Raw genomic sequence first — 55,902 nt, 5'->3', positions numbered from 1 at the left:
CGCCGGACTGCTCGGCGCGCTGGCCATGACCACCCTGGGCGCCGCACCGGCGGCCGCCAACCCCTTCGAGACCACGCTGGACAACGGCCTCAAGGTCATCGTCAAGGAAGACCGGCGCGCCCCTTCGGTGGTGCACATGGTGTGGTACGACGTCGGCTCCATGGACGAACCGCAGGGCGTCTCCGGGGTAGCCCACGTGCTCGAGCACATGATGTTCAAGGGCACCCGCGAGGTCGGCCCCGGCGAGTTCAACAAGCGCGTGGCCGCGCTCGGCGGACGCGACAATGCCTTCACCAGCCGCGACTACACCGCCTACTTCCAGCAGGTGCCGCCCGCACACCTGGGCACGGTGATGGCGCTGGAGGCCGACCGCATGGTCAACCTGGTGATCACCGACGACGAGTTTGCCCGCGAGCTCGAAGTCGTCAAGGAAGAGCGCCGGCTGCGCACCGACGACCGCCCGCGCGCGCTGGTCTACGAACAACTGATGGCCACCGCGCTGCAGGCCCATCCCTACCGTCGCCCGGTGATCGGCTGGATGACCGACCTCGAGACCATGAGCGCGGACGACGCCCGCGCCTGGTACCGCAACTGGTATGCGCCCAACAACGCCTGGCTGGTGGTGGTGGGCGACGTCGACCACCGCGAGGTCTTCGAACTGGCGCGCCGCCACTACGGCCCGATCGCCGCACGCGAACTGCCGCCGCGCCGCATCGCCGGAGAGCCCGCGCCGCGCGGCCCGCGCGAGACCACGGTGCAGGCGCCGGCCGAACTGCCCTATGTGGCGCTCGCCTGGCACGCGCCGGCGCTGCGCGACCCCGCGGCGGACCGCAACGCTTACGCGCTGGACGTGCTCGCCGCCATCCTCTCCGGCTATGACGGCGCCCGCCTGCCACGCCGCCTGGTGCGCGACGAGCGCCTGGCGGTCTCCGCCAGCGCCGGCTACGACGGTGCCGGACGCGGACCGGCGCTGTTCTATCTGGACGGAGCGCCCGCGCCCGGCCACAGCAAGGCCGACCTGGAAGCGGCGTTGCGCGACGAGATCGCCCGCATCGCCCGCGAAGGGGTCAGCGAGGACGAGTTGCGCCGCGTCAAGGCGCAGGCCGTGGCCGCCGAGGTATACAAGCGCGACTCGCTGATGGGCCAGGCCATGGAGATCGGCTTCCTGGAAAGCGCCGGCCTGTCCTGGCGCGACGAAGCCGCGCTGCTCCAAGGCCTGCGCAGCGTGACCGCCGAGGAGGTGCAGGCTGTCGCCCGGGAGGTGTTCGTCGACATGACGCTCACCACCGCCAGGCTGGACCCCCTGCCGCTCGCCGAACGCCGCCGCCCCGCCCTGACCGGAACGAGACACTGATGACCGCCATGCAGCCTCGCAGCCTCCGCATCCTCCAAGGCCTCGCCGCCTCCCTGTCCCTGATCGCCATGGCTCCGGCCAAGGCCGGACCCGACATCCAGCACTGGGTCGCCGACACCGGCGCCCGCGTGTACTTCGTCGAAAGCCGCGCGCTGCCGATGGTCGACGTGCAGGTCAGCTTCGCGGCCGGCAGCGCCTACGACCCGGCCGACAAGGCCGGGCTCGCAGCCCTGACCCGCAGCCTGCTCGACGCCGGCACCGCCGGCCTGGACGAACAGGCGATTGCCGACCGTACGGCCGACATCGGCGCACAGATCGGCGGTGGCACCGACGATGACCGCGCCAGCCTGTCGGTACGCACCCTGTCGTCCCCCGCCGAGCGCGACGCCGCCGTGGCGCTGGCGGCCGAACTGCTGGCCAGCCCGGCCTTCCCCCAGGAAGTGCTCGAACGCGAACGCGCACGCGGCATCGCCGCGCTGCGCGAGGCGCTGACCCAGCCCTCCAGCCTGGCCGCACGCAGCTTCTCGTCGGCGGTGTTCGGCGACCACCCTTACGGGCGCATCACCACGGAAGCTTCGCTCACCGCCATCGCCCGCGAGGATCTGCTGCGTTTCCATCGCCAGCACTACGTCGCGCAGCGCGCCTCGGTGGCCATCGTCGGCGACGTTTCGCGTGCGGAAGCGGCCGCCATGGCCGAGCGGCTGACCGCCGGCCTGCCCGCCGGCGAACCGGCCGCGCCGCTCCCGGCGCCCGCCCAGCCCGAGCGCCGCAGCATCCGCGTCGACCACCCCTCCGCCCAGGCCCACCTGCTGATCGGCCTGCCCGGCATGGCGCGCCAGGACCCCGACTACTATCCGCTGCTGGTGGGCAACTACGTGCTCGGCGGCGGCGGCTTCGTGTCGCGCCTGACCCGCGAAGTGCGCGAGAAGCGCGGCTACGCCTACAGCGTGTACAGCTACTTCGCGCCGCAGCGCGTGGCCGGCCCCTTCCAGATCGGCCTGCAGACCCGCGGCGCCCAGGTGGCCGATGCGCTCGCGGTGGTCGAGCAGACGCTGGCCGGGTTCATCGCCGCCGGCCCCACCGCGGAAGAACTGCAGGCCGCGCGCGACAACATCATCAACGGCTTCGGCCTGCGCCTGGACTCCAACCGCAAGATCCTCGACTACGTGGCCATGATCGGCTTCTACGAGCTGCCGCTCGACTGGCTCGACACCTATCCGCAGCATGTCGCGGCAGTCACCGCCGAAGCGGTACGCGACGCCTTCGCCCGCCGGGTGCGCCCGGAGCATCTGGTCACGGTGATCGCCGGCGGCAGCGGCGACCGGGATGGCACGTCGACCGGCGGAACCGCGGAGTGAGCCGGGTACGCATCGTCGGCGGGCAGTGGCGCTCGCGGCTCATCGAGGTCGCCCACGTCACCGGACTGCGCCCCACGCCGGACCGGGTGCGCGAGACCCTGTTCAACTGGCTGGGGCAGGAACTGGATGGCCTCGACTGCCTCGACCTGTTCGCCGGCAGCGGCATCCTCGGCTTCGAGGCCGCCTCGCGCGGGGCGCGCAGCGTGACCCTGGTCGAGCAGGATCCGCGCGCTTTCGCTGCCCTGCGGCAGGCGCAAAAGACCCTGCAGGCAGCGCAAGTAGAGTTGCTTCGCGGCGATGCGGTAAAATTCCTGCAGTCAACGTCACGCAGGTTCGATGTCGTGTTTCTCGATCCGCCCTACAAGCAGGGCTGGCTCGAACGGATCGAACCCTTGCTCGACCGAGTGCTGCAGCCGGACGGCTGGCTCTATGCGGAAGCCGAGACACCGCTCGCGGGCCTGGCTGGCTGGAGCACCGTCAAGCAGGGGCGCGCCGGACAGGTGCATTTTCATCTGATGCGAGGAAATCCAGTTTGAGACACGGCAAGGTGGTGTATCCGGGCACCTTCGATCCCATGACCCGCGGTCATGAGGACATCGTGCGCCGGGCCGCGATGCTGTTCGACCAGGTGATCGTCGGCGTGGCCAAGAGCGCGGGCAAGTCGCCGATCTTCAGCATGGAGGAGAGGGTGGAACTGGCCCGCGAGGTGCTGGCGCCCTTCCCCAACGTCACCGTGATCGGTTTCGACGGGCTGCTGATGAATTTCCTCCACTCGCAGGACGCCCGGCTCATCCTGCGGGGCCTGCGGGCGGTGTCGGACTTCGAATACGAATTCCAGATGGCGGGCATGAACCGCAAGCTCTACCCGGACGTCGAGACGGTTTTTCTCACTCCGGCCGACGAGTACATGTTCATCTCCGCCACCATGGTGCGCGAAATCGCCAGGTTGGGGGGCGATGTTGGCAAGTTTGTGCAGCCGGTCGTCAACGAACGGCTGCGCCGGAAATTGAACCCTGAGCAATAGAGAGGTAGTGACAAATGGCCCTGATGATCACCGACGAGTGCATCAACTGTGACGTGTGCGAACCCGAGTGCCCCAACGGCGCGATCTACCAGGGGGACGAGATCTATGAAATCGACCCCGACAAGTGCACCGAGTGCGTCGGTCACTTCGACGAACCGCAGTGCCAGCAGGTCTGCCCGGTCGACTGTATCCCGCTCGACCCGAACCACCAGGAAACGCGCGAGCAACTCATGGAGAAGTTCGTGCGCCTGACCGGCAACAAGTAAGCAGCCGGGCCGGAAAGAAAAGGGGCGGACCCGCGGGTCCGCCCCTTTTTGCCGTTTACGGCCCGATCAGGCCGCCCGCTCGACGCGCTCGCCGGCCACCGGGCGGCTTTCGCCCCCGGGCAGGTCGAGCGCACGGCGGATGCCGTCGGCCAGCGCCGCCAGTTCGTCGATCTGGCGCAGCAGTTGCGCCTCGGCCTGCTTGAGTTCCTCGACCCGGTCTTCCAGCGTGTCGGTGGCCTGGTGGATGCGCTTGACGCTCTCCAGCCGGCGCTTGAGCTGGAGCTGATACTCGCGCACCTGGGTCTCCAGCGGCGACATCACCGCCCGCAGCCACTGCTCCACGTCGCGATTGGCCAGCTCGAAGGTACGCCGTGCCTGCATCGCCACGGTCTCGAAGAACTTCTGGGTGAGCGCGTGCTTCTCGGTGGTCACCAGCACCAGGGTGTTGTTGATCTGGCGGTTGAAGGCCTTTTCCAGCCGGTCGAGCTCGCGCTCGTAGCGCAGCGTGGAGAAGGCTTCCGGCGGGGCGAGCTTGAGCCCGTGCTCCACCGAGAAGCGCTTGTACATCGCCTCCAGCATGGTGGTGATTTCGGCGATCTCGTCGTTCGACAGCTTGAAGTTGTCGCGCAGGCGGGCGAAGAAACCTTCCATCGCCTCCTTCAGCCCCTTGGAGAAGGTCGACTCGAGCATGGCCTCGCGGGTACGGCGGGTTTCGTTGCGCAAGGCATCCAGGCCGAGGTGCGCCAGCAGGTTGTTGGTCAGGCTGGTGAACACCGAGCGCACCGCGTAGTACTTCTGCAGGCCCTGCTCGAACTCGTCCTTCTCCGCGCGGATCTTGCGCATCATGTACTCGATGACGCTCTGGTTCTTGCCGCGCAGGTCGGTGAGCTCCTGCAGCTGCTCGCGCAGGCCGGCAAGCCGCGCCTCCAGCAGCGCGGTGGCCTGCGCCACGAGGTCTTCGGTTTCGCCCAGGGTGCTGTCGCGCACGATCTCCTGCTTGGTCGGCAGCAGGTCCTCGGTCAGCGCGCGCTCCAGGACGGGCAGCCGGCTGCGTTCGAGCAGCGCGGCATCGTGATTGATCCGCCCGACCAGGCCCTTCTGTGCGGAGACGGGGAAGACGCAGGCGCGATTCACCTCCAGGGTGTCGGCCACCGAGGCCACCTGGCGGTCGATCTCCGCGTCGATCTGTTCGTCCTCGCGCAGGCCGTCCCACAGCCCGTCGATCTTGTTGAGCACCACCAGCCGGCCCTTCTGCCGCCCCTGCCCGGCGTGCACGTACTCGCGCCACACCGCGAGGTCGCTCTGCGTGACCCCGGTATCCGCCGCGAGGATGAACAGCACCGCATGCGCATTGGGCAGCAGGGACAGGGTGAGCTCGGGCTCGGCGCCGATCGCGTTCAGGCCCGGGGTGTCCAGCACCACCAGGCCCTGTTCGAGCAGCGGATGAGGAAACTGGATCACCGCGTGGCGCCAGCTGGGAATCTCCACCAGCCCATCGGCGCCCGGTTTCAGTCCCTCCTCGCCGGCGGGATCGACCCGGAAGCCGTAGCTGCGCGCGGTGTCCTGGTCCACACGCGCCGTCTCGCCCACGCGAGCCAGCGCCTGCTGCAGCCCGGCGGCGGACTCCGCCGGCAGCGCTGCGACCTCCCACTCGTCGGGGAAGCGCTTGAGTTCGCTCACGCTCGCCTGCGAGGCCCGGGTGGCGATCGGCAGCAGGCGGATCTCCGGGCGGTCGCCCGCACTCCACTTGAGCTCGGTCGGGCACATCGTCGTGCGCCCGGCGCTGGAGGGCAGGATGCGGCTGCCGTAGTCGGCGAAGAACACCGCGTTGATCAGCTCGGACTTGCCGCGCGAGAACTCGGCCACGAAGGCCACGGTCAGCTTGTCGTCGCGCAGGCGATCGAGCACGTACTGCAGGCGCATGTCGCCCTGCGCATCGCCGACGTCGTTGTCGGACAGCCAACTACGCAGGCGGCCGACGACCTCGGCCACGTCGGCGCGCCAGCGCCCGTATGCGGAAAACTGATCGACCAGGGTCATGAGTACGCTCCAGGCATTCCGTCAGTGCGGAACGTGAAGAATTTAACACTCCGACAGCATAGCGCCGAACGTCCGCACACGCCATGCGGAAGGCGTTTCAGGCCGGCTTGCGCAGTACCTGGCAGCGCGCGCAGAACCAGGTCGAGCGCTGGGCGCTGACGAAGCGCCGGATGGCGCTACCACACACCCGGCAGGGCTCGCCCTCGCGCCCATACACGAAATACTGCTGCTGGAAGTAGCCCGGCTGCCCATCCCCACCGACGAAATCGCGCAGCGTGCTGCCCCCCGCGGCAATCGCATCCCGCAAGGTTTCCCTGACCGTCTGCACCAGGCGCTGGCAGCGCTGGCGGCCGAGGGCGCCCGCCGGCTCCAGCGGGTGGATGCGCGCGCGGAACAGGCTCTCGGAGGCGTAGATATTGCCCACGCCGACCACCTTTCGTGCATCCATCAGCACGTGCTTGATCGGCTGACGCAGGCCGCGCGTCGCGCGAAACAGCCAGGCGCCGTCGAAGCCCTCGCCCAGCGGCTCCGGCCCCAGGTGCGCGAGGAGCGGATGCTCCGCGGCCGGCCCCGGCTGCCACACGAGCAGCCCGAAGCGCCGCGGGTCGCGCAGGCGCAGCGCGGTGTCGCCGAAGACCAGGTCCACGTGGTCGTGCTTGCCCGCCGGCAGGCTGGCCTCGACCACCCGCAGGCTGCCCGACATGCCCAGGTGGACGATCACGCTGCCGGCATCGAAACCGAGCAGCAGGTACTTCGCCCGCCGCTCCACGCGCCGAAGCACCTGCCCGGCCAGCAGCTGCGCCAGTTCCTCGGGCACGGGCAGGCGCAGCCGTGGATTGCGGACGATCAGCGCGCTCAGCGTGCGCGCCTCGACATGCGGGCGGATTCCCCGGCAGGTGGTTTCGACTTCGGGCAGTTCTGGCATTCCGATCTCGCGCGGGGAGCGCCGGACGGCGAGGCAACTGCCGCCGGCCCGCTCTCGACGCGCCCTCTCCTACTGGTTAACATCGGGCGAACGGAATTCTAGTTCATGCATCAAACGGGGCGATGCGGGGCCTTTGGACGACCCACAGCGCAACGACCCGCCTGCACGGCGCCAGCCCCAATCTTCGGAGTCCTGCCGGACCGCACCCATGACCGCCCCATCATCCCGCAAGCTTGCCCGCATCGCTTCCTGCCTCGGCCTGACCCTGTCGCTGGCGCTCCCCCTGTCCGCCCGGGCCCAGCTGACGGACGAGGCCGGCGACAGCCCGGCAGCGCGCTTGCCGGCACAAGCCCTCACCGCCGAAACGCTGTACCAGTTCCTGCTGGCCGAGATCGCCGGCGCCCGCGGCGAGTTGGGGCTGTCGGTCCAGGCCTACCTCGAGCTGGCCCGGCGCACCGCGGACCCGCGCATTGCACGCCGTGCGGCGGAGATCGCGCTCTATGCGCGCAACTTCGAGGCAGCGGCCGAGGCCGCCCGCATCTGGTCGCTGGCCGACCCCGAGTCCGAGGAAGCGCGCCGCCTGCTCGCCGGCATGCTCGCCAGCAGCGGCGACGGGCTGGACAACATGCAGATGCACTTCGCCCGCATCCTCGCCGAAACACCGGACCAGCTGCCCCAGAACCTGATGGGCCTGAACCGCGCGCTGGCTCGCCTGAACGACAAGTCGATGGCCTTGCGCATCGTCGAGCGGCTCACCGAGCCCTATCTCGACTACCGCGAGGCGCACTACGCGCGAGCCCAGGCCGCCGCAATCGCCCAGGACCCGGACGAAGCGCTCGCCGCCATCGACGGCGCGCTGGAACTGGACGCGGACTGGGAGCCGGCCATCCTGCTCAAGACCCAGCTCTTGCAGCAGGCCGGGGGCGGGGACGAGGCCTTGGACCTGATCCGCGACTACCTGCAGCAACACCCGGACAACCGCAACGCCCGCCTGACCTATGCCCGGCTGTTGGTCACCCTGCAGCAGTTCGAGCCGGCACGCGCGGAGTTCCGCACGCTGCTCGCCAGCGCCCCCGACGACCGTGACCTGACCTACGCGGTGGCCCTGCTCTCGGCCCAGCTGGACGACCTGGACGAAGCCGAACGCCTGTTCGGCAAGGCGCTTGCCGCAGGCCATCCGGAAGCCGACGCCATTCGCCTGAACCTCGCGCAGATCGCCGAGCGGCGCGACGACGTGGACGGCGCGCTGGCCCACTACCGCGAGGTAAGCGGCGAGGAGCACGCACTGCAGGCACGCGTGCGGGCCGCCCAGCTGCTTGCCCGCCACGACCGCCTGGATGAAGCCCGCAAGCAGCTCGATGCGCCCGAAGCCGACGAACCGACGCGCAAGCGCCTGCTGCTGGCCGAGGCGCAACTGCTGCGCGACGCCAAGCTGAGCGCCACCGCCTTCGACTTGCTCGACCAGGCCTTGCGCGCCGCGCCGGACGACCCCGACCTGCTGTACGAATCGGCGATGATCGCCGAACAGCTCGACCGCCTGGAGGTCATGGAGGGGCGGCTGCGCAAGCTGATCGCGCTCGACCCGGAGCACGCCCACGCCTACAACGCCCTCGGCTACTCGCTCGCCGACCGCGGCCTGCGCCTGGACGAGGCCGAGATCCTGATCGAGCGCGCGCTCGAACTCATGCCCGACGATCCCTTCATCCTCGACAGCATGGGCTGGGTGCGCTTCCGTCGCGGCGCCCCGACCGACGCGCTGACCCATCTGGAACGCGCCTACGCCATCCGCGCCGACCCCGAGATCGCCGCCCATCTGGGCGAGGTCTTGTGGAGCCTGGACCGCCAGGCCGAGGCGCAACGCATCTGGGACGAAGCGCTGGCCGCCAACCCCGACCATCGCGCACTGCAGGACACCATCAAGCGCCTGCAACGCTGAGACCGGTCGCCACCGATGCCCGCCCCGATGTCACGCCGGCAACTGCTGGCCACCCTGCTTGGCGCCGCAGTGCTCGCCGCAGGCTGCGCCACGCCCGCGCTCAGCCCGGCGCCGCCTGCCGCCCGGCGCACAGCGCTCGACGCCTTCGCCCTGGAAGGACGCCTGTCCGCGAGCGACGGCGAGCGGGCCGCCAGCGGCCGCCTGGAATGGCGGCACCACGACCAGCGCGACGACTGGACCGTGCTCAGCCCGCTCGGGCAGATCGTCGCCCGGCTGGAGCGCACCGCGGCCGGCGCCCTGCTGCGCACCGCGGACGGCGGGCGCTATGAGGCCGCGAGCGCCGACGAGCTGCTGCCCCGCATACTCGGCGTCGACGCCCCGGTCGCGCGCCTGCCCGGCTGGGTCCAGGCCGCCCCCGGACCGGACGCGGAGATCCGCGAGCGCGACGCCGCCGGCCGGCCGGCGCTGGTGATCGACGCAGGCTGGCGCATCGAGTACCCCGACTACGCCTCCGACGAACCGGCCGCGCCGCCGCGGCGCATCGACCTCTCCCGCGGCGACGCCCGCCTGCGCCTGATCATCGACAGCTGGACCCCGGTGCCTTGACCGCCCTGCCCGACACGCTCGACCACTGCCTGGCACCCGCCAAGCTCAATCTCTTCCTGCACGTGGTCGGCCGCCGCCCGGACGGCTACCACCTGCTGCAGACCGCCTTCCGTCTGCTCGACTGGGGCGACCGGCTGAGCTTCGTCCGCCGTGCGGACGGACGCATCCGCCGCCTCACCGACGTGGCGGGCGTACGCGAGGACGACGACCTGGTGGTGCGCGCCGCGCGCCTGCTGCAGGCCGCCACCGGCTGCACGCTGGGCGCGGACATCGCCATCGACAAGCGGCTGCCCATGGGCGGCGGACTCGGCGGCGGCAGCTCGGACGCGGCCACCACCCTGATGGCCTTGAACCGCCTGTGGGCCACCGGCCTGGACCGCGCCCGACTGCAGGCGCTGGGGCTGCAGCTGGGCGCGGACGTACCCTTCTTCATCTACGGCCGCGACGCCTTCGCCGAGGGCGTGGGCGAACGTTTCCAGCCGCTCGAACTGCCCGAAGCCTGGTACGTGATCCTCTCTCCGGGGGTCGCCGTCCCCACCGGCGAAATTTTCTCTGCGGGGGAGTTGACGCGGAATACCGAACCAATCAAAATTGCGGACTTCGCAGCGAGCACCACCCGGAACGATTTGCAGCCTGTGGCCTGCAAGCGGTACCCGGAAGTGGCTGCAGCAATCGACTGGCTGGCGCAGCATGCGCCGGCGAGAATGACCGGATCCGGCGCCTGCGTGTTCGCGCAGGTCGATGGCGAGGCCGATGCAAAACGCATCGTCCAGACCTGCCCGGCGCGATGGCAGGCGTGGTCGGCACGCAGCCTCTCGCGGCATCCGTTCTTCGACACGGTCGGTTGAGCTGGCGAAAAGGTTTCTTGGGGAGTCGCCAAGTCGGTTAAGGCACCGGATTTTGATTCCGGCATTCGAGGGTTCGAATCCTTCCTCCCCAGCCAAACAGATCGGGCAGGCCAGCGCGCCTGCCCGAGTCGTTTTCGAACCAGTCATTCTATCGGCATCGGAGATTCGGTTATGGCCTACGGCAGCCTGATGGTCTTCACCGGCAACGCCAATCCCAAACTTGCCTCCGACGTGGTCCGTCGCCTGGGCATCGCGCTCGGGTCCGCGACGGTCGGGCGCTTCTCCGACGGCGAGGTCAACGTCGAACTGCTTGAGAACGTGCGCGGCAAGGACGTGTTCATCCTGCAACCGACCTGTGCGCCGACCAACGAGAACCTGATGGAAATGCTGGTCCTGGTCGATGCGCTCAAGCGCGCGTCCGCCGGCCGCATCACCGCCGCCATCCCCTACTTCGGCTACGCCCGCCAGGACCGCCGCCCGCGTTCGGCGCGCGTGCCGATCACCGCCAAGGTGGTGGCCAACATGCTGCAGGCCGTGGGCGTCCAGCGCCTGCTGACCATGGACCTGCACGCCGACCAGATCCAGGGCTTCTTCGACATCCCGGTGGACAACGTGTATGCCGCCCCGGTGCTGCTGGCCGACCTCGACAAGCAGAAGCACGACGATCTGCTGGTGGTCTCGCCGGACGTCGGTGGCGTGGTGCGCGCACGCGCCTTCGCCAAGCGCATGGAGTGCGACCTGGCGATCATCGACAAGCGCCGTCCCAAGGCCAACGTCTCCGAGGTGATGAACATCATCGGTGAAGTCGAAGGCCGCACCTGCGTGATCATGGACGACATCGTCGACACCGCCGGCACGCTGTGCAAGGCCGCCAGCGCACTGAAGGAAAACGGCGCCAAGCGCGTGCTGGCCTACTGCACCCACGCGGTGTTGTCCGGCGCCGCGGTGTCGCGCATCAACGACTCCGAACTGGACGAGCTGGTCGTCACCGACACCATTCCGCTGCGCGACGACGCCAAGGCCAGTTCGCGCATCCGCCAGATCTCGGTCGCCTCGCTGCTGGCCGACACCGTGCTGCGCATCAGCAACGAGGAGTCGGTGTCCTCGCTGTTCATGGAATAAGACCTACCGGATTCGTCCGCCGGCTGCGGCCGACGGACGCCACCTGCTCCGCCTGGTCGCGGGCGGAGCGCTTCAAACCAGGAGCTTCACAATGCAAATCGAGTTCAAGGCTACCCAGCGCGAGGAACAGGGATCGAGTGCGAGCCGCCGCCTGCGTCGCGCCGGCCAGGTGCCCGGCATCATCTACGGTGGCGACGTTGCCGCCACGCCGATCACCATGGATCACAACGAGATGTACCACCTGCTCAACAAGGAAGCCTTCCACGCTTCCGTGCTGACCATCGACCTGGAAGGCAAGAAGCAGACCGTCGTCCTGCGCGACAGCCAGTGGCACGCCTACAAGCCGCAAGTGCTGCACATCGACTTCCAGCGCGTCGACGCCGACCACAAGATCCACCTGAAGGTGCCGCTGCACTTCGTGAACGGTGACAACAGCCCGGCCGTCAAGCTCGGCGGCGGCATGATCTCCCACGTGATCAACGAACTGGACGTGCAGTGCCTGCCGGCCAACCTGCCCGAGTTCATCGAAGTCGACCTCGGCGGCCTGGAAGCCGACCAGTCCATCCACGTGTCGCAGATCAAGCTGCCGAAGGGCGTCGAGCTGGTGGTCCATGGCGAAGGCGACCCGGTCGTGGTCACCGTGCTGAAGACCAAGGGCGAAGCTGCGGCCGAAGAAGAAAGCGCCGAAGGCTGAGCGCCCCTGCCCGCCCGGATCGTGGAGACCGTCATCCGATGACCGCTGCAGCCCCGCGCCTCATCGTCGGCCTCGGCAATCCGGGCAGCCAGTACACCGAAACCCGGCACAATGCCGGGTTTTGGTTTTGTGAGCGCCTCGCCGACCAGCTCGGCGCCCGCTTCAGCCACGAGTCGCGCTTCCACGGCCTGGTGGCCAACGCGCGCGAAGCCGGCGTGTGGCTGCTGATGCCGCAGACCTACATGAACCGCTCCGGCCAGGCGGTCGGCGCGCTGGCGCGCTTCTACCGCATCCAGCCTGCCGAGATCCTCGTCGTCCATGACGAGCTCGACATCCCGCCCGGCCAGCTGCGCCTGAAGTTCGGCGGCGGGCTCGGCGGCCACAACGGCCTCAAGGACACCTCGGCCCACCTCGGCACCAACGACTACTGGCGACTGCGCATCGGCATCGGCCATCCGGGCGACCGCAACGAGGTGGTGAACTACGTGCTCAAGCCCGCAAGGCGCGAGGAGCAGGTCTCCATCGACGAAGCCATCGACCGCGCGCTCGCCGCCTGGTCGCGGATCGCCGCCGGCGACTGGAGTTCGGCGACCCAGCGCCTGAACGCCCGCCCCGCCGCCCCCAAACCCCCGAAAGCCCCCAAGGCGCCCGCCGCCCCGGACACACCCAAGGACGAAACCACGCCATGAGCCTGAAATGCGGAATCGTCGGCCTGCCCAACGTCGGCAAGTCGACCCTGTTCAACGCCCTGACCAAGGCGGGCATCGAAGCGGCCAACTACCCCTTCTGCACCATCGAGCCCAACGTCGGCATCGTCGAAGTGCCTGACCCGCGCCTCGCCGCGCTGTCCGAGATCGTCAAGCCGCAGAAGATCCAGCCGGCCATCGTCGAATTCGTCGACATCGCCGGCCTGGTGGCCGGTGCCTCCAAGGGCGAAGGCCTGGGCAACCAGTTCCTGGCCAACATCCGCGAGACCGACGCCATCGTGCACGTGGTGCGCTGCTTCGCCGACGACAACGTGGTGCACGTGTCGGGCAATGTGGACCCGATCCGCGACATCGAGGTCATCGACACCGAACTCGCACTGGCCGACCTGGCCACCGTGGAGAAGGCGATCAACCGCTACAAGCGGCCCGCCGCCTCCGGTGACAAGGAAGCCAAGGTCCTGCTCGCGGTGCTGGAGAAGTGCTACGCCCAGCTCGACCAGGGCAAGCCGGTGCGCGCGCTCGACTTCGCCAAGGAAGAGCTCGCCAGCCTGCGCCAGTTCTGCCTGATCACCCAGAAGCCGGTGCTGTACGCCGCCAACGTGGCCGAGGACGGGTTCGACAACAACCCGCATCTGGATGCGGTGCGCGCCCACGCCGCCGCCGAAGGCGCCGAGGTGGTCGCCCTGTGCGCCGCCATCGAGGCCGAGATCGCCGACCTGGAAGACGCCGACAAGAAGGATTTCCTGGAGTCCATGGGCCTGGAAGAGCCCGGCCTGGACCGCCTGATCCGCGCCGGCTACAAGCTGCTCGGCCTGCAGACCTACTTCACCGCCGGGGTCAAGGAAGTGCGCGCGTGGACCATCCACGTGGGCGACACCGCCCCGCAGGCCGCCGGCGTGATCCACACCGACTTCGAGCGCGGCTTCATCCGCGCGCAGACCATCGCCTTCGAGGACTTCATCCAGTACAAGGGTGAGGCCGGCGCCAAGGAAGCCGGCAAGATGCGCGCCGAAGGCAAGGAGTACGTGGTCAAGGACGGCGACGTGTTGAACTTCCTGTTCAACGTCTGACGGCGCCTGCCCCGATCCGCACAAGGCCCCGCCACGCGGGGCCTTTTTTGTTCACCCCGCGTTCAGAAGGCCAGCGCCTGGGTCAGCGAACCGACCTCGTCCTGCGCCACGCGGAGGATCTCCGCCAGCGTGTCCTCGCCGACCGCCAGGTCCACGCTGCCCAGGGCCCGCTCACCGTCCATCCCGGCCTCTCCGCGACGCAGGGGAGAACGCACCGCGGTCAGCTCGTCGGCGAGCAGCAAGGTGTCGCCCAAGCCCGCCGGCGGCAAGGCCAGATAGCCTTCGCCACAGGCGGACACGGCCGAGACGATCTCCTCGGGCACCGCCAGGCGGCGCAGGATGATCAGCGACAGCTCACGCTCGATCTCGCCCTCCGGATCGTCGACGCCGTCCTGCCCCCCGGCCGGGTCTGCGGCCGGCGCCGGCACCGCCGGATCGAGCGCCTCGAGCAGCACCGGGTAGGCCTCGGCGCGCGACAGGAGATAGAAGCCGCCGATCTCATGCACCAGCCCGGCAAACAGCGCGGTGTCCGGATTCTGCTTCGTCACCTTCTGCGCGATCACCCGCGCCAGGGCCGCCACCTGGGTGGTATGCGCCCACAGCTGGGCGGCGGCGCGTTGCCGGACCGGGCTGCCCGGGCGCCCTGCCATCTGCCGGGTGACCAGCGCCATCGCCAGGCTGCGCAGGGTGGCGAACCCCAGGCGGGTGACCGCGCTGCGCACGTCGGCGATCTGCCGCCCCGAGCGGTTGTAGGCCACCGAGTTGGCCATCGCCACCACGCGCGCGGCCAGCAGCGGCTCGGCCTGCACCAGGCGCGCTGCGGCGTCGACATGGCAGTCCGGGTCGTCCAGCGCGGTACGCACGCGCAGGCTCACCGCCACATCGGTGGGGAAATCCAGTTCGCCGCGTGCGGCCTGCTCCGCGATGTGCCTGAGGGCTTCGAGTCGGGTCATGAGCTGCCCGTGAGGGTAATCTGGCCCGAGTATAGCCCCGCGACCCCGGTGGTATGATCGTCGCGACTCATGATGACCCCGCCCGTCCAGCCCTACGTCGGCCGCTTCGCCCCCTCGCCTACCGGACCCTTGCACTTCGGTTCGCTGGTCGCGGCCACCGGCAGCTACCTCGATGCACGCCACCATGGCGGACGCTGGCTGCTGCGCATCGAGGACGTGGACGCACCGCGCTGCATCCCCGGCGCGGCCGAGGGCATCCTGCGCACGCTCGAGCGCTTCGGCTTCGAGTGGGACGGCGAGCCGGTGTGGCAGAGCCGGCGCACCACGGCCTACGCCGACGCGCTCGAGCGCCTGAAAGCCGGCGGCCACGCCTACGCCTGCGCCTGCACCCGTCGCGAGCTGGCCGAAGCCCCGCTGGCGCGCGACGGTTCGCGCATCTACCCCGGCACCTGCCGCAACGGCCCGCCCCCCGGGCGGCTGGCGCGGGCCTGGCGGGTTCGCGTCGCCGGCAGCATTGCCTTCGACGACGCGGTACAGGGCGCCCAGGAAGAGGACCTGGAGCGCGAGCTTGGCGATTTCGTGGTGCTGCGCGCCGACGGCCTGTTCGCCTACCAGCTAGCGGTGGTCGTGGACGATGCCGACGCCGGCGTCACCCACGTGGTGCGCGGCGCCGACCTGCTCGATTCCACCGGCCGCCAGCGCTACCTGCAGCGCCTGCTCGGCATGGCCGAGCTGCACTACGCCCATCTGCCGCTGGCCACCAATGCCGCGGGCGAGAAGCTCTCCAAACAGACCCTGGCGAGCGCCATCGATGAGCAGCCCGCCGCGGCCGCGCTGCTGGCGGCGCTGGCCTTTCTGGGCCAGAATCCCCCGTCGCAGCTTGCCGGCGCGACGCTTGCCGAGATCTGGCAGTGGGCACGGGCGCACTGGTCGCTCGCACGCGTACCCCGCCGGCACGCCATCCCGGCCCCCGGCCTGCAAGGCTTTCCGCCACCGACTACGGAGAAATCGAACGGATGATCGACGACATTGACGGACTGCGCCGGGTGCTGCTGGACTGCCGCAGCATCGCAGTGGTGGGCCTGTCGGCCAACTGGCACCGCCCCAGCTTCTTTGCCGCCAAGTACATGCAGGAGCGCGGCTACACGATCATCCCGGTCAATCCCGCCTACGACGAGATCCTCGGCCAGAAGTGCTACCCCAGCCTGCGCGACATCCCGGTGCCGGTCGACATGGTGGACGTGTTCCGCAAGCCCGCGGACGTGCCGCCGCTGGCCGATGACGCGCTGGCCATCGGCGCCAGGGTGTTCTGGATGCAGCTCGGGGTGATCAACGAGGACGCCGCCCGGCAGGCCGAAGCGGGCGGCATGCAGGTGGTCATGGACCGCTGCGTGAAGATCGAATACGCGCGCCTGTTCGGCGGCCTGAACTGGGCCGGGGTAAACACCGGGGTGATCTCCGCCAAGCGCCCCATCCTGCCGGCCAGCCGCTAGGAGGCACCCTCCTGCAGGAGCGGCCTTGGCCACGATGCGGCGTCCGGGCGATGTATCGACGCAGCGATCGCGGCCAAGGCCGCTCCTACCGGCGGTCCCGCCAAGCGCGCGCCCTTACCCTTGCGGGGCGCTCAGTGCTTGCCGCCATAGCCCGCCACGCCGATCGCCAGGCGCACGAACTGGTAGGCCAGCCAGCTGCCCAGGCGGCGCAGCCGCCCCTGGCGGTGCCAGGCGCCGTGATGCAGTTCGCGGCCGCCTTCCTGTATTGCCCGCTCCAGGCTGATCCGCAGATCCCGCGCAAAGCTGCCGTCCTCGACCAGCAGGTTGGCCTCGCGCGCCAGCAGCAGGCTGAAGGGGTCGATGTTGCTCGACCCCACCGTCGCCCAGCGCCCGTCGACCACCGCCACCTTGGCGTGCAGATAGCTGCTGTGATACTCGAACAGGCGGATGCCCAGAGCCAGAAAATGCGGGTAGAGCGCGCGGCTGGCGCTCGCCAGCACCGGATGGTCGGCCAGCCCCTGCAGCAGCAGGGTCACCTTCACGCCACGGCGCGCCGCCTCGACCAGGGCGCGGCGAAAGCGCCGGCCGGGGAAGAAATAGGCGCAGGCGATCACCACCTCGTGCCGCGCCCGGCCGATGGCCGCCAGGTAGGCGTCCTCGATGTCGCGCCGGTGGCGGATGTTGTCGCGGATGACGAAGGCGGCGCGCAGCCGGCCGGCCGGTTCGGTGCGCGCCGGCGCCAGCAGCGGTTCGTTGAGCCGGCGGCGGAAGTTGGCCCATGAAACGAGCCGCCACAGACGGTGCACCGCGGCCAGGATCTGCTCGAGCACCGGCCCCCGCACCTGCAGCGCGTAGTCGAAGCGCGGCCGCTCCGGTGCGCCGCGGTCGAAGTCGTCGATGATGTTGATGCCGCCGACGAAGGCCACCTCGCCATCGACCACCACCAGCTTGCGATGCATGCGCCGCAGGCGGTGGCGGCGCAGCGAGAGCGCGCGCACCTCGCGCCGGTAGATCAGCACCTGCACCCCGTCGGCCTCCAGCACCGGCATCAGCTCGCGCACGAAGCTGCGCCCGCCGAAGCCGTCGACCAGCACCCGCACCCGCACCCCGCGCTGCGCTGCACGGCCGAGCGCGCTGGCCACCCGGCGACCGACGCCGTCGTTCTCGAAGATGTAGGTCTCCAGGAAGACCTCCCGGGTGGCGGCATCGAGTGCCCCGATCAGCGCCGGGAAGTAATCCTGGCCGGTCTCCAGCAGGGTGAGCGCGTTGCCGGCGACGAAACGGGTCACGCAGAGAGCTCCAGCTCGGCGGTCAGCGCGGCGTGGTCGGACAGCTGCGACCAGGGCGGGCCGAAGTGCACCTGCGCGTCGCGCACGTCGAAGCCGCGCACGTAGATGCGGTCGAGCCGGAACACCGGCAGGCGGCTGGGAAAGCTGCGCGCGGGGCGCCCGCGCCCGGTGCCGAAGGCCTCCACCAGCCCGAGCCGGCGCCCGAGGATCTCGTCGGCGTGGTTGCGCCAGTCGTTGAAGTCCCCGGCAATGATCATTGGTGCGCCGTCGGTCGCCAGCCGCTCCATGCGCTCGGCCAGCGCTTCCATCTGCCGGCGCCGGCTGCCTGCCATCAGGCCGAGATGCACGCACACGCAATGCACCTGCTGCGCGAGGCCGGGAAGCTCCACCTCGCAATGCAGCAGGCCGCGGCGCTCGAAGCGGTGGTCGGACACGTCCTGGTTGTCGGTGCTCAGGATCAGGTGGCGGCTGAGGATGGCATTGCCATGGTGGCCGTGGTCGTAGACCGCGTTGCCGCCGTAGGCCGTCTGATGCCAGATGTCCTCGGCCAGGAACTCGTGCTGCGGATGGGCCGGCCAGTTCATGTGGCGCGCCGCATGCCCCAGGTGCAGCCCCTGCACCTCCTGCAGGAACACCAGGTCCACGTCCAGGCTGCGCAGACGCTCGCGCAGCTCGTGCACCACCATGCGGCGGTTGAACTGCGAGAATCCCTTGTGGATGTTGTAGGTGCAGATGCGCAGCTTCATGACACGGCCAGGGCGCCGGACACCGTCCGGCCACGAGGCATAATATGCGTCCTGTCCGCGAAAAATTAAACCCGTTTCATGCACAGACTGCAGGCAAGCTACCGCATCCGCTGCACGGCCGCCGAGATCGAGCGCCGCGCCGCCGCCCTGGCGGTGGAACAGAGCGTGGAGATGCCCACTGCGGCCATCGCCGACCAGCGCATCCTCGAGCACATCGTCGGCCGCGTCGAATCCATCGAGGCCGACGGCGAGGCGCATTTCCGCGTCGTCCTCGGCCTGGCCCTCGACACCACCGGCCTCGAGGCCGGACAGCTGATGAACATGCTGTTCGGCAACTGCTCGCTGCAGCCCGAAGTCGAACTGCTCGATGTCGAGCTCCCCCCTGCGGCGCTGGAAGGTTTTGGCGGGCCGCGCTTCGGCATCGCCGGCCTGCGCGAGCGCTGCGGCGTCGCCACCCGCCGCCCGCTGAGCTGCAGCGCGCTGAAGCCGCAGGGCAGCAGCCCCGAGGCGCTGGCCGCGCTGGCCGGCGAGCTGGCGGCCGCCGGCATCGACATCGTCAAGGACGATCATGGCCTGGCCGACCAGGTCGACGCGCCCTTCGCCCGCCGGGTCGTGGCGGTGCAGCGCGCCATCGACGCGGCCAACCGCGCCACCGGCCACCGCTGCGTGTACGCGCCCAGCCTGGGCGGCGGACCGCGGCGGCTGCGCGAGCAGCTGCGTATCGCCCGCGAGGCGGGGGTCGGCATGCTGATGCTCGCGCCCATGGTCTCCGGCCTCGGCGCGCTGCAGGAACTGGCCGAAGAGGGCCTGCCGCTGCTCGCTCACCCGGCGCTGGGCGGCGCCACGCGCATCGCCCCGCCGGCGCTGATCGGCAAGCTGTTCCGCCTGGCGGGCGCCGACGCGGTGATCTTTCCCAACCACGGCGGGCGCTTCAGCTACACGCCGCAGACCTGCCGGGCGATTGCCGAGGCGGCGCGCGCGCCCTGGGGCACACTGCCGGCTGCCCTGCCGGTGCCGGCCGGCGGCATGACCCCGGCGCGGGTCGAGGAAATGGTGGCGTTCTACGGCACGGACGTGATGTTGCTGATCGGCGGTGCGCTGCTCGAGGCCGGTGACCTGCGCGGCGCTGCGCAGGCCTTCGTGCAGCGCGTGCACGCTGCGGGAGAAGCACGATGAGCCACCAGGTTTTCCGCAAGGCCCGCCCGGCCCGACGCTGGGAGCAGGTCGAGGTGCTCGACTACAAGCCGGAAGGCAGCGCGCCCTTCCGCGACATCAGCCGCCAGCTGCTGTTCCGTACCGAAGCGCTGGGCTGCGAGCTGCGCTACTTCGAGATCGGCCCCGGCGGCCATTCGACGCTGGAGCGCCATCAGCACGAGCACGCGGTGATGATCCTGTCCGGCGGCGGCGCCTGCCTGGTGGACGGCGAAGTGCGCGCGGTCGGCGTGCACGATCTGATCCATATCCCGGCGATGAGCTGGCACCAGTTCCGCGCCAGCGAGGGCGGTCATCTGGGCTTTCTGTGCATGGTCAATGTCGAGCGCGACCGCCCGCAACTGCCCGGCGCGGCGGACCTCGCCGAACTGCGGCGCGACCCGAAGGTCGCCGCCTTCATCCGCCCCTGAGGCCGCCACCCGGCGTGCGCTCCCAGGGCGGCACCGGCTGGAATTCGCGCAGCAGCGCGTCGAGGAAGACCTTGACCTTGGGTAGCCGCACACGGCTGGGCGTGTAGCAGGCGTAGAGGTCGCGGCCGAAGACGATGTTCGGCTCGAAACCGTCCAGCACCGTGCGCAAGCGCCCGTCGGCCAGTTCGCGGTGACACAGGTAGGTGGGCAGGATGGCGATGCCGTGGCCGGCAAGCACCGCATCGAGCATGCAGTCGGCGTTGTTGAAGTTGATCGCGCTGCGCACCGGCACCAGCGCCTCCGCCCCGCGTTCGTCGAGCAGCGACCAGGTCTTGTTGTCGCCCAGCACATAGCTCATGCACCGGTGCTGCAGCAGTTCCTGCGGGCTGCGGGGCGTGCCGTGGCGCGCGAGATAGGCGGGCGCGGCGCAGACCACCCGGCGCAGGCTGACCACCCGGCGCGCCACCGCGTCCTCGGGCGGCATGCGGGTCATGCGCAGCGCCAGGTCGACCGGGCCGATGGGGTCGCCGACCAGATCCACCAGCTGATCGGTGAGGATCAGTTCGATCTCCAGCTCCGGGTGCGCGGCAGTGATCGCCGGCAGCAGCGGCGCCACACAATGCCGGCCGAAGCTCACCGTGGCGCTCACCCGCAGGATGCCGCGCGGCGTATCGCCGAGGTTGCGCACCGCGAGCTCGGTGTTGGCCACTGCCTCGAGCGCACGCAGGGCGTGCTGGTGAAAGACCTCGCCGGCCGGCGTCAGCGCGAGCCGGCGGGTGGAGCGTTCGAACAGGCGTGCGCCGAAGCCGCGCTCGAGCTCGGCGATCTGCTTGCTGATCTGCGCGCGGGTGCAGCCCAGCGCACGTGCGGCGGCGGCCATGCTGCCGCCTTCGACGACGCGCACGAAGCTCTGCCAGGCGGGAAGCCAGGTCATGCCGGTCTCCTTGGGGAGGGCGATTAGCGTCAACGTTTCGTTGACGTACTGGCGCGAATTATCCGCTTTATCGTTTCCATCGCAGAAACTATTCTCACGTCGTCACCCGCCCGCCCAGGGCGCGTCCTCAGCTTCAGCGTCCACTCGCAGACCCGCCGATGTTCCATACCCTCCGCCGCCCCGAGGTGCTCTTCGTCACCCTCGCCGCCGCCGGCATCCTCGCCATCACCATGGGCGCGCGCCAGTCTCTGGGCCTGTTCGTCAGCCCGCTCAACACCACCACCGGGCTGGGGATCGCCTCGATCAGCCTGGCGCTCGCGGTCGCGCAGTTCACCTGGGGCGCGATCCAGCCGATCGCCGGCGCCGCGGCCGACCGCTGGGGCCCGCGCGCGGTGCTGATCGGCGGCATCCTGTTCCTCGCCGCGGGCAGCGCGATTACGCCCTTCATGGATTCGACCTGGGGACTGATCTTCTCGCTCGGCCTGCTGTCGGCCATCGGCTCGGGCGCGGGCAGCTTCTCGGTGCTGATCGGCGCGGCCGCCCAGCGCCTGCCGCCGGAGGCGCGCGGCGCGGCCTCCGGGGTGATCAATGCCGGTGGCTCCTTCGGGCAGTTCGTGTTCGCCCCGGTGCTGCAGAAGCTGATCCAGGCTTTCGGCTGGATGGGAGCGATGTGGTCGATGGCGGTGATGACCCTGCTGGCGCTGCCGCTGATCGGCAAGGTCGCCAAGCCTGGCCAGGCGCCGGCGCACCACCTGGAGGAGGACACCGGCATCCTGCGTGCGATCCGTAACGCGCTGGGCGACCGCAGCTACCTGCTGCTGCACGCAGGCTTCTTCACCTGCGGCTTCCACATCGCCTTCCTGGTCACCCACTTGCCCGGCGAGGTCGACCTGTGCGGCCTGCCGCCCACGGTGGCGAGCTGGTCGCTGGCGATCATCGGCCTGGCCAACATCTTCGGCAGCCTGTACGCCGGCTCGGCGATCTCGCGCTACCGTAGCCGCAACGTGCTGGCGGCGATGTACGGCTCGCGCGCCGTGCTGGTGGCGCTCTACCTGATGGCGCCGAAGACCGAATGGACCTTCTACCTGTTCGCCGCCGGCCTGGGCTTCACCTGGCTGGCCACCGTGCCGCCCACCGCGGCCCTGGTCGGCAAGCTGTTCGGCGTGCGCTATCTCGCCACCCTGTTCGGCCTCACGCTGCTCTCGCACCAGGTCGGCGGTTTCCTCGGCGCCTGGCTGGGCGGCATCAGCATCACCCTGACCGGCGACTACAGCTGGATGTGGTACGCGGACATTGCCCTCGCAGCGGCCGCCGCGCTGCTGAACCTGCCGATCCGCGAGGCGCCGGTGGTGCGCGCCGCGGCAGCGGCCTGAACCACGTCAACTTCCTTGAACACCCGGAGTACCCGCACATGAGCAAACTGCGCAGCGACATCGACCTCGCCGTCCTCAACGAACGCGGCAGCGAATACCTGCCCGGCTATCTCGGCATCGAGATCGTCGGCATGGAACAGGGCCGGCTGAGCAGCCGCATGCCGGTGAAGCGGCTGCACATCGCCCCCAACGAGTTCCTGCACGCGGCCAGCATCGTCGCCCTGGCCGACACCACCTGCGGCTACGGCACCATCGCCCACCTGCCCGAGGGCGCGCAGTCCTTCACCACCATCGAGCTGAAGAGCAACCACCTCGCCACGGTGCGCGAAGGCAGCATCGCCTGCGTGGCCACCGCCCAGCATCTGGGGCGCACCACCCAGGTGTGGGACGCGACGGTCAGCGACGAGGCCAGCGGACGCACCCTGGCGCTGTTCCGCTGCACGCAGATGATCCTCTGGCCGAAGTCGTAAACAAAAAAGGCGGCCCCTCGCGGGCCGCCCTTTTCTCTCGCGGTGAGCGGGCCGTTCAGGACACGGCCAGCATGCGGTCCAGTGCCACGCGGGCCAGTTCCGCCTCATGCGCCGGCACGCGAATGGCGTTCACCACCTTGCCGTCGGCCAGGTTCTCCAGCGACCAGGCCAGATGCTGCGGATCGATGCGCTGCATGGTCGAGCACATGCACACCGTGGGCGCCATGAACTGCACGGTCTTGCCTTCCGGCTTCATCTCCTCGGCCAGGCGGTTGACCAGGTTCAGCTCGGTGCCCACCAGCCACTGGGTATTGGGCGGTGCTGCGGCGATGGTCTTGATGATGTACTCGGTGGAGCCGACGTAGTCGGAGTTGATGCACACGTCGAGATTGCTCTCCGGGTGCGAAATCACGAAGCCGTCCGGGTGCTGCATGCGCCAGCGGCGGATGTGGCTCTCCTGGAACATCTGGTGCACCGAGCAGTGCCCCTTCCACAGCAGGATCTTGGCCTTGTGGATCTGCTCCGGGGTGAGGCCGCCGTACTCCAGGTCCGGGTCCCACACCACCATCTCGTCGAGCGCGATGCCTTTCTTGTAGCCGGTCCACCGGCCCAGGTGCTGGTCGGGGAAGAACAACACCTTCTCGCGCTGTGCGAAGGCCCAGTCGAGGATGGTCGGCGCATTGGTCGAGGTGCACACGATGCCGCCGTGCTCGCCGCAGAAGGCCTTCAGGTCGGCCGCGGAGTTGATGTAGGTGACCGGGGTGATCAGCTCATCCGGCCTGCCCAGCACCTCGGTGAGCTCGCGCCAGCAGCGCTCGACCTTGGCGAGGTTGGCCATGTCGGCCATCGAACAGCCGGCCGCCAAGTCCGGCAGGATCGCTGTCTGCCCCGGCTTGGAGAGGATGTCCGCGACCTCGGCCATGAAATGCACGCCGCAGAAGACGATGAACTCGGCGTCGGTCTCGGACGCCAGGCGCGCGAGCTTGAGCGAATCGCCGGTCAGGTCGGCGTGGCGGTATACGTCGGCGCGCTGGTAGTGGTGGCACAGCAGCACCGCCTTGTTGCCCAGGCGCGCGCGCGCGGCGCGGATGCGTTCCTGGGCTTCCTCGTCCTGCAGCACGTTGAAGCGGTCGAATGCGATGGTGGCGACTTCCATGATGCGTGGTCTCTGCGTGAACTCGTTGGGATAAGCCCGCGGGGGGCCGGTTCAGCCCTGGTGCCAGGGCAGGCCCGCATGCCGCCAGCCACCGACGCGGTTGCGCTGGCCGTTGGCGTCGCGGTCGCCCTCGAAACCTTCCAGGACGTTGTAGCAGTTGCTGTAGCCGGCGCCGATGGCGGCACGCGCCGCCGCGTCCGAGCGGGCGCCGGAGCGGCACATGAACATCACCAGGGCCTCGGGGTCGACCTGGTGGCGCAACTGCGCAACGAAGTTGGGGTTCGGCTGGCCACCCGGCCAGCTCTGCCACTCGATCTCCACCGCGCCGGGCACGCGGCCGACCCAGTCCCACTCGGCGCGGGTTCGCACGTCCACCAGTTTTGCCCCCGGCGCGTGCTGCCACACCTGCCAAGCCTCCTGCGGCGTCAGCGCCCCCTGGTAGGGCAGCTTGAGTTGCTGGGCACGCTGCTCGGCAAGCCTGAGCAGGTCGGAGAGGGTTCCCATAAGGCGGTCCGGCTAGAATGGAGTCGAACTGCAAAGTATACCCCCGCCGACCGCGCCACGACATGCCCTCCACCGACTCGCACACCCTTCCGCCCCGCGCCGCGCCGGGCAACGCCGAACGCGGCGCCGCCATCCAGAAAGTCACCCTGGTGGCCATCCTCACCAATGCCACGCTCGCCATCGGTCAGGTGATCGTCGGCCTGTTCGCCAACGCCTTCAGCCTGGTGGCCGACGCCACCCACACCCTGTCCGACCTGGTCACCGACATCATGGTGCTGCTCGCCGCGCGCAGCGGCGCCGAACCGGCCGACAAGAACCACCCCTACGGCCACGGGCGCATCGAAACCGTCGCTTCGCTGGCGCTGGGCGTGGTGCTGCTCGGCGTCGGCCTGGGCTTCCTGTGGAGTTCCGGCCTCCGCCTGCAGAGCACCGGCCAGCTCCCCGCCCTCCATCCGGCGGCGCTGGTCATGGCCATCTTCACCCTCGCCGCGAAGGAGGGCCTGTTCCGCTTCACGCTGCGCGCGGCGCGCCGCCTGAAGGCGCCGGTGCTCGAGGCGAATGCCTGGCATGCGCGCTCTGATGCGGCGTCCTCGCTGGTGGTGGCCGCGGGCATCGGCGGCAGCCTGGCCGGCTACACCTTTCTCGAGCCGCTGGCCGCGGCGGTGGTCGGCTTCCTGATCGCGCACATGGGGGTGCGCCTGGCCTGGCGGGCGGTGCGCGAGCTGATCGACACCGGCCTGCCCGAGGAAGAACTCGACCGCCTGCGGACCACCATCTCCGAAACCCCGGGCGTCGCAGGCCTGCACGACCTGCGCACCCGGCGCATGGCCGACAAGGTCCTGTGCGACGCCCATGTCCGCGTCGACCCGCGCATCACCGTCTCCGAAGGCCATCGCGTCTCCGACGCGGTGTACTTCCGCGTGCGCGCCGCCCATCCGGACGTCCAGGAGGTGCTGGTGCACATCGACGCCGAGGACGACGGCGACCTGCAGGTCGTTCCGCCCGGTCCGCTGCCCGGACGCCAGCAGGTCGCAGAACTGGTGCGCGAGATCATCGGCGCAGATGGACCGGCTCCGCTGCGGGTGCAGATCCACTATCTCGGCGATCGCCTGGAGGTCGAAGTGCTCTTGCCCGCATGCCCGCGATCGGATCTCGATGCACTCAAACGGCGCGCGACAGACCGTATCGACCAGGACCCGATCTACCGCAGCATCGACTTCTATACCCGCATCGCACCATAAGAGGGCGCACCCATCGCGCACAGCACCGTCTTGGTGCATCTCTGCCGACCCGCTGTGCAAATTGCCCTTGTGGCACAATGCTGAACGGCCCCGAAACGCATGGCACGGATACTGCTTTATTGCGCCGCAACGGAGTGACCGTTACCCGAATTTCGCCTCATCTCACCAGGAGTGAATATGAACGCTCAAGACGTCATGAAGATGATCCAGGAAAACGAAGTCCGCTTCGTTGACCTGCGCTTTACCGACACTCGCGGCAAGGAGCAGCACGTCGGCCTGCCGGTGTCGGCCTTCGAAGAGGAGCACTTCGAGCAAGGCCACCCGTTCGACGGTTCGTCGATCGCCGGCTGGAAGGGTATCCAGGCTTCCGACATGATCCTGATGCCGGACGCAGCCTCCGCCTACATCGACCCCTTCTTCGACGAAACCACCCTGGTGCTGACCTGCGACGTGGTTGAGCCGTCCGACGGCAAGGGCTATGACCGCGACCCGCGCTCGATCGCCAAGCGCGCCGAGGCCTACCTGAAGAGCACCGGCATCGGCGACACCGCCTTCTTCGGTCCCGAGCCCGAATTCTTCATCTTCGACGCGGTCGAGTGGTCGGTCGACATGTCCGGCGTGATGAGCAAGATCATCTCCGAAGAGGCCGCCTGGTCCACCGCCGACAAGTTCGAAGGCGGCAACACCGGCCACCGTCCGAAGGTCAAGGGCGGCTACTTCCCGGTTCCGCCGGTCGACAGCCTCAACGACATCCGCGCCGCCATGTGCCTGGCGCTGGAAGCCGCCGGCATCCCGGTCGAGGTGCACCACCACGAAGTGGCCAACGCCGGCCAGTGCGAGATCGGCACCAAGTTCAGCACCCTGACCAAGCGCGCCGACTGGACCCAGACGCTGAAGTACATCGTGCACAACGTCGCCCACCAGTACGGCAAGACCGCCACCTTCATGCCCAAGCCCATCGTCGGCGACAACGGCTCCGGCATGCACGTGCACCAGTCGATCTGGAAGGACGGCCAGAACCTGTTCGCGGGCAACGGCTATGCCGGCCTGTCCGAGACCGCGCTGTACTACATCGGCGGCATCATCAAGCACGCCAAGGCGCTGAACGCGATCACCAACCCGGCGACCAACTCGTACAAGCGCCTGGTGCCGCACTACGAAGCCCCGATCAAGCTGGCCTACTCCGCCCGCAACCGCTCGGCCTCGATCCGCATCCCCTACGTCGCCAACCCGAAGGGCCGTCGTATCGAGTCGCGCTTCCCGGATCCGGCTGCCAACCCCTACCTGTGCTTCGCCGCGCTGCTGATGGCGGGCCTGGACGGCATCCAGAACAAGATCCACCCGGGCGACCCGGCCGACAAGAACCTCTACGACCTGCCGCCGGAAGAAGACGCGCTGATCCCGACCGTGTGCTTCAGCCTGGACCAGGCCCTGGCCGAGCTGGACAAGGATCGTGAGTTCCTGACCCGCGGCGGCGTGTTCTCCAATGACTTCATCGATGCCTTCATCGAGCTGAAGTCCGAGGAAGTGAACCGCCTGCGCGTGACCACCCACCCGGTGGAATTCGACATGTACTACAGCCTGTAATCCGGGCTTCGGCAGTCGCCAGAAAGGGACGGGCATTGCCCGTCCCTTTTTTATCGGGTCTAATCGTCCGACCGGCTCGCAGAACCTCTGCCACAAAGCCGGAGTCATAATCGATCCGATTCGACCGGATGAAAACACCGATGCACAGACTGCTCCTGCTGCTCACCCTCCTTGCCGGTTCGGCACACGCGCAGGTCTACAAGTGCGTGGATGAGGAAGGGCGCGTCACCTATACCAACGACCGGACCATCGCCAAGGGCTGCACGCAGCTGTCGCAGGACCAGCCGGTGTCCACGATCCCTGCGCCCGCGGCCCGTCCGAGCCCGGCGCCGTCCGCCGCGCCGCAGAACTTTCCGCGGGTGAGCCCCGACGCGCAGCGCGAGCGCGACCAGTCGCGCCGCCAGATTCTCGAGAAGGAACTCGCGCAGGAGGAATCCGCGCTGGCCGAGGCGCAGAAGGCGCTGGCCGACCAGGAAGCCGTGCGCTACGGCAACGAGCGCAACTACCAGCGCGTGCTCGACCGCCTTGCGCCATTCAAGGAAAAGGTCGAGCAGCACCAGCGCAACGTCGATGCGCTGAAGCGCGAGCTGCGCGAGCTGAGGTAATCCGGTCGCTCTGGCGCGCGTCTTGCTAAGCAGTTCCACGGCAAACTCCGACCGCGCCCATGACCCGACACACGCACACCCTCACCACCGCCGGCCCCTTTGCCGGACTTGATCTGCTCTCCTCGGCCGTCGTGCTGGTCGACGCCGAACTGATCATCCGCTATCTCAATCCGGGCGCGGAAAACCTCTTCGCGATCAGCCAGCGCAAGCTGCTCGGGCAGCCGCTGGCCCGCCTGCTCGGCGATCCGCCTGGCCTCGCGGCCGCGCTGCACAACGCCCTGCACAACAGCTGGAGCTACACCGGGCAGGATCTGCGCATCCAGCGTCCCGGCAGCGAAGCGCTGCACCTGGACTGCACGGTCAGCCCGATCGAGGCGGAAGGCGTCAGCCTGCTGCTCGAGTTCCGCCCGATCGATGCCCAGTTGCGCGTGGCGCGCGAGGAGCAACTGCTCCAGCAGCAACAGGCCAACCGCGAGCTGATCCGCAACCTCGCGCACGAGATCAAGAACCCGCTGGGCGGCATCCGCGGCTCGGCCCAATTGCTCGAACGCGAGCTCACCGACCCGCTGCTGCGCGAGTACACCGAGGTCATCATCGCCGAGGCCGACCGCCTGCAGGACCTGATGAACCGCCTGCTGACCTCGCACTGCATGATGCGCCCGGGGCAGCTCAACATCCACGACGTGCTCGAGCGTGTGCGCCGGCTGATCCTCGCCGAATTCCCGGAACTGTCGGTGCGCCGCGACTACGACACCAGCCTGCCGGAACTGACCGCCGACCGCGAGCAGCTCATCCAGGCCATCCTCAACATCGTGCGCAACGCCGCCCAGGCCCTGGGCGGGCACGGCGAGATCCGCCTGCGCACCCGGGTGGCCCGCCAGGTCACCCTGGCCAAGCGCCGTTTCAAGCTGGCACTGGAATTGCAAGTGATCGACAACGGCCCCGGCATCCCGGAAGAGATCTGCGACAAGATCTTCTATCCGCTGGTCTCGGGGCGGGAAGGCGGAAGCGGGTTGGGCCTGTCGCTGGCCCAGAGCTTCATCGAGCAGCACCAGGGAATGATCGAAGTGGAAAGCCGCCCCGGGCGGACCTGCTTCACGATCCTGCTGCCAATCACCGAGCGCTCCTGACCGGAAAGGCCGGCAGTGCTCGCACCAGAATAGTGCATAGCTCATGAATACAGTCTGGATCGTTGACGACGACCGTTCCATCCGCTGGGTGCTGGAAAAGGCGCTCGGGCGCGAGGACATCCCCCACCGCAGCTTCACCTCGGCGAGCGAAGCGCTGCTCGCGCTGGAGGACGAAGCCCAGCCGCCCAAGGTGCTGGTGTCCGACATCCGCATGCCGGGCGAGTCGGGCCTGGACCTGCTGCAGAAGGTCAAGGCCCGCCACCCGCAGTTGCCGGTGATCATCATGACCGCCTATTCCGACCTGGAGAGTGCGGTCGCGGCCTTCCAGGGCGGCGCCTTCGAATACCTGCCCAAGCCTTTCGACGTCGATCAGGCGGTCGCACTCGTCCGACGAGCGATCGACCAGAGCGCGCACCAAGTCGGTGCAGACCTGGATACCTCCCTGGCGCCGGAGATCCTCGGCCAGGCGCCGTCGATGCAGGAGGTCTTCCGCGCCATCGGCCGGCTCTCCCAGTCGCACGCCACGGTCCTGATCAACGGCGAATCGGGCACCGGCAAGGAACTCGTGGCGCGTGCGCTGCACCGTCACAGCCCGCGGCGCGATGCGCCCTTCATCGCCATCAACACCGCCGCCATTCCACGTGACCTGCTCGAATCCGAACTGTTCGGCCATGAACGCGGTGCCTTCACCGGCGCGGCCACCCAGCGCCGCGGGCGCTTCGAGCAGGCCGAAGGCGGCACCCTGTTCCTCGACGAAATCGGCGACATGCCGCCGGAACTGCAGACCCGCCTGCTGCGCGTGCTCTCGGACGGCCACTTCTACCGCGTCGGCGGCCACCAGCCGATCAAGGCCAATGTGCGGGTGATCGCCGCCACCCACCAGAACCTGGAAGACCGGGTGCGCCAGGGCCTTTTCCGCGAGGATCTGTTCCACCGCCTCAACGTCATCCGCCTGCGCCTGCCGGCACTGCGCGAGCGCCGCGAGGACATTCCCATCCTGGTGCGCCACTTCCTGCAGCGCAGCGCCCAGGATCTGGGCGTGGAGCCCAAGCGCATCTCGGAGGCCGCGCTCAAGTACCTGCAGGCTCTGCCCTTCCAGGGCAACGTCCGCCAGCTGGAGAACCTCTGCCACTGGCTCACCGTCATGGCACCCGGCCAGACCGTGGAAGTCGCCGATCTGCCGCCCGAGATGCGCGACCAGCCCAACATCGAAACTCCGGTGAGCTGGACCGACGCCCTCGGCGTCGAGGCCGACCGCCTGATCGCCACCCACCCCAACGAGGTCTTCGACCGCCTCACCCGCGAGTTCGAACGCACGCTGATCCGCCGCGCGCTCGCCGCCACCGGCGGCCGGCGCATAGACGCCGCGCAGCTGCTGGGCATCGGGCGCAACACCATCACCCGCAAGATCCAGGAGCTGGGCATGGACGACGACCGTGGTGGCGAGGAGAGCGAGTCCGCGGGCTGAGCCGCAGTTCGGCGCGCACCACGCTCGTGCATGTCCGGGCAATGACGGATAATGCGGGCTCCCCAAGCCCCGTTTCCGTCATGACCGGCACCACCCCGCCCTTCGCCCCGCTCCACTCTCCGCCCGGCCTTGCGCTCGACCCGGCCCTGACCCTCGCCGCCCTCGGCCACCGCGCCGGCGCGTTCGCCCTGCGCGTGGTCGACGAATGCGCTTCGACCAACTCCGAGCTGGTCGACCACCCCCCCGCGGACGACGGCCGCATCCACGTCCTGGCTGCCGAACGGCAGACCGCGGGACGCGGCCGGCGCGGACGCCAGTGGCAGTCCTGGCCCGGCGCCAGCCTGACCTTTTCCGCGTTGTGGCGCTTTGCTCCCGGCAGCCCGGTGCCGGCCGGCCTCTCGCTGGTGGCGGGACTGGCGCTCGCCCGCGCGCTGGAGAAGCTCGGCGTCCAGGGCCTGCAACTCAAGTGGCCCAACGACGTGCTGGTGCACGGCGAGAAGCTTGCCGGCATCCTGGTCGAGTTGCTGCCCGGCCGAGGACGCACCCCGGCCGCGGTGATCGGTATCGGCGTCAACCTGCAACTGCCCGCCGACGCCCACATTCCCGACCAGCCCGGCGTCACCGACCTCTCCGCCCACGGCAGCCCACTGCCCGATCGCGCCACCCTGCTCGGCCTGCTGCTGGCCGAACTGCACGACCTCTTCGAGCTCTACGCCACCGCGGGCTTCGCCGCCCTGCGCGGCGCGTGGCAGCAGCGCAACGCCTTTGCCGATCTGCCGGTGCGCATCAGCGGCGAGGGCGGCGAACTCACCGGCCTGTGCGCCGGCGTGGACGAGGACGGCGCCCTGCTGATACGCGGCGAGGCGGGCCTGAGCCGCGTGCTGTCGGGCGAAGTCTCGCTGCGGGCGGCCGGATGATGCTGCTGCTGGACGCGGGCAACACCCGCATCAAGTGGAGCGTGACCGACAGCGGCGCCGAACCGGGAGCCTGGCTGGCCGAAGGCGGCTTCGAGCACGCCGAAGCGGCCGCGGCCCTGCCCGCAGTGCTGGCCGCCCACCCCGGCATCGACCGCGTACTGGGCGCCAACGTGGCCGGCCCGGCGGTGCGCGCCCTGCTCGAAGCGCCCCTGGCGGCAGCCGGCCTGCCGGTCGAATGGCTCACGGTCACCGCCGCCCGCGCCGGGGTGCGCAATGCCTACACCGTTCCCGGCCAGCTCGGCGCCGACCGCTGGGCCGCACTGATCGGCGCTCGCCGCCTGCATCGCGGCCCTTGCCTGGTGGTCTGTGCCGGCACTGCCACCACCGCCGACCTGCTCGACGCCGACGGCCTGTTCCGCGGCGGCATCATCCTGCCCGGCGTGGACCTGATGCTGCGCGCGCTGGCCGGCAACACCGCCCAGCTGCCGCTCGCCGACGGCCACTTCCGCGACACGCCGCGCAGCACGGTGGATGCCATCGTCAGCGGTTGCCTGCACGCCCAGGCCGGCGCGGTGGAGCGCATGTTCGCGCAGATTTCCGGCCAACCCGGGGCGCTGTGCCTGCTCTCCGGCGGCGCCGCGGGACGCTTCGCCGAGCTGCTCGAGCTACCGCTGCGGCGCATCGACAATCTGGTGCTGATCGGCCTCGCCACCCTCGCCCCCGGCGCCCCCGGCCAGGCGTGATGGGCTAATATTCGCCAACATCCGAACGGCGGGGGCCCGAGCCACCCGCCCCGCATATCAAGGGAGATAGCATGACCGACGCAACGCGCATCCTGCTCGACGAGAACGAGATTCCCACCCACTGGTACAACGTGGTGGCCGACATGGCCAATCCGCCGGCCCCGCCGCTGGGGCCCGACGGCAACCCGGCCACGCCCGAGCAGATGGGCGCGATCTTCCCCGGCGCCATCCTCGAACAGGAGATGAGCGCCGAACGCTGGATCGCCATTCCCGAGGAAGTGCGCGAGATCTACAAGATCTGGCGCCCCGCCCCGCTGATGCGTGCGGTGCGTCTGGAGCGTGCGCTGGGCACCCCGGCAAAGATCTTCTTCAAGTACGAAGGCGTCTCCCCGGCCGGTTCGCACAAGCCCAACTCGGCGGTGCCGCAGGCCTTCTACAACAAGCAGGCCGGCATCAAGCGGCTGACCACCGAGACCGGCGCCGGCCAGTGGGGCTCGTCCATTTCCTTCGCCGGACAGATGTTCGGCATGGAAGTGCGGGTCTACATGGTCAAGGTAAGCTACCACCAGAAACCCTACCGCCGCCTGATGATGCAGACTTGGGGTGCCGAGGTGTTCGCCAGCCCCTCCGACATGACCCAGACCGGCCGCGACGTGCTGGCGCGCGACCCGGACAACCAGGGCTCGCTCGGCCTGGCCATCTCGGAAGCGGTGGAAGAGGCCGCCGGGCGCGCCGACACCAACTACACCCTGGGCTCGGTGCTCAACCACGTGCTGCTGCACCAGAGCATCATCGGCCTGGAGGCCAAGAAGCAGTTCGACAAGATCGGCCTCTATCCCGACGTGATCTTCGGCCCCTGCGGCGGCGGCTCCAGCTTCGGCGGCATCGCCTTCCCCTTCCTCGCCGACAAGGCTGCGGGCGACAAGCGCGCCGAGAAGCTGCGCTGCGTGGCGGTGGAGCCGACCTCCTGTCCCACGCTCACCAAGGGCGAGTACGCCTACGACTTCGGCGACGCCTCGGGCTTCACCCCGATGATGAAGATGTACACCCTGGGCCACGACTTCATGCCGCCGGGCATCCACGCCGGCGGCCTGCGCTACCACGGCGATTCGCCGCTGGTCTCGCAGCTCTTCCACGAAGGCCGGATCGAGGCGGTCGCCGTGCCCCAGCTCGCCACCTTCGAGGCCGGCGTGCAGTTCGCCCGTGCCGAAGGCATCATCCCCGCCCCCGAGTCCTGCCACGCGATCCGCGCGGCGATCGACGAGGCGCTCAAGTGCAAGGAGACCGGCGAACCGAAGACCATCCTCTTCAACCTTACCGGCCACGGGCACTTCGACATGAGCTCCTTCGACCGCTACTTCAGCGGCCAGCTGGAGAACTACGACTACCCGGCCGAGGCGGTGGCGGCTTCGCTCGCCCATCTGCCCAAGGTCGGCTGACCCGGGACGCCGCCCGCCCCGCGCCTTTCGCCATGTCCATCCTGCGCCTGCTGTTCATCGTCCTGCTGCTGCTCAACCTGCTCGCCCTGGCCGCGTCCACCGGCCTGCTCGGCGTCAGCGCGCCGCGCGGCGAGCCGGAGCGCTTGACGAACCAGCTCAATCCGGAGCGCATCCGGCTACATGGCGAAGCCTCCGCGCCGCTGGCGGCGGTGCCCGAAGCAGCACCCGTCGAGCAGGCGCCGGCGCCGGCAGCCGATGACGGCGCTGGCGAGACGGGCAATGGAGACGACCCGAGCACCGCCGCCGCGGCGCCGCCCGCCGCCACGGCCACCCGCTGCGTCGCCTTCGACGGCCTCGGCGGCGAAACGGCGGATGCGGTGGTTCGCAACTTCGACACCGCCGAGCTGGCGGTGCAGCGCACCGGGGCGGAGGCGATCACCGGCTGGTGGGTGCGCATTCCGCCCGACGGCACCCGCGAGTACGCCGAACGCAAGGGACGCGAACTGCGCGCGCTCGGCGTCGACGAGTTCTATATCGTCCAGGACTCGGGCCCCAACCAGTACGCTGTGTCGCTCGGCCTGTTCAAGACCGAGGCCGCCGCCACGCAGCACCTGGAACGGCTGCGCAAGTTCGGCGTGCGCAGCGCATCGATCGGCACCCGCAGTACCACCGTGTACCGCGTCGAGGTACGCGGCGCGCAGGCGCTCATCGACGCCCGCATGACCGAGGGCAGCCTGCCGGCGTCAGCCCGTCCGGGCGACTGCGCGCAACCGTGACGCCACGTCCCTACGTGGTCGGGCTGACCGGCGGCATCGGCAGCGGCAAGACCGCAGTAGCCGACGGCCTGGGCCGGCTCGGCGCGGCGCTGGTCGATACCGACCTGATCGCCCATACGCTTACCGCACCCGGCGGGGCGGCCATGGCGGAGATCGAGACCGCCTTCGGCCCCGCGGTGATCGCCGCCGACGGCTCGCTCGACCGCGCCGCGATGCGCGCCCTGGCGTTCTCCGATCCGGCGGCCCGCGGCCGGCTGGAGGCCATTCTCCACCCCCTCATCCGCAGCGAATCCGCCCGCCAGTGCGCGGCCGCACAGGCCCCCTACGTGGTGCTGGTGGTTCCGCTGCTGGTCGAATCCGGCAACTGGCGCGAACGCTGCGACCGCCTGTGCGTGGTCGACTGCCCCGAGTCGCTGCAGATCGAACGGGTTCGCGCACGCAGTGCCCTGCCCGAGGCGCAGATCCGCGCCATCATGGCCGCGCAGGCCAGCCGCGCCGAGCGGCTCGCGGTGGCCGACGACGTCATCGACAACAGCGGCCCGCTCGCCGAACTGACGCCACGGATCGAGGCGCTGCATCGGCGCTACCTCGCCCTCGCCAAGCGATAATGACGTTCAATCGCATGCAAATCGCTGTGCTATTATGGCCCGAACATGCGGAGACGACCCTTCTTGCAGGCCATGCGCGGTGATTAGCTACGAATACCCTCTGAACGAGCGTATCCGAACGCTCCTGCGCCTCGAGGACCTCTACCGCAAGATCGGGCATTTCCTGCGCGGCGACGCTCCGCAGGATCATCACGTCGCGCTGCTCACCCTGTTCGAAGTGCTGGAAGTAGCCAGCCGCGCCGACCTCAAGGTCGATCTGGTGCAGGAACTCGAGCGCCAGCGCCAGATCCTGATGGGCTTCCGCAACAATCCCGAAATTTCCGAAAAAGCGCTGTCCGGCGCGCTCTACGAGATCGAGCAGGCCTCGTCCTCGCTGCTCGCCATGGCCGGCAAGATCGGCCAGTACCTGCGCGAGAACGAATGGCTGATGGGCATCCGCAGCCGTGCCTCGATTCCGGGCGGGGTCTGCCAGTTCGACCTGCCCTCCTACCACTACTGGCTGAACCGCGAGCCGGAACACCGGCGGCGCGACCTGGAAGGCTGGCTCTCGCCGATGACGCCGATCCGCGACGGACTGAGCATCGTGCTGCGCCTGCTGCGCGCCAGCGGCCGCGCCGAAAGCCAGGTCGCACGCTGCGGCACCTACCAGCTCACCATGGGCGGGCGCAGCGCGCAGATGTTGCGCCTGACGCTCAACCACAGCGAAGCGGTGGTGCCCGAGATCAGCGCCAACAAATACGCGCTGAACATCCGTTTCGTGATGCCGGAAACCCTCGCCCGCCCGCGCCTGGCCGAACGCGACGTACCGTTCGAGCTGACTTTCTGCAGCCTGTGAGGGGACGAGGGTGAGCGACAACACGCCACGCACGGTGAAGTGCCCGAGCTGCGGGAAGGCGGTGGAGTGGAAGCCGGAGAGCCGCTACCGCCCGTTCTGCTCCGAGCGCTGCCGGCAGATCGACCTGGGCGCCTGGGCATCCGAGAACTACCGCGTACCGGCCGACGCACCGCCCGACCCCGACGCGGATACCGGCCGCAGCTGAACTGCAGCGAGCCCGTAGGAGCGGCCTTGGCCGCGAGGCGGCGACCGTTTCCTAGTAGGCCGCATCGCAGCCAAGGCCGCTCCTACACGGGGCGCGATAGATCGGAGAAGCGCCCCCCCTGCCCCGCGCTCACGCGGCCCACGCACCACGGATCGCGGCAATTCCATGCGCGCCAGACGCCCGCGCAGCGCTCATGTCGGCCGGCGCCACACCACCCAGCGCCAGCACCGGTATCGACAGTTCCGCGGCCAAGCGGCCAAAGCCGTCCCAGCCCAGCGCCGCCTGTCCGGGGTGGGTCGGCGTTTCGCGCACCGCACCCAGCACCGCATAGTCCAGCTCCAGCGCCGCAGCCCGCTCGAGCTCCGTCCGGCTGTGGCAGGACGCCCCCACCCAGGGAAGATCCGGACGCGCCTCCAGTGCGGCCAACTGCACCGCCCGCAGGTGAACGCCATCCGCCCCGCAGGCACGCGCCAGCGCCTCGTCGCCGTTGATCACCACCAGAGCCCCCGCCGCGTGCGCACGACGCACCACCTCGACGGCGAAGGCGCCGCGTTCGTCCTCATCGAGCAGCGGTTCGCGCACCTGCACCAGGCGCAGGCCGGCGCTCAGTGCCGCGTCCAGCGCCGCAAGCTGGGCTGCGACGCCGATCTCCCCGGCATGGGTGATGCCCATGGCGCGCGGCAGGCGCAAGGCCTTGAGGATGGGGCCGTTGGCCGGCAGCATCGGCGCCACCTTCAGGCGGTCGGCCCACTGCCAGGCGAGCGCACTGTGCACATGGTCGTTCACCTCGCCGGACCAGTCATGCACCTCGAAGAAATGCAGGCGCACATGGGCATGCTCGTAATGGTGCTCGCGCATCAGCCAGGGGTTGAGCGCATGCACCCGGATGCCGAGTTCCTCGTCCAGTTCGCGCACCAGCGCGGCGGCCGGCGTTTCGCCCGGCTCCACCTTGCCGCCGGGAAACTCCCAGTAGCCGGGATAGAAGGTACCGGGCGCGCGCTGGCCGAGCAGGAAGCTGCCATCGGGCCGGGTGATCACCCCCGCCGCCACATCGACGATCTTCTTCATCGCCTCATCCCGCCTGCCGGCCGGCGTAATCGCGGGCGAACTGCCAGGCCACCCGGCCCGAGCGCGAACCGCGCATCAAGGCCCACTGCAGGGCCTCCTGGCGGGCGCGCTCGACCGCCTTGGGCTTGAGGCCGAAGGCACGCAGCCAGTGCGCGACGATCGCGAGGTATTCGTCCTGGTTGAACGGGTAGAAGGACACCCACAGGCCGAAACGCTCCGACAGCGAGATCTTCTCCTCGGTCGCCTCCCCGGGATGGATCTCGCCGTCCACATGCCGGGCCTGCAGGTTTTCGTCGTGGTACTCGGGCATCAGATGGCGACGGTTGGAGGTGGCATACACCAGCACGTTGTCCGGCACCGCCGACACCGAGCCGTCGAGCACGCTCTTGAGCGCCTTGTAGGCGGCCTCGCCCTCCTCGAAGGAGAGGTCGTCGCAGAACAGGATGAAGCGCTCCGGGCGGCCGTCGAGCAGTTCGACGATATCCGGCAGGTCAACCAGCTCGGACTTGTCCACCTCGATCAGGCGCAGCCCCTCGCTCGCGTACTCGGCCAGCACCGCCTTCACCAGCGAGGACTTGCCGGTGCCGCGCGCGCCGGTCAGCAGCACGTTGTTGGCGCGCCGGCCGGCGAGGAACTGGCGGGTGTTGTCGTCGATGCGCTGCTTCTGCTCGTCGATGTCCTGCAGGTCGGCGAGGCGGATCACATGCGGATGGGCCACCGGCTGCAGCCAGGCACGGCCCTGCTTGCGGCGCCAGCGGAAGGCGGTGGAGGCGGACCAGTCCGGGGCCTCCGGGGCGCCTGGAAGGATGGCCTCGAAGCGCGCCAGCACGCGCTCGGCACGTTCGATCAGACTTGAAAGGTCGGCGATACCGGACATCGCCTGCGGTCGGGGATCACTCATCGGTGGTTCGTTCGTCCTGCTTGTTGCGGTCTTTCTTAGGCCAGGTTGCCCAGACGATGATCAGCAGCAGCGCCAGCGCGACGCCGGCTTCGAGAAATATCACCCACATTGCGCAACTCCTGGCTGACCACTTTCCGTCATCCGCCGGCCCGCGCCCGCGGGCGTCGCAGCGGCCGGTATACTGGCAAATCCGCCCCGAGTGTAACCCGAAGCCCTGCTCGATGATCCCACGCTCCACACGACTGCCCGGCCTGCAGGCCGGCGCGCTGATCCTGGCCACACTGCTCGGCGGCTGCGCCACCCGGGCACCGGCGCCAAGCCCCGAACCGCTCGCCTGCCCAAAACCTGCCCCCTGCCCCGCCTGTCCGGTGTGCCCGAAACCCGAAGCACCGCCGGCGACGCTCACCGCGCCCGCGGCGGAGCCGCTGCAGGCGGCCGACTGGTCCGCGCTGGAGGGCTGGCGCGACGACGACCACGCGGCGGCCTGGCCCGCACTGCGCGAGTCGTGCACGGTGCTGGGTTCGCGCCCCGGCTGGCAGGCGGTCTGCACCGCAGCCGCGAGCCTGGGCGAGAAGGTGTCGCCGGCGATCGCCCGGCAGTTCTTCGAGGACCGTTTCCTACCCTGGACGGTGGTCAATCCGGACGGGGGGCGCGAAGGCCTGGTCACCGGCTACTACGAACCGCTGATCAAGGGCAGCCGCGAACGCAGCCAGCGCTACCGCTGGCCGGTGCACGGCGTGCCCGCCGACATGCTGACCATCGACCTGGGCGAACAGTACCCCGAACTGAAGAACATGCGCCTGCGCGGGCGGCTGGAAGGCAATCGCGTCGTGCCCTACTACTCGCGCGGAGAGCTGGAGCAGCGCGGTGCCGGCGTACCCGCCCCGGTACTGCTGTGGGCCGAGGATGCGATCGACCTGTTTTTCCTACAGGTGCAGGGCTCCGGCCGGGTGGAGCTGCCCGACGGCCAGCGCGTGCGCGTCGGCTACGCGGATCACAACGGCCACCCCTACAACTCGATCGGGCGTTGGCTGATCGCCCAGGGCGAGCTGACCCTGGACAAGGCCTCGATGGACGGCATCAAGGCCTGGGCGCGGCGCAACCCGCAGCGCCTGTCGGAGCTGCTCAACGCCAACCCGAGCTACGTGTTCTTCCGCGAACTGCCGCAGACCGGCGGCGGCCCGATCGGCGCGCTGGGCGTGCCGCTCACCGACCAGCGCAGCATCGCGGTGGACCCGCGCAGCATCCCGCTGGGCGCGCCGGTGTTCCTGTCCACCACCTACCCGCTGTCCGACCGCCCGCTGCGCCGGCTGATGCTCGCGCAGGATACCGGCGGGGCAATCAAGGGCGCGGTGCGGGCAGACTTCTTCTGGGGTTTCGGCCCGGAAGCCGGCGCGCGTGCGGGGCGCATGCGCCAGCAGGGCCGCATGTGGGTGCTGCTGCCGCGCGGCATGCAGCCGCCGAAGCCCTGAAAAAACTCGGGGCGCCGCCCGGGCGCCCCGAATCCTGGAAGCTCGCTGCCGCGCCTTACTTGGCCACTGCCGACAGGGCCTTCTCCAGCTCGGTCGCCGGCACATAACCGCCGATACGGCTGCCGTCGGCCAGGAACATGGTCGGCGTGCCGCTGATGCGCAGCTGCTGTCCCAGCGCCACGTTGCGGTCTATCACGCTGCTGTCGCACTTGGCGGCGGGCGGCGTCTTGCCATCGACGATCCAGTCGTTCCAGGCCTGGGCCTGGTCCTTGGCGCACCAGATGTTGCGCGACTTCTCAGTGGAGTCCGGGCTGAGGATGGGGTACAGGAAGGTGTAGGTGGTCAGGTTGTCCATCTTCACCAGTTCCTTGCCCAGGCGCTTGCAGTAGCCGCAGTTCGGGTCCTCGAAGGTCACCAGCACCCGCTTGCCGTCGCCGCGCACCTGCTTGATCGCCTGGTCCAGCGGCAGGATGCCGAAATCGATCGCGGAGAGCTGGTTGAGGCGTTCGCGGGTGACGTCGGCCCGGGTCTTGGCGTCGATGATGCGGCCATCGACGATGAAGCTCGTCTTGGCGTCGGTGTAGATCAGTTCGCCGCTCTTGAGCACCACCTCATAGAGCTCGCCGTAGGGCGTGCGGTTCACGGACTCGACCACCTGGGCGCCGATGAAGGTTTCGATACCCTTCTTCACCGCCTCTTCGGACGCTTGGGCAAGCCCCGCAGTGGCCAAGGCGAGGACGAGGGCGGCGGGGCGCAGCTTGTTGGACAGCATCGAGTTCTCCGGAAATTAGAAACGGCCATTCACCGCGTAGCGGATCAGGGCATTGCGTACGACAGGCAGCGCGTTGGTGAGGTTCAGTCCCACGTTGCGTACTGCCGCGAGTACGGGGTTGCGATTGTTGAACAGGCGATTCAGCGCGTGGGTGGTGTACTGCATCAGCAAAGGCTCCTCGGCCCGTTCGCGCGCATAGCGCCGCAGCACGCCGAGTTCGCCCGGATCGCGCCACTCGGGCAATGCGCCGAGCACACCGGCCAGCGCGCGGGCATCCTGGAAACCCAGGTTGATGCCGTGCCCGGACAGCGGATGGATGGCGTGCGCCGCATCGCCGATCAGCGCCACGCGCGGCGCCACGGTGCGTCCGACGCGCATCAGGCGCAGCGAGAAGCCCTGCGCCGTGGTGACCACTTCGAAGTCGCCCAGCAAGCCGCCGCCGGCTGCCGCGACCCGCTCGCACAGCGCCCCGGCATCGAGCGCGAGCAAGTCCTGCGCCACCGCATCCGGCGCGGACCACACCATGGACATGTGATTGTCGGGCAAGGGCAGCCAGGCAAGGATGCCGTCCTCGCGGAACCACTGGAAGGCGGTGTTGCGATGCGGCCTGCTGCAACGGAAGTTGGCCACCACGCCCATCTCCTCGTAGGGCGTGAAACGCGCCTCGATGCCGGCCTGCTGGCGCACCCAGGAGTTGGCGCCGTCCGCCCCCACCACCAGGCGGGCGCGGATGCTGCGGCCACCGTCCAGGGTCAGCGTGGCGCCACCCTCGTCCAGCACCAGGGACTGCGGCGTTGCGGGGCACAGCAGGGTGACGTTGTGCTGGCGCTTCAGCGTCTCCCACAGTTCGGCCTGCATCAGCCCGGCCTCGAGTATCCAGGCCAGTTCGCCCAGTCCGCTGTCGTAGGCGGAGAAATCCAGCCGGCCGCCGGCGTCGCCGAACACTGCCATGTCATGCACCGGGCACACCCGCGAGGCATCGAGGTGTTGCCACACCCCCAGTTCGCGCAGGAAGGCCGCGTTGGCCGGGCTGATCGCATACACCCGCGCATCCCAGCCGGTCGCACGCAGCGGCGGGCGCGATTCGACCACCGCGATGGACAGCCGGCTGGCGCGCAGCGCCACCGCCAGGCTGGCGCCGGCCAGCCCGCCGCCGACGATCACCAGGTCGAAGGCCTTGCCGTTCATGCAGCCAGTTCCGCGAACACCTTGCGCGCCGCCGCCACGGTATCGGCGATCTCGGCGTCGCCGTGCGCGGCGGAGACGAAGCCGGCCTCGAAGGCCGAGGGTGCGAAGTAGTGGCCGGCGTCCAGCATGGCGTGGAAGAAGCGGTTGAAGCGCTCACGGTCCGAAGCCATGACGTCGGCGAAAGAGCCGGGCACCGCTGCGCTGAAATACACCCCGAACATGCCGCCCACCGCATCCGCGCTGAAGGTGATGCCCGCTTCGCGCGCGGCGGCCGCCAGCCCGTCGACCAGGGCGCGGGTGCGCGCCGCCAGTTGCTCGTAGAAGCCGGGTTCGCGCGTCAGGCGCAGCGAGGCGATGCCCGCGGCCACCGCCACCGGGCTGCCGGAGAGCGTGCCGGCCTGGTACACCGCGCCCAGCGGGGCGACCTTCTCCATGATGTCGCGCCGCCCGCCGAAGGCGCCCACCGGCATGCCGCCGCCGATCACCTTGCCCAGCGTGGTGAGGTCCGGGGTGATGCCGTACAGGCCCTGTACGCCCTGCGGGCCGACGCGGAAGCCGGTCATCACTTCGTCGAAGATCAGCACCGCGCCGTACTCGGTACACAGCCGGCGCAGGCCTTCGAGGAAACCGGGCGCGGGCTTGATCAGGTTCATGTTGCCGGCCACCGGTTCGACGATGATCGCGGCGATCTCGCCACCACGTGCCTTGAAGACCTGCTCGACGCCGTCCAGGTCGTTGTAGTCGAGCACGATGGTGTGCTTGGCGAAGTCCGCCGGCACCCCGCCCGAGGACGGGTTGCCGAAGGTCAGCAGGCCGGAGCCGGCCTTCACCAGCAGGCTGTCGGCGTGGCCGTGGTAGCAGCCCTCGAACTTGACGATCGCGTCGCGCCCGGTGAAGCCGCGCGCCAGGCGAATGGCGCTCATCGTCGCCTCGGTGCCGGAGCTGACCAGGCGCACCATCTCCATCGACGGCAGCAGCTCGCACAGCAGCTCGGCCATGTCGACCTCGGATTCGGTCGGCGCGCCGAAGGACAAGCCCTTCAGCGCCGCCTCGCGCACCGCCTCGACGATGGCCGGGTGCGCATGGCCGGCGATCGCCGGCCCCCAGGAACCGACGTAGTCCACATAGGCCTTGCCGTCCGCATCCCACACCCGCGCGCCCTCCGCGCGCGCCAGGAAGCGCGGCGTGCCGCCCACCGAGCGGAAGGCCCGCACGGGCGAGTTGACGCCGCCGGGGATGGTTCGCTGGGCACGCTGGAAGAGGGCTTCGTTTCGGCTGTTCATGGCGTATTCGTTCGCTTGCTTGAAAAGGGAGTCATTGTGGCCGCGCGGCCGGGCGGGGTCCAGCACGGAAGACCGCGGCGTACTCGGCACCGCGCACGGCCGGGTCGGGAGCGGCGAACACGTCGCTGATCACCGCCAGCAGGTCGGCGCCGGCAGCGACCAGCTGGGCCGCATTCTCCGCGGTGATGCCACCGATCGCCGCCACCGGCCGACCGAGCTCGCGTCGTGCGCGGCCGAGCAGTTCCAGCGGCGCACGCACCGCGGCCGGCTTGGTGGGCGAGGCGAACATCGCCCCGAAGGCGAGGTAGTCGGCGCCGGCACGGGCGCCGGCCACGGCGCGCGCCCACTCGTCGTAACAGGACACGCCGATGATGCGTCCGGCACCGAGGCGCGCGCGGGCCGCGGCCGGGTCGCCGTCGTCGCGTCCGAGATGGACGCCGTCGGCGGCGATGTCGAGCGCCAGCTCGACGCTGTCATTGACCACCATCGGCACGCCGGCGGCACGGCACAGGGCCAGCACCTCTGCGGCCTGGGTACGGCGCCCGGCAGCATCCAGCAGCTTGTTGCGGTACTGCAGCAGCACCGGGCGCGCCGCGAGCGCCCGGCCCACGCGCGCCAGCAGCGTGGCGGTGTCGGGTTCGTCGGGCGTGACCAGGTAGAGCCCGCGCAGCGGCCATTCAGCGCTCATCGTCGTCGCGTGGCCGCGCCCAGAAGAAACGGTCGGGCACCGCGCCGCCCATGCCGGGGCGATAGGCCGCAGCGAGCGCGGCCTGGGTGAACTCCTGCGCCTCGCGCACCGCCTCGGGCACGCTCATGCCGTGGGCGAGCGCCGCCGCGGCGGCTGCCGAAAGCGTCGCCCCCGCGCCCAGGAATGTGCCGGGAAGGCGCTCCCAGGCGTCGGTGCGGATGACGCCCTCGGCACTGATCAGCCGGTTGACCACCTGCGCGCCGGGCTGCGCGGAACCGGTCAGCAGCACGTACTCGGTACCCAGAGCGATCAAGCGCGCCGCGGCCTCCTGCGGACCGAGCGGCGGCCCGCTGTCGTCGTCCTCGTCCGCATCCACGCCGGCCAGGCGGACGATCTCGTCACGTCCGGTCACCAGCAGGGTGACCTGGGGCAGGATCAGTTCGACCAGCGCCGCGACCATGTCCTCGGCCTCCGCGTCGTCGCTCGGCCCGCAGGCCAGCGCAGGCTCGAGCACCAACGGCACGTCGGGATAGTCCGACAGGATCTCCGCCACCGCGGCCACGTTCTCCACGCCGCCGCACATGCCGAGCTTGAAGGCCTGTACCGGGATGTCCTCGAGCACCACCCGCGCCTGCAGGGCGAACACGTCCGGGTCGATAGACAGCAGATCGTCCACGCCGCGCGTGTCGCGCACGCTGACCGAGGTCACCACGCCCAGCGGATGACAGCCCATGCTGCCGAGCGTCAGCAGGTCGGCCTGCAGCCCTCCGCCGCCGGTGGCATCGCTGGCGGCAAGGCAGAGAACGATCGGGGGAAACTCGGGAAGCGCAGCGGGCATGATCCGGGGGGGCGCCGGCCAGGACTGGCACGGCGGACTGAATGCGGTAAGATTTGGCGCATTTTACGTCAATCATCACCGAGCACGCCGCCCGATGACCGACACCGGATACAAGACCTACATGTGCCTGATCTGCGGCTTCATCTACGACGAGGCTGCCGGACTGCCGGCCGACGGCATCCCCCCCGGGACCCGCTGGGAGGACCTGCCGCCGAACTGGACCTGCCCGGAGTGCGAAGCGCGCAAGGAAGACTTCGAGCTTGTCGAGATATGACGCCCGCGCAGCACGCGTGAATCCAATGATGTATGCTTGCGCCTTCCCGCCGGCGGGGCGGGGCGCACGAACCAGCGAGGACTGACACCATGGACCTGAGCGGACTGAAGGTGATGGTGATTGACGACAGCAACACCATCCGGCGCAGCGCGGAGATCTTTCTCGGCCAGGCCGGCTGCCAGGTCCTGCTCGCCGAGGACGGCTTCGACGCCCTAGCCAAGATCGCCGACCACCATCCCGACGTGATCTTCGTGGACATCATGATGCCGCGCCTGGACGGCTACCAGACCTGCGCGCTGATCAAGAAGAACCCCCGCCTGTCCTCCACCCCGGTGATCATGCTGTCCTCCAAGGACGGCCTGTTCGACCGCGCGCGCGGCAGGATGGTGGGTTCGGACGAATACCTCACCAAACCCTTCACCAAGGACAGCCTGCTCAAGACGGTGGCCGAACACGCCCCGAAGCGGGCCGGCTGAACCTGGCAACAACGGAAACGGAGACGGAAGGCCAAGACGATGCCGATCAAGAAAATCCTCGTGGTTGACGATTCCCCCACCGAGCGCCTGGCGCTGACCGAACTGCTGGTCAAGCACGGCTACCAGGTCGTGACCGCCGAGAACGGCGAGGACGCGATCGCCAAGAGCAAGAGCGAAATGCCCGACCTGATCCTGATGGACGTGGTCATGCCCGGCATGAACGGCTACCAGGCCACCCGCACGATCTCGCGCGACGAGGCCACCCGCGCCATCCCCATCATCATGTGCACCAGCAAGGGACTGGAAACGGACCGCATCTGGGGCATGCGCCAGGGCGCCTACGACTACCTCGTCAAGCCGGTGGACCAGGCGGAACTGCTCGGTCGCATCCAGGCACTGGGCTGATCCATGGCCAAGCGGATCAGCCTGCGCGAGTTCCAGGAAAGCCTGGTCCGGCGCCTGGCCGAGGCACAGACCGGCGACCGCCGCGCGCTGCTCGGCCTTCAGGCCGGCAGCGAGAACTGGCTGATCGACCTCACCGACAGTGGCGAAATCCTGCCGGTGCCGCCGCTCAGCCCGGTCCCGCTAACCCGTCCATGGTTCGGCGGCGTCGCCAACGTGCGTGGCACGCTGTTCGGCGTGGTCGATTTCTCGGCCTTCCAGCAGGGGGCGCCGATCTCCCCGGCAGGCCATGCGCGCCTGGTGCTGGTCGGCGCCAAGCATGGCATCAACAGTGCAATCCTGGTCTCCCGCGCGCTGGGCCTGCGCAGCCGGGAAGACTTCGAAGCAGACCAGGGCGAGGCCGACCCCCGCCCCTGGGTCGCCCAGCGCCTGCGCGACAACCAGAACCGGCTGTGGCTGAAGCTCGACGTGCCCAAGCTGCTGGCGCATCCCGGGTTTCTCGACGCAGGTATCGAATAAGCATTCACGCCGGAGCCGATCCGGCCAGCATTGACCCTTTGTGGCGGAGCACGCGACATGGCATTTAAGTTTCCAGAGCTGTCCCTAGGAAAGAAGAAGACCGTCCCGGCCGAATCGGCCTCCGACACCACCATTCTGGAAACCCACGACACCCCGCCACCAGCCGCGGCCAAGGGCTCGTCAGGCAGCGAGCCGCAACAGGCGCGCCCGGTGGCGGAGCGGCTGCGCAACCTCGGCGCCCTGTTCACCGTGCTGGTCCTGCTCACCGCCGGCCTGCTGGTCTACCAGGGCCGTCAGGCCGGTCACGCCACCACCTATGTGGCCAGTGCGGGCGAAATGCAGATGCTCTCCCAGCAGATCGCCAAGGCCGCCCAGCTCTCGCTGCAGGGCAACGCCCAGGCCTTCTCCGAGCTTCGCCAGGCCAGCGCCCGCTTCGGCATGTTGCTGCGCGCCCTCACCCAGGGCGGCGAGATCGACGACCGTTCGGTGCCGGCGAGCCCCGACGCCGCACAGCCCGCACTGCAGAAGCTCACCGAAGCCTGGCGCAAGACCGAGCAGGACACCGCCGCCCTGCTCGCCCAGGAAAAGAACCTGATCACGCTCAACGAATCGGTCGACGCCATCAACGCCAGCAACGCGACGCTGCTCGACCTCACCGAGCAGGTCGCTTCGCTCAAGCTGCTCGGCGGCGCCAACCCTCGTGACATCGCCACCGCCAACCGTGCGGTGATGCTGACCCAGCGCATGGCCAAGAACGCCAACGCGCTGCTGGTGGCCGACGCCATCGACCCCGAAGTGGCCTTCCTGCTCGGCAAGGACACCAATACCTTCCGCGAACACCTCGCCCAGTTGCAGCAGGCCTCCAACGACGCCGAGACCCGCGCCCGCCTGGCCGAGCTCGACCAGACCGCGCAGGAGACCCTCAACTCGGTCACCGGCATCCTCGGCAACATCCAGCTGCTGGTGCAGGCCAAGCAGGCCGGCAGCCGCATCTTCCGCGATTCCACCCCGCTGCTCGCGCGCACCAACGAGTTGTCCGAGGCCTACAACCAGGCCTTCCGCGGCCTCAATCCGATCACCCTGCTGGTGGTGGTCTCCGCGCTGGCCGGCATCGCCGTACTGGCCATGATGGCCAAGGCCTACAACGACGATATCGCCAGCCGACGCCTCGAGTCGGAACGTCAGCGCCTCAGCGCCGAAGGCGAACGCAACCAGACCCAGCAGGCCATCCTGCGGCTGATGAACGAGATGGGCGATCTGGCCGACGGCGACCTCACCATCCGCGCCACGGTGTCGGAAGACATCACCGGGGCGATCGCCGACTCGGTGAACTACACCATTGAGGAACTGTCGGTGCTGGTACGCCGCATCAACGACGCCGCCACCCGCGTGACCGCCGCCACCCAGTCCGCCCAGCAGACCTCCAACGAACTGCTCGCCGCCACCGAGAAGCAGGCGCAGGAACTGAAGGCCGCCGGCAGCACGGTCGAGCAGATGGCCCAGTCGATGACCGAATCCTCGGCCCGCGCGCTGCAGTCCGCACAGGTCGCGCGACGCTCTCTGGATTCTGCGCGCAAGGGCGCGGACGCGGTGGAGAACACCATCCGCGGCATGAACGACATCCGCGAGAAGATCCAGGAAACCTCCAAGCGCATCAAGCGTCTGGGCGAATCCTCGCAGGAGATCGGCGAAATCGTGGAACTGATTTCCGACATTACCGAGCAGACCAACGTGCTCGCGCTCAACGCCGCCATCCAGGCGGCCTCGGCAGGCGAAGCGGGCCGCGGCTTCACCGTGGTGGCGGAAGAGGTGCAGCGCCTGGCGGAGCGTTCGGCGGAGGCGACCAAGCAGATCTCGGCGATCGTGAAGACCATTCAGACCGACACCCAGGACGCGGTGGGCGCCATGGAAAACGCCACCCGAGACGTGGTCGAGGGCGCCCAGCTGTCCGACGCCGCGGGCCAGGCGCTGTCCGAGATCGGCCAGGTGTCGATGGAAACCGCCCGCCTGATCGAACAGATTTCCACCGACACCCAGCGTCAGGCCGCCACCGCCACCGGCGTGGCACAGAGCATGAAGGACATTCTCAGCATCACCGAGCAGACCACCCGCGGCACCCAGCAGACGGCTGTGTCGATCGGCCAGCTGGCCGACCTCGCCGTCGAACTGAAGGGTTCGGTGTCGGGCTTCAAGGTCTGACACATCTCCCCAGGCAAGAGACCGACACATGACGCATGCAACGGAACGCGATCTCGGCCCACTGACCTGGGTCAAGGGCGAAATCGACAACGCACTCGCACGCGCGACCGAAGGGCTCGAGCAGGCGGCATCGGCTGCCGACCCGGCGAGCCAGGTGCAGTTCGCCCAGACGCACCTGCACCAGGCGCGCGGCGCATTGTCGATCGTCGGACTCGACGGCCTGACGCAGTTCGCCGATGCGCTCGACCAGTTGCTCGGCGCTGCGGTACGCGGCGAACTGACCGCGGACGATCGCCTGCTCGAGCTCGGCCGTCGCAGTCTCTCGGCCATCGGCAACTACCTCGAGGAACTGGTTCACGGGGCCGCCGACCAGCCACTGAGGCTGGCCGCTCTCTACGGCGAGATCCAGTCCGCCCGCGGCCGTGAAGGCGTTCCGGCAGCCGATCTGTTCTTCCCCGACCTCGGCCGTCGCCCGCCGCGCCGGCCCACCCCCGCCCCCCTGTCGGACGAGGCTCGCCGCACCCGCTTGCGGGAACTGCGCACCCAGTTCGAACTCGGCCTGCTCGGCTGGCTACGCGCTCCCGAGGACCCGGCCGGCGCGCACACCATGCGCGACGCGGTCGCGGGCATCGAACAGACGCTGGCCAGTTCTCCCGCGCGCGCCCTGTGGTGGGCCAGCATCGCGCTGTTCGAAGCGCTCGCCGCCGGCGATCTCCCGCCCGACCTGGAAACCCGGAAGCTCTGCGCGCAGCTCGACGCCCAGCTGCGCCGCACGCTGGGCGGCAACAGCACCGTCCCCGACCGGTTGATGCGCGAAGTCCTCTACCGCGTCGCCCAGGCACCGGCCACCACCCCTCATCAGCGCGAGGTGCACGACACCTGGCAGCTGGATGCGCTGATCCCCGAACCGGGCTCCGCGGTCAGCGATGCTCCGCTCGGCCCCCTCCTCCAGGGCCTGCGCAACAGGCTCAGTGCGGCCAAGGAAACCTGGGACGAATTCTGCGGCGGCGGCGCCTCGGCCCTGCCCCGCTTCGAGACCCAACTCCGTGAGCTTGCCCAGCAGTCCGAGCAGCTTGGCCGCCCGGCCTTCGTGCGCCTGCTGGTCGGGCTGGACGGTTTCCTGCAGTGGCTGCGCAAGGATCCGCTGCAGCTCAACGAAGCCCTGTCGCTCGAGATCGCCACTGCGCTGCTGCTCGGCGAAGCCGCTCTCGAGCGCGGCGGCCCGGATGCAAGCTTCTCCTCGCAGGTCGCCGACACGCTCAAGCGCATTGCCGCGATGATGCGCGGCGAAGCGGTCGAGGCAGCAGAAAACTCCGCGACCACCCAGGGGGCCCGCCGCAACCAGGAACGCGAAGCGCTCGCCCAGCTGTCGCGCGAAATCATCTCCAGCCTTGCACATATCGAGCAGGCACTGGACGACTTCTTCCGCAACAACGACAAGCGCGCCCCGCTCGCCTCGCTCGGCGCGCCCTTGCATCAGATCGAAGGTGCGCTGAGCCTGCTCGGTGACGACGAGGCCATTGCCCTGGTCCACGAGGCCGCCGACGAGATCGCAGCCCTCGCCGAGGCCGATGCGCCGGTCGAGCCCGGCCAGTCCGAGTCCCTCGCCCATCGACTCTCCGCGCTCGGCTTCTACATCCAGGCGCTCCAGCACGGCCCAGCCAGCCTGGCGCGCTTCCTGAACCCCGACGCCCCCGAGGCGGAAGCGGTGGAACCTCCGCCCCTCGCCGAAGAAGAGGCCGTCGCCGTCATGCCCGAGGAGCCGGCCACCACCGCAGCCGAGCGCCAGCCCGTCGGCGAGCCGGAAGCGGAACAAGCCCCCACGGCCACCGAGGAAACGGCAGCCGCCGAACCACCGGAAGAGCCCGCGCTCGCGGAGCTCGCGCTACCCGAGGAGATCCTCGCCGAGGAGGACTTCACCACCGAGCCCGGTCCCGCGCCGGTGGAGGTTCCCGCTCCGGCGGCCGAAACCCGGCGGCTGATCGAGGCCAGCGAGGAGGAGATCGACGCCGAACTGCTGGACATCTTCATCGAAGAAGCCCACGAGGTGCTCGCATCGATCGGCGAACACCTGGAGCTGTCGCGCACCGAACCGTCCAACACCGAGTATTTCACCGCCATCCGGCGCGGCTTCCACACCCTGAAGGGCAGCGGACGCATGGTCGGCCTGCGCGAGTTCGGCGAAGCCGCCTGGGGGCTGGAGCAGACCCTCAACCGCTGGCTGCAGCTCGAATGGACGCCCACGCCGGCCCTGCACCACCTCGTCGATGCCGCTCACCAGACCTTCAGCGCCTGGGTGGAGCAACTCGAGCAAGGCGGTCCGCACGGCCGCGACGCCACTGCGCTCCTGGCTGAAGCCGAGCGCCTGCGCAGCAGCGATGCGCCGATCCACGACCCCGGGATCATTCCGGAAACCGCCCCCGCGGAAGCCGCCTCGGCGGCCGACAGCGTGCCGACCTTCGACCTGGAACTCTCCGGCGAAGGCGAGATCCTGCCGTTCGGCCATCCGTCCGAGGAAGCGGCGACTGCCCCGGCCACCGGCGAGGCGCCCGCCGAAACGGGCGCGGAGGCACAAGCACAGACCGCCGAAGAACTAGAGTTCGAGCCCTTCCCCGAACCGATCGAAGCGACCGAGTTCGACTTGCCGGCGGAAGAGGCGCCTGCCGCCGGGCCTGACGAAAGTCTGCTTCCGGCTCAGGATGAGTCCGCAGAGCCGTCTGCCGCCGCGGAAGCCGAAGCAGCCCCCGAGATCGAGGAAGCCTCGCTGGAAGAGTTCGAGCTCGACCTCGAGAGCGAATTCGAACTCGACAAGCAGCGCGCAACCGAGCCGGCGGCCGAAGCGCCGCCCGCGAGCGCCGACTGGGATGAAGAAGCGACCATCATCCTGCCCGAACCGCCGCCCGCCGCGCCGGCAGAAGCGACCGCCGAGCCCGAACCCGAGTCCGAACCTGAATCCGGGCCCGAAGCGCCCCCCGAGCCCGATCTCGTGCGCATCGGCGATGCGGAGATCTCGCACCCGCTGTACGACCTCTACCTTGCCGAGGCGCGCCATCACCTGGCGACCCTGCATCAGGAACTCGCCCGCCTGCAGAGCAACCCGGTCCTGCTGCCGCCGGAAGTATCGATCCGTGCCGCGCATACCCTGGGCGGCATCTCGGGCACGGCCCGGATGATGCCGCTGCAGGCGCTGGCACGTGCCCTCGAGTACGCCCAGACGCGCAGCCGGGACAACCAGATTCCGCCGACCGCGGAGCAGGCCGCCCTGCTGCAGAGCACGCTGGAGACGCTCGAGGCCATGTTCGTCGAGGTGACGGACCGGCGCATGCCCCTGCCGGTGCCCGAGCTCATCGAACAGCTCGAGGCCGTCGGTCGCCCGCCGGTCGAGAGCCCGGTCGTGGAAACGCCACGCGCCGAAGAGCCGTCCGAGCGTCCGCTCGCGGCCCCGGTCGAGGAGCAGGCCGCACCTGCCGCCGAACTGCCGGCGCCCCCGCCCGCCGCGCCGGTGCATGACGAGATCGACACCCAGCTGCTGCCGATCTTCCTCGAGGAAGGTGCCGAGCTGCTGAGCGAGCTGCACGGCGCACTGCGCGCCTGGCGCGGCGAAGAAGCCAACGCGGAGCAACCGCAGCGCATCGCCCGCCTGCTGCACACCCTCAAGGGCAGCGCGCGCATGACCGGGGCGATGAACCTCGGCGAGCACGTCCACCAGATGGAATCGGCCTTCGAGGCCCAGCGCAAGACCGGACAGGACACCGGCGCGCTGATCGACTACCTCGAAGGCGGCCTGGACGTGGTCGAGCAGGCCATCGACGCGCTGGCCAGCGGCGAACCCACGACGGCCATCGAGGCAGCCACCGCCCCCGCCGACAAGGCCGCCGCCGCCGAGACGGTGGAGATCGCCGCCGAGCCCGAAGCCGCGGCAGGCAGCGCCACGCTGCGCGTGCGCGCCGACGCGGTGGACAGCTTCGTCAACCAGGCCGGCGAGATCGGCATCGCACGTACCCGCATCGAGGGCGAACTGCGCACCCTGCGCCGCTCGCTGCTCGACCTCACCGAGAACGTCATCCGCCTGCGCAACCAGTTGCGCGAAGTGGAGATCCAGGCCGAAGTGCAGATGCAGTCGCGCATCGCCCAGGCCGAAAGCCACCACGCCGAGTTCGACCCCCTGGAGATGGACCGCTACACCCGTCTGCAGGAACTCACCCGGATGATGGCCGAGAGCGTCAACGACGTCACCACGGTGCAGCAGAACCTGTTGAAGAACCTGGACGGCGCCGACGTCGCCCTGCACAGCCAGGCGCGCATGTCGCGCGAGCTGCAACAGGCGCTGATGCAGGTGCGCATGGTGCCCTTCGACAGCCTCGCCGACCGCCTCTACCGCGTGGTGCGCCAGAGCGCCAAGGACCTGGGCAAGCGCGCCACGCTGGACCTGCGCGGCGGCCGCATCGAACTCGACCGCGGCGTGCTGGAGCACATGGTCGCCCCGCTCGAGCACCTGCTGCGCAACTCGGTGGCCCACGGCATCGAGGACATCGAAGCCCGCCGCGCCGCCGGCAAGGCGGAGATCGGCGAGATCACCCTGACCGTGCGCCAGGAAGGCAATGAAATCGCGATCGAGCTGGCCGACGACGGCGCCGGTCTCAACTTTGCCCGTATCGCCGAGAAGGCCCGCGCCGCCGGCCTGCTGGGCGCCGACGAGCAGGCCGACGACCGTCGCCTGACCAACCTGATCTTCGTCCCCGGCTTCTCGACCGCCGGCTCGGTATCCACCGTGTCGGGCCGCGGCGTCGGCATGGACGTGGTCAAGAGCGAGACCGCCGCGGTCGGCGGGCGAATCGAGGTCGCCAGCCAACCCGGCCAGGGCACCAGCTTCCGCATCTACCTGCCGCTCACGCTGGCGGTCACCCAGGCCCTGCTGGTACGCGCCGGCAACCGCAGCTGGGCGATCCCGTCTAGCATGATCGCCCAGGTGCTCGAACTGAAGACCGACGCCCTGGAGCGCCTGCGCAGCGAAGGCGGCACCGACTGGCAGGACGAGCACTACAGCTACCGCTACCTTCCGCGCCTGCTGGGCGACCACCACACCCAGCCGGAAGTCCAGCGCTTCAACTGGGTGCTGCTGCTGCGTGCCGGCGCACAGACCCTGGCACTGCATGTCGATGCGCTGCGCGGCAACCAGGAAATCGTGGTCAAGAACGCCGGCCCGCAGATCGCCCGCCTGGTGGGCGTCTCCGGTGCCACGGTGCTGGGCGACGGCGAGATCGTGCTCATCCTCAACCCGGTGGCCCTGGCCAGCCGCGGCCTGGGGGCCGACGAATCGCCGGGCGACGACATCGCTGCCGGCGGCGTGCAGGCGGCACCGGCCGCCGCGCGGATTCCGAGCATCATGGTGGTGGACGATTCGCTCACCGTGCGCAAGATCACCGGCCGCCTGCTCGAACGCGAAGGCTACCGCGTGATCACCGCCAAGGACGGCGTCGACGCCCTGGAGAAGCTGCTGGAGACGGTGCCCGACGTGATCCTGTCGGACATCGAAATGCCGCGCATGGACGGCTTCGACCTGGTGCGCAACATCCGCGCCGACGAACGCACCCGGGCGGTGCCGGTGATCATGATCACCTCGCGGCTGGCGGACAAGCACCGCCGCTACGCCGAGGAGATCGGCGCCAACCACTACCTCGGCAAGCCCTTCCAGGAAGAGGAACTGCTCGGCCTGCTCGCGGGCTACACCGCCACGGCTTGAACGCCGGCGCGGCCCGCGGATTCAGCCCTTGACCACGGCGTAGCGTGCCAGCGTGCGCTGGCGCGCCTCGCCGTGGTCGACCAGCGGTGCCGGGTAGTCGCGCCCGATGCGCACCCCGGCCGCGGCCTGATCTGCCGCGCTCATCTTCCACGGCGCGTGGATGTAACGCTCCGGCACCCGGGCCAGCTCCGGCACATAGCGCCGGATGAAGCCACCCTTGGGGTCGAAGCGCTCGGACTGGGTCACCGGATTGAAGATGCGGAAGTAGGGCTGGGCGTCGCAACCGGTGGACGCCGCCCACTGCCAGCCGCCGTTGTTCGCCGCCAGATCGTAGTCGTTGAGCAGCGCAGCGAAGTGGCGCTCGCCGAGACGCCAGTCGATGCCCAGGTCCTTGGTCAGGAAGGACGCGGCGACCATCCGCAGGCGGTTGTGCATGTAGCCGCTCTGGCGCAGCTGGCGCATGCCCGCATCGACGATCGGGTAGCCGGTCCGCCCTTCCTGCCAGGCTTCGAATCCCGCGGGATCGTCCTCCCAGCGCACCCGGTCGTACTCGGGCCGGAAGCTCGCGCTCACCACCCGCGGGTGGTGCCACAGGATCATCTGGTAGAACTCGCGCCAGATCAGCTCATCCACCCAGCACTGTGCGCCCTCGCTGCCCTCGGCCAGCGCCCGGGCGAAGAGTTCGCGCACCGACACGGTGCCGAAACGCAGGTGGGTGGACAGGTAGGACACCCCCTTCAGCGCCGGATAGTCGCGCGCCTCGCGGTAGCGCCCGATGCGGCCCATGAAATCGTCCACCAGCGCCCGCCCGCCGCTCATCCCGGTCGGCAAGCGGAGGGCGGCGAGATCGGTGGGCTCGAAGCCCAGTGCGGCGAGCGCCGGCATGTTGTCCCGCTGCAGCGGCCGGGGCGCCAGCCGCGCAGCGTTCGAGGCCACCGGAAAAGGCTGCAGGCGCGCCGGGTCCAGCTGTCGCCGCCAGGCATTGCGGTAGGGCGTGAATACGCTGAACGGGCGGCCCTCGCGGGTCAGCACCTCGTCGCTCTCGAACACCACCTGGTCCTTGAAGGCGCGAAAGGCGATGCCGTCGCGGGCCAGGGCCTGCATCACCCGGGCATCGCGCGCCAGCGCCTCGGGTTCGTAGTCGCGGTTGGTGAGCACCGCCTGAACCCCGAGTTCGCGGGCCAGGGCGGGGATCTCCCGGTCGGCCCGACCATGCGCGACGATCAGCCCGGCGCCCGGCACCCCGGCCCCGGCGCCAAGCTCGGCCAGCGCGCGGTCGAGCTCCGCGACGGCGTGCCAGATGAACTCGACGCGGCGATCCCGGCGCGCGGGCAGCGCATCGAGAATCTCGGTATCGAAGACGAAAGCGCAATGGACGCGGTCGAACTGTGCCAGCGCCTGCGACAGCGCGGCATTGTCGAAACTGCGCAGATCGCGGCGAAACCAGACAAGGGCGGTATTCATCGGGGTGTTCCGGTCAGGGGCGAGTGGGTAGCGACAAGCGTGGACGGCCGCAGGTTTCCCCTGCTTGTCGCCGCGCAAGCGCGTAAAATGATCGCATGAGCAGCATGACCTCGAACCTCACGCATCACTTCCTGATCGCCATGCCCAGCATGGCGGATCCCAATTTTGCCCGCACGCTCACCTACATCGCCGAACATAACGATCAGGGCGCGCTCGGCATCATCGTCAATCGCCCGATCGACATGACCCTCGGCGCCCTGTTCGAGCGGGTGGAGCTTCCGCTGGAAGCCGAAGGTTTCACCGACCAGCCGGTCTATTTCGGCGGTCCGGTGCAGACCGACCGTGGCTTCGTGCTGCACCGCCCGGCGGGCGACTGGCATTCCACCCTGCGGGTGAGCGAGGAGGTCGGCCTGACCAGCAGCCGCGACATCCTGCAGGCCATCGGCAGCCAGGGCGAACCGGCGGAGATCCTGGTCAGCCTGGGCTACGCCGGCTGGGCGGCCGGCCAACTCGAGCAGGAGCTTGCCGACAACGCCTGGCTGACCGTGCCGGCGGACATGTCCATCATCTT

At 69.4% G+C, this 55,902-nt stretch carries 54 protein-coding genes and 1 tRNA gene (2 of these 55 only partly in view); 39 read left to right on the top strand and 16 right to left on the bottom strand.

The window, feature by feature from the left end; translation table 11 throughout:
- The 5 genes in view from IAI53_RS16320 to IAI53_RS16300 are tightly spaced (at most 14 nt apart) and all read left to right on the top strand, a layout consistent with a single transcriptional unit that may run on beyond the window.
- Positions 1 to 1,354 carry the 3' portion of a M16 family metallopeptidase gene (locus tag IAI53_RS16320; protein WP_225433336.1) on the top strand. Its footprint begins 23 nt before the window's first position, so 1,354 of the gene's 1,377 nt are visible here — the last part of the coding sequence; the start codon falls outside the window, past its left edge; its stop codon occupies positions 1,352 to 1,354.
- Positions 1,354 to 2,712: a M16 family metallopeptidase gene (locus IAI53_RS16315; protein ID WP_432813927.1), complete on the top strand. Its 1,359-nt coding sequence runs from the start codon at positions 1,354 to 1,356 to the stop codon at positions 2,710 to 2,712. The genes IAI53_RS16320 and IAI53_RS16315 overlap by 1 nt, the downstream gene beginning before the upstream one ends.
- A complete protein-coding gene (rsmD, locus tag IAI53_RS16310; RefSeq protein ID WP_187719193.1) occupies positions 2,709 to 3,248 on the top strand; it encodes a 16S rRNA (guanine(966)-N(2))-methyltransferase RsmD in 540 nt (179 codons plus the stop codon). Before IAI53_RS16315 ends, rsmD begins: the two co-directional genes overlap by 4 nt.
- Positions 3,245 to 3,736, top strand: coding sequence for a pantetheine-phosphate adenylyltransferase (gene coaD / locus IAI53_RS16305; RefSeq protein ID WP_187719192.1), 492 nt, complete (start codon positions 3,245 to 3,247; stop codon positions 3,734 to 3,736). The genes rsmD and coaD overlap by 4 nt, the downstream gene beginning before the upstream one ends.
- Before the next feature lie 14 nt (positions 3,737 to 3,750).
- A complete protein-coding gene (locus tag IAI53_RS16300; RefSeq protein ID WP_187719191.1) occupies positions 3,751 to 4,002 on the top strand; it encodes a YfhL family 4Fe-4S dicluster ferredoxin in 252 nt (83 codons plus the stop codon).
- 66 nt (positions 4,003 to 4,068) lie between these two features.
- Here the strand turns inward: IAI53_RS16300 and IAI53_RS16295 are convergent, their stop codons facing one another.
- Positions 4,069 to 6,042, bottom strand: a complete 1,974-nt coding sequence (locus IAI53_RS16295) for a dynamin family protein (RefSeq protein WP_187719190.1) — start codon at positions 6,040 to 6,042, stop codon at positions 4,069 to 4,071.
- Between the two features lie 97 nt (positions 6,043 to 6,139).
- The gene (mutM, locus tag IAI53_RS16290) at positions 6,140 to 6,967 is read right to left on the bottom strand and encodes a bifunctional DNA-formamidopyrimidine glycosylase/DNA-(apurinic or apyrimidinic site) lyase (RefSeq protein ID WP_187719189.1); all 828 of its coding nucleotides are present in this window, start codon (positions 6,965 to 6,967) and stop codon (positions 6,140 to 6,142) included.
- Positions 6,968 to 7,175: 208 nt separating this feature from the next.
- Here mutM and IAI53_RS16285 point away from each other — a divergent pair, with 208 nt between their 5' ends.
- The 8 genes from IAI53_RS16285 (at position 7,176) to ychF (ending at position 13,950) form a co-directional block, all read left to right on the top strand.
- On the top strand, positions 7,176 to 8,903 hold the full coding sequence (locus tag IAI53_RS16285) for a tetratricopeptide repeat protein (RefSeq protein ID WP_187719188.1): 1,728 nt from the start codon (positions 7,176 to 7,178) through the stop codon (positions 8,901 to 8,903).
- 27 nt (positions 8,904 to 8,930) lie between these two features.
- A complete protein-coding gene (lolB, locus tag IAI53_RS16280) occupies positions 8,931 to 9,509 on the top strand; it encodes a lipoprotein insertase outer membrane protein LolB (protein WP_187719187.1) in 579 nt (192 codons plus the stop codon).
- Positions 9,506 to 10,357: a 4-(cytidine 5'-diphospho)-2-C-methyl-D-erythritol kinase gene (gene ispE, locus IAI53_RS16275; RefSeq protein ID WP_187719186.1), complete on the top strand. Its 852-nt coding sequence runs from the start codon at positions 9,506 to 9,508 to the stop codon at positions 10,355 to 10,357. Before lolB ends, ispE begins: the two co-directional genes overlap by 4 nt.
- A gap of 18 nt (positions 10,358 to 10,375) precedes the next feature.
- Positions 10,376 to 10,452: transfer RNA gene (locus IAI53_RS16270), tRNA-Gln, on the top strand.
- Positions 10,453 to 10,528: 76 nt separating this feature from the next.
- Positions 10,529 to 11,479, top strand: coding sequence for a ribose-phosphate pyrophosphokinase (locus IAI53_RS16265; RefSeq protein WP_187719185.1), 951 nt, complete (start codon positions 10,529 to 10,531; stop codon positions 11,477 to 11,479).
- A gap of 91 nt (positions 11,480 to 11,570) precedes the next feature.
- A complete protein-coding gene (locus IAI53_RS16260; protein WP_187719184.1) occupies positions 11,571 to 12,173 on the top strand; it encodes a 50S ribosomal protein L25/general stress protein Ctc in 603 nt (200 codons plus the stop codon).
- 38 nt (positions 12,174 to 12,211) lie between these two features.
- Positions 12,212 to 12,862, top strand: a complete 651-nt coding sequence (gene pth, locus IAI53_RS16255; RefSeq protein ID WP_187719183.1) for an aminoacyl-tRNA hydrolase — start codon at positions 12,212 to 12,214, stop codon at positions 12,860 to 12,862.
- Positions 12,859 to 13,950 carry a redox-regulated ATPase YchF gene (gene ychF / locus IAI53_RS16250; protein ID WP_187719182.1) on the top strand — a complete coding sequence of 364 codons (1,092 nt, stop codon included), beginning with the start codon at positions 12,859 to 12,861 and terminating at the stop codon, positions 13,948 to 13,950. Before pth ends, ychF begins: the two co-directional genes overlap by 4 nt.
- A 62-nt stretch (positions 13,951 to 14,012) precedes the next feature.
- On the opposite strand, the gene IAI53_RS16245 is transcribed toward ychF, so the two are convergent.
- Complete coding sequence (locus IAI53_RS16245; protein WP_187719181.1) at positions 14,013 to 14,903, bottom strand: HDOD domain-containing protein; 891 nt, start codon at positions 14,901 to 14,903, stop codon at positions 14,013 to 14,015.
- A 72-nt stretch (positions 14,904 to 14,975) separates the two neighbouring features.
- Here IAI53_RS16245 and gluQRS point away from each other — a divergent pair, with 72 nt between their 5' ends.
- Entirely contained in the window at positions 14,976 to 15,923 is a 948-nt protein-coding gene (gene gluQRS, locus IAI53_RS16240) for a tRNA glutamyl-Q(34) synthetase GluQRS (protein WP_187719477.1), read from the top strand.
- Positions 15,923 to 16,396, top strand: coding sequence for a CoA-binding protein (locus tag IAI53_RS16235; protein WP_349771947.1), 474 nt, complete (start codon positions 15,923 to 15,925; stop codon positions 16,394 to 16,396). Before gluQRS ends, IAI53_RS16235 begins: the two co-directional genes overlap by 1 nt.
- 131 nt (positions 16,397 to 16,527) lie before the next feature.
- Here the strand turns inward: IAI53_RS16235 and clsB are convergent, their stop codons facing one another.
- The gene (clsB, locus tag IAI53_RS16230) at positions 16,528 to 17,685 is read right to left on the bottom strand and encodes a cardiolipin synthase ClsB (RefSeq protein WP_187719179.1); all 1,158 of its coding nucleotides are present in this window, start codon (positions 17,683 to 17,685) and stop codon (positions 16,528 to 16,530) included.
- On the bottom strand, positions 17,682 to 18,431 hold the full coding sequence (locus tag IAI53_RS16225) for an endonuclease/exonuclease/phosphatase family protein (protein WP_187719178.1): 750 nt from the start codon (positions 18,429 to 18,431) through the stop codon (positions 17,682 to 17,684). Before IAI53_RS16225 ends, clsB begins: the two co-directional genes overlap by 4 nt.
- 78 nt (positions 18,432 to 18,509) lie before the next feature.
- Between IAI53_RS16225 and IAI53_RS16220 the strand changes: the two genes are divergently transcribed.
- A complete protein-coding gene (locus IAI53_RS16220) occupies positions 18,510 to 19,607 on the top strand; it encodes a RuBisCO large subunit C-terminal-like domain-containing protein (RefSeq protein WP_187719177.1) in 1,098 nt (365 codons plus the stop codon).
- The gene (locus tag IAI53_RS16215) at positions 19,604 to 20,053 is read left to right on the top strand and encodes a cupin domain-containing protein (protein ID WP_187719176.1); all 450 of its coding nucleotides are present in this window, start codon (positions 19,604 to 19,606) and stop codon (positions 20,051 to 20,053) included. The genes IAI53_RS16220 and IAI53_RS16215 overlap by 4 nt, the downstream gene beginning before the upstream one ends.
- On the opposite strand, the gene IAI53_RS16210 is transcribed toward IAI53_RS16215, so the two are convergent.
- Positions 20,040 to 20,987: a LysR family transcriptional regulator gene (locus tag IAI53_RS16210; RefSeq protein ID WP_187719175.1), complete on the bottom strand. Its 948-nt coding sequence runs from the start codon at positions 20,985 to 20,987 to the stop codon at positions 20,040 to 20,042. The two genes, IAI53_RS16215 and IAI53_RS16210, sit on opposite strands and share 14 nt — an antisense overlap.
- A 158-nt stretch (positions 20,988 to 21,145) precedes the next feature.
- Between IAI53_RS16210 and IAI53_RS16205 the strand changes: the two genes are divergently transcribed.
- Together IAI53_RS16205 and IAI53_RS16200 are read left to right on the top strand one after the other, a co-directional pair.
- Positions 21,146 to 22,360 carry an MFS transporter gene (locus IAI53_RS16205; RefSeq protein WP_187719174.1) on the top strand — a complete coding sequence of 405 codons (1,215 nt, stop codon included), beginning with the start codon at positions 21,146 to 21,148 and terminating at the stop codon, positions 22,358 to 22,360.
- 38 nt (positions 22,361 to 22,398) lie between these two features.
- Positions 22,399 to 22,830: a PaaI family thioesterase gene (locus IAI53_RS16200; RefSeq protein ID WP_187719173.1), complete on the top strand. Its 432-nt coding sequence runs from the start codon at positions 22,399 to 22,401 to the stop codon at positions 22,828 to 22,830.
- Between the two features lie 55 nt (positions 22,831 to 22,885).
- Here IAI53_RS16200 and nadA read toward each other — a convergent pair whose 3' ends face one another.
- Together nadA and IAI53_RS16190 are read right to left on the bottom strand one after the other, a co-directional pair.
- Positions 22,886 to 23,986, bottom strand: coding sequence for a quinolinate synthase NadA (nadA, locus tag IAI53_RS16195; protein ID WP_187719172.1), 1,101 nt, complete (start codon positions 23,984 to 23,986; stop codon positions 22,886 to 22,888).
- 51 nt (positions 23,987 to 24,037) lie between these two features.
- Positions 24,038 to 24,490, bottom strand: coding sequence for a rhodanese-like domain-containing protein (locus IAI53_RS16190; RefSeq protein ID WP_187719171.1), 453 nt, complete (start codon positions 24,488 to 24,490; stop codon positions 24,038 to 24,040).
- Positions 24,491 to 24,552: 62 nt separating this feature from the next.
- Here IAI53_RS16190 and IAI53_RS16185 point away from each other — a divergent pair, with 62 nt between their 5' ends.
- The 12 genes from IAI53_RS16185 (at position 24,553) to IAI53_RS16130 (ending at position 36,044) form a co-directional block, all read left to right on the top strand.
- On the top strand, positions 24,553 to 25,731 hold the full coding sequence (locus tag IAI53_RS16185) for a cation diffusion facilitator family transporter (protein WP_187719170.1): 1,179 nt from the start codon (positions 24,553 to 24,555) through the stop codon (positions 25,729 to 25,731).
- A 177-nt stretch (positions 25,732 to 25,908) separates the two neighbouring features.
- Positions 25,909 to 27,318, top strand: coding sequence for a type I glutamate--ammonia ligase (glnA, locus tag IAI53_RS16180; protein ID WP_187719169.1), 1,410 nt, complete (start codon positions 25,909 to 25,911; stop codon positions 27,316 to 27,318).
- A 140-nt stretch (positions 27,319 to 27,458) separates the two neighbouring features.
- Complete coding sequence (locus IAI53_RS16175; RefSeq protein WP_225433335.1) at positions 27,459 to 27,923, top strand: DUF4124 domain-containing protein; 465 nt, start codon at positions 27,459 to 27,461, stop codon at positions 27,921 to 27,923.
- Between the two features lie 59 nt (positions 27,924 to 27,982).
- Complete coding sequence (gene glnL, locus IAI53_RS16170; RefSeq protein WP_187719167.1) at positions 27,983 to 29,053, top strand: nitrogen regulation protein NR(II); 1,071 nt, start codon at positions 27,983 to 27,985, stop codon at positions 29,051 to 29,053.
- Between the two features lie 43 nt (positions 29,054 to 29,096).
- Positions 29,097 to 30,521, top strand: coding sequence for a nitrogen regulation protein NR(I) (gene ntrC, locus IAI53_RS16165; RefSeq protein WP_187719166.1), 1,425 nt, complete (start codon positions 29,097 to 29,099; stop codon positions 30,519 to 30,521).
- Between the two features lie 80 nt (positions 30,522 to 30,601).
- Positions 30,602 to 31,438, top strand: coding sequence for a biotin--[acetyl-CoA-carboxylase] ligase (locus IAI53_RS16160; RefSeq protein WP_187719165.1), 837 nt, complete (start codon positions 30,602 to 30,604; stop codon positions 31,436 to 31,438).
- Complete coding sequence (locus IAI53_RS16155) at positions 31,435 to 32,181, top strand: type III pantothenate kinase (RefSeq protein WP_187719164.1); 747 nt, start codon at positions 31,435 to 31,437, stop codon at positions 32,179 to 32,181. Before IAI53_RS16160 ends, IAI53_RS16155 begins: the two co-directional genes overlap by 4 nt.
- Positions 32,182 to 32,252: 71 nt before the next feature.
- The gene (locus tag IAI53_RS16150; protein ID WP_187719163.1) at positions 32,253 to 33,620 is read left to right on the top strand and encodes a TrpB-like pyridoxal phosphate-dependent enzyme; all 1,368 of its coding nucleotides are present in this window, start codon (positions 32,253 to 32,255) and stop codon (positions 33,618 to 33,620) included.
- Between the two features lie 32 nt (positions 33,621 to 33,652).
- The gene (locus IAI53_RS16145) at positions 33,653 to 34,396 is read left to right on the top strand and encodes an SPOR domain-containing protein (protein ID WP_187719162.1); all 744 of its coding nucleotides are present in this window, start codon (positions 33,653 to 33,655) and stop codon (positions 34,394 to 34,396) included.
- On the top strand, positions 34,393 to 35,004 hold the full coding sequence (gene coaE, locus IAI53_RS16140; RefSeq protein ID WP_187719161.1) for a dephospho-CoA kinase: 612 nt from the start codon (positions 34,393 to 34,395) through the stop codon (positions 35,002 to 35,004). The genes IAI53_RS16145 and coaE overlap by 4 nt, the downstream gene beginning before the upstream one ends.
- A 79-nt stretch (positions 35,005 to 35,083) precedes the next feature.
- Positions 35,084 to 35,839 carry a cell division protein ZapD gene (gene zapD / locus IAI53_RS16135; protein WP_187719160.1) on the top strand — a complete coding sequence of 252 codons (756 nt, stop codon included), beginning with the start codon at positions 35,084 to 35,086 and terminating at the stop codon, positions 35,837 to 35,839.
- A gap of 10 nt (positions 35,840 to 35,849) precedes the next feature.
- Entirely contained in the window at positions 35,850 to 36,044 is a 195-nt protein-coding gene (locus IAI53_RS16130) for a DNA gyrase inhibitor YacG (protein ID WP_187719159.1), read from the top strand.
- A 129-nt stretch (positions 36,045 to 36,173) separates the two neighbouring features.
- On the opposite strand, the gene IAI53_RS16125 is transcribed toward IAI53_RS16130, so the two are convergent.
- Together IAI53_RS16125 and IAI53_RS16120 are read right to left on the bottom strand one after the other, a co-directional pair.
- On the bottom strand, positions 36,174 to 37,112 hold the full coding sequence (locus IAI53_RS16125) for a Nudix family hydrolase (RefSeq protein WP_187719158.1): 939 nt from the start codon (positions 37,110 to 37,112) through the stop codon (positions 36,174 to 36,176).
- A gap of 4 nt (positions 37,113 to 37,116) precedes the next feature.
- The gene (locus tag IAI53_RS16120; RefSeq protein WP_187719476.1) at positions 37,117 to 37,989 is read right to left on the bottom strand and encodes an ATP-binding protein; all 873 of its coding nucleotides are present in this window, start codon (positions 37,987 to 37,989) and stop codon (positions 37,117 to 37,119) included.
- A gap of 245 nt (positions 37,990 to 38,234) precedes the next feature.
- Here IAI53_RS16120 and mltA point away from each other — a divergent pair, with 245 nt between their 5' ends.
- A complete protein-coding gene (gene mltA / locus IAI53_RS16115; RefSeq protein ID WP_432813926.1) occupies positions 38,235 to 39,485 on the top strand; it encodes a murein transglycosylase A in 1,251 nt (416 codons plus the stop codon).
- Positions 39,486 to 39,540: 55 nt separating this feature from the next.
- On the opposite strand, the gene IAI53_RS16110 is transcribed toward mltA, so the two are convergent.
- Genes IAI53_RS16110 through thiD form a run of 5 tightly spaced genes read right to left on the bottom strand, consistent with a single transcriptional unit; the run spans position 39,541 to position 44,254 of the window.
- Positions 39,541 to 40,257: a DsbC family protein gene (locus IAI53_RS16110; protein WP_187719156.1), complete on the bottom strand. Its 717-nt coding sequence runs from the start codon at positions 40,255 to 40,257 to the stop codon at positions 39,541 to 39,543.
- Between the two features lie 15 nt (positions 40,258 to 40,272).
- Complete coding sequence (locus IAI53_RS16105; RefSeq protein ID WP_187719155.1) at positions 40,273 to 41,445, bottom strand: UbiH/UbiF family hydroxylase; 1,173 nt, start codon at positions 41,443 to 41,445, stop codon at positions 40,273 to 40,275.
- Positions 41,442 to 42,728, bottom strand: a complete 1,287-nt coding sequence (gene hemL / locus IAI53_RS16100; protein WP_187719154.1) for a glutamate-1-semialdehyde 2,1-aminomutase — start codon at positions 42,726 to 42,728, stop codon at positions 41,442 to 41,444. The genes IAI53_RS16105 and hemL overlap by 4 nt, the downstream gene beginning before the upstream one ends.
- Positions 42,729 to 42,759: 31 nt before the next feature.
- Positions 42,760 to 43,416, bottom strand: coding sequence for a thiamine phosphate synthase (thiE, locus tag IAI53_RS16095; protein ID WP_187719153.1), 657 nt, complete (start codon positions 43,414 to 43,416; stop codon positions 42,760 to 42,762).
- Entirely contained in the window at positions 43,406 to 44,254 is an 849-nt protein-coding gene (gene thiD, locus IAI53_RS16090) for a bifunctional hydroxymethylpyrimidine kinase/phosphomethylpyrimidine kinase (protein WP_187719152.1), read from the bottom strand. Before thiD ends, thiE begins: the two co-directional genes overlap by 11 nt.
- A gap of 121 nt (positions 44,255 to 44,375) precedes the next feature.
- On the opposite strand from thiD, the gene IAI53_RS16085 reads away from it, so the two are divergent.
- The 6 genes from IAI53_RS16085 (at position 44,376) to IAI53_RS16060 (ending at position 53,867) form a co-directional block, all read left to right on the top strand.
- On the top strand, positions 44,376 to 44,528 hold the full coding sequence (locus IAI53_RS16085) for a rubredoxin (protein ID WP_285891460.1): 153 nt from the start codon (positions 44,376 to 44,378) through the stop codon (positions 44,526 to 44,528).
- Between the two features lie 89 nt (positions 44,529 to 44,617).
- Positions 44,618 to 45,004, top strand: a complete 387-nt coding sequence (gene pilG, locus IAI53_RS16080; RefSeq protein ID WP_187719150.1) for a twitching motility response regulator PilG — start codon at positions 44,618 to 44,620, stop codon at positions 45,002 to 45,004.
- Positions 45,005 to 45,043: 39 nt separating this feature from the next.
- On the top strand, positions 45,044 to 45,409 hold the full coding sequence (locus IAI53_RS16075; protein ID WP_222948324.1) for a response regulator: 366 nt from the start codon (positions 45,044 to 45,046) through the stop codon (positions 45,407 to 45,409).
- A 3-nt stretch (positions 45,410 to 45,412) separates the two neighbouring features.
- Complete coding sequence (locus tag IAI53_RS16070; protein ID WP_187719149.1) at positions 45,413 to 45,925, top strand: chemotaxis protein CheW; 513 nt, start codon at positions 45,413 to 45,415, stop codon at positions 45,923 to 45,925.
- A gap of 57 nt (positions 45,926 to 45,982) precedes the next feature.
- Positions 45,983 to 48,124 (top strand): methyl-accepting chemotaxis protein, encoded by a 2,142-nt coding sequence (locus IAI53_RS16065; protein ID WP_187719148.1) that lies wholly within the window; start codon positions 45,983 to 45,985, stop codon positions 48,122 to 48,124.
- 28 nt (positions 48,125 to 48,152) lie between these two features.
- Positions 48,153 to 53,867, top strand: a complete 5,715-nt coding sequence (locus tag IAI53_RS16060) for a hybrid sensor histidine kinase/response regulator (protein WP_187719147.1) — start codon at positions 48,153 to 48,155, stop codon at positions 53,865 to 53,867.
- A 21-nt stretch (positions 53,868 to 53,888) separates the two neighbouring features.
- Here IAI53_RS16060 and IAI53_RS16055 read toward each other — a convergent pair whose 3' ends face one another.
- Positions 53,889 to 55,331: a cryptochrome/photolyase family protein gene (locus IAI53_RS16055; protein ID WP_187719146.1), complete on the bottom strand. Its 1,443-nt coding sequence runs from the start codon at positions 55,329 to 55,331 to the stop codon at positions 53,889 to 53,891.
- Between the two features lie 95 nt (positions 55,332 to 55,426).
- Between IAI53_RS16055 and IAI53_RS16050 the strand changes: the two genes are divergently transcribed.
- Positions 55,427 to 55,902, top strand: the 5' portion of a protein-coding gene (locus IAI53_RS16050; RefSeq protein WP_187719145.1) for a YqgE/AlgH family protein. The gene runs 91 nt beyond the window's last position; the window shows 476 of its 567 coding nt (coding positions 1-476); its start codon is at positions 55,427 to 55,429; the stop codon falls past the right edge of the window.

It is taken from the genome of Thauera sedimentorum (assembly GCF_014489115.1).
GTDB lineage: Bacteria > Pseudomonadota > Gammaproteobacteria > Burkholderiales > Rhodocyclaceae > Pseudothauera > Pseudothauera sedimentorum.
The sequence above is the reverse complement of the archived record's forward strand: the minus strand, read 5'-3'. Positions and strand labels throughout refer to the sequence as shown.

Bases quoted from the DNA above. Each gene is read 5' to 3' on its own strand.
- IAI53_RS16315 (WP_432813927.1), top strand. From the start codon at position 1,354: ATGACCGCCATGCAGCCTCGCAGCCTCCGCATCCTCCAAGGCCTCGCC.
- IAI53_RS16300 (WP_187719191.1), top strand. From the start codon at position 3,751: ATGGCCCTGATGATCACCGACGAGTGCATCAACTGTGACGTGTGCGAA.
- IAI53_RS16295 (WP_187719190.1), bottom strand. From the start codon at position 6,042: ATGACCCTGGTCGATCAGTTTTCCGCATACGGGCGCTGGCGCGCCGAC.
- mutM (WP_187719189.1), bottom strand. From the start codon at position 6,967: ATGCCAGAACTGCCCGAAGTCGAAACCACCTGCCGGGGAATCCGCCCG.
- IAI53_RS16285 (WP_187719188.1), top strand. From the start codon at position 7,176: ATGACCGCCCCATCATCCCGCAAGCTTGCCCGCATCGCTTCCTGCCTC.
- lolB (WP_187719187.1), top strand. From the start codon at position 8,931: ATGTCACGCCGGCAACTGCTGGCCACCCTGCTTGGCGCCGCAGTGCTC.
- IAI53_RS16265 (WP_187719185.1), top strand. From the start codon at position 10,529: ATGGCCTACGGCAGCCTGATGGTCTTCACCGGCAACGCCAATCCCAAA.
- IAI53_RS16260 (WP_187719184.1), top strand. From the start codon at position 11,571: ATGCAAATCGAGTTCAAGGCTACCCAGCGCGAGGAACAGGGATCGAGT.
- pth (WP_187719183.1), top strand. From the start codon at position 12,212: ATGACCGCTGCAGCCCCGCGCCTCATCGTCGGCCTCGGCAATCCGGGC.
- ychF (WP_187719182.1), top strand. From the start codon at position 12,859: ATGAGCCTGAAATGCGGAATCGTCGGCCTGCCCAACGTCGGCAAGTCG.
- IAI53_RS16245 (WP_187719181.1), bottom strand. From the start codon at position 14,903: ATGACCCGACTCGAAGCCCTCAGGCACATCGCGGAGCAGGCCGCACGC.
- gluQRS (WP_187719477.1), top strand. From the start codon at position 14,976: ATGACCCCGCCCGTCCAGCCCTACGTCGGCCGCTTCGCCCCCTCGCCT.
- IAI53_RS16225 (WP_187719178.1), bottom strand. From the start codon at position 18,431: ATGAAGCTGCGCATCTGCACCTACAACATCCACAAGGGATTCTCGCAG.
- IAI53_RS16220 (WP_187719177.1), top strand. From the start codon at position 18,510: ATGCACAGACTGCAGGCAAGCTACCGCATCCGCTGCACGGCCGCCGAG.
- IAI53_RS16215 (WP_187719176.1), top strand. From the start codon at position 19,604: ATGAGCCACCAGGTTTTCCGCAAGGCCCGCCCGGCCCGACGCTGGGAG.
- IAI53_RS16210 (WP_187719175.1), bottom strand. From the start codon at position 20,987: ATGACCTGGCTTCCCGCCTGGCAGAGCTTCGTGCGCGTCGTCGAAGGC.
- IAI53_RS16205 (WP_187719174.1), top strand. From the start codon at position 21,146: ATGTTCCATACCCTCCGCCGCCCCGAGGTGCTCTTCGTCACCCTCGCC.
- IAI53_RS16200 (WP_187719173.1), top strand. From the start codon at position 22,399: ATGAGCAAACTGCGCAGCGACATCGACCTCGCCGTCCTCAACGAACGC.
- nadA (WP_187719172.1), bottom strand. From the start codon at position 23,986: ATGGAAGTCGCCACCATCGCATTCGACCGCTTCAACGTGCTGCAGGAC.
- IAI53_RS16190 (WP_187719171.1), bottom strand. From the start codon at position 24,490: ATGGGAACCCTCTCCGACCTGCTCAGGCTTGCCGAGCAGCGTGCCCAG.
- IAI53_RS16185 (WP_187719170.1), top strand. From the start codon at position 24,553: ATGCCCTCCACCGACTCGCACACCCTTCCGCCCCGCGCCGCGCCGGGC.
- glnA (WP_187719169.1), top strand. From the start codon at position 25,909: ATGAACGCTCAAGACGTCATGAAGATGATCCAGGAAAACGAAGTCCGC.
- IAI53_RS16175 (WP_225433335.1), top strand. From the start codon at position 27,459: ATGCACAGACTGCTCCTGCTGCTCACCCTCCTTGCCGGTTCGGCACAC.
- glnL (WP_187719167.1), top strand. From the start codon at position 27,983: ATGACCCGACACACGCACACCCTCACCACCGCCGGCCCCTTTGCCGGA.
- ntrC (WP_187719166.1), top strand. From the start codon at position 29,097: ATGAATACAGTCTGGATCGTTGACGACGACCGTTCCATCCGCTGGGTG.
- IAI53_RS16160 (WP_187719165.1), top strand. From the start codon at position 30,602: ATGACCGGCACCACCCCGCCCTTCGCCCCGCTCCACTCTCCGCCCGGC.
- IAI53_RS16155 (WP_187719164.1), top strand. From the start codon at position 31,435: ATGATGCTGCTGCTGGACGCGGGCAACACCCGCATCAAGTGGAGCGTG.
- IAI53_RS16150 (WP_187719163.1), top strand. From the start codon at position 32,253: ATGACCGACGCAACGCGCATCCTGCTCGACGAGAACGAGATTCCCACC.
- IAI53_RS16145 (WP_187719162.1), top strand. From the start codon at position 33,653: ATGTCCATCCTGCGCCTGCTGTTCATCGTCCTGCTGCTGCTCAACCTG.
- IAI53_RS16125 (WP_187719158.1), bottom strand. From the start codon at position 37,112: ATGAAGAAGATCGTCGATGTGGCGGCGGGGGTGATCACCCGGCCCGAT.
- IAI53_RS16120 (WP_187719476.1), bottom strand. From the start codon at position 37,989: ATGTCCGGTATCGCCGACCTTTCAAGTCTGATCGAACGTGCCGAGCGC.
- mltA (WP_432813926.1), top strand. From the start codon at position 38,235: ATGATCCCACGCTCCACACGACTGCCCGGCCTGCAGGCCGGCGCGCTG.
- IAI53_RS16110 (WP_187719156.1), bottom strand. From the start codon at position 40,257: ATGCTGTCCAACAAGCTGCGCCCCGCCGCCCTCGTCCTCGCCTTGGCC.
- IAI53_RS16105 (WP_187719155.1), bottom strand. From the start codon at position 41,445: ATGAACGGCAAGGCCTTCGACCTGGTGATCGTCGGCGGCGGGCTGGCC.
- hemL (WP_187719154.1), bottom strand. From the start codon at position 42,728: ATGAACAGCCGAAACGAAGCCCTCTTCCAGCGTGCCCAGCGAACCATC.
- thiE (WP_187719153.1), bottom strand. From the start codon at position 43,416: ATGAGCGCTGAATGGCCGCTGCGCGGGCTCTACCTGGTCACGCCCGAC.
- thiD (WP_187719152.1), bottom strand. From the start codon at position 44,254: ATGCCCGCTGCGCTTCCCGAGTTTCCCCCGATCGTTCTCTGCCTTGCC.
- IAI53_RS16085 (WP_285891460.1), top strand. From the start codon at position 44,376: ATGTGCCTGATCTGCGGCTTCATCTACGACGAGGCTGCCGGACTGCCG.
- pilG (WP_187719150.1), top strand. From the start codon at position 44,618: ATGGACCTGAGCGGACTGAAGGTGATGGTGATTGACGACAGCAACACC.
- IAI53_RS16075 (WP_222948324.1), top strand. From the start codon at position 45,044: ATGCCGATCAAGAAAATCCTCGTGGTTGACGATTCCCCCACCGAGCGC.
- IAI53_RS16070 (WP_187719149.1), top strand. From the start codon at position 45,413: ATGGCCAAGCGGATCAGCCTGCGCGAGTTCCAGGAAAGCCTGGTCCGG.
- IAI53_RS16065 (WP_187719148.1), top strand. From the start codon at position 45,983: ATGGCATTTAAGTTTCCAGAGCTGTCCCTAGGAAAGAAGAAGACCGTC.
- IAI53_RS16060 (WP_187719147.1), top strand. From the start codon at position 48,153: ATGACGCATGCAACGGAACGCGATCTCGGCCCACTGACCTGGGTCAAG.
- IAI53_RS16055 (WP_187719146.1), bottom strand. From the start codon at position 55,331: ATGAATACCGCCCTTGTCTGGTTTCGCCGCGATCTGCGCAGTTTCGAC.